Below are 57,671 nucleotides of genomic sequence, written 5' to 3' on the forward strand. Positions count from 1 at the left end.
AGCATGAGCAGATTTTCACTGGGTCGATACATATGCCTGCTTATGTCTGAGATTGAAATCGTCACCGATGGCGGCCGTCGGCGCCGTTGGTCTGCCACTGAAAAGCTACGGATTGTCGGGGAGACGTTGGACGATCGGTCCAGCATCTCAGTGGTCGCACGGCGCAATGGTGTTGCAGCGAACGTCCTTATCGTTGGCGCCGTCTCATGCTCGAAGGAGGGCGTGTCGCCGTGGTCGCAGACGACGACGCGACCAGCAACAAGGGTGTTCGCCAGATGGAAGACCGGATCCTGGCGCCCGTCAATCACAAGCGGGTCTACCGGATCATGCAAATCCACAACCTGCTGCTGGCCCGGAAATACCCCGAGCGGCCCGAGCACGAGCACGACGGCAAGGTCATCGTCATGCGCTCGAACCTGCGCCGGTGTTCGGACGGTTTCGAGTTCACCTGCTGGAACGGCGGCATCGTACGCGCCGCCTTCCTCATCGATGCCCACGACCGCGGGATCATCTCCTGACGTGCCGTGGTGAATGCCGGGATCAGCGGTTCCGAGATCCGTGACATCATGCTCGAAGCTGTGGAGTGCCGCTTCGGCACCTACCGTGTGCCCCGTATGTGATCGAGATGCTCACCGACAATGGCTCGCCTTACATCGCGAAAGAAACGCAAATCTTTGCCAGCCAACTCGGCCTGAAACCCTGCTTCACGCCGGTCCAGAGCCCGCAGAGCAACGGCATGTCCGAGGCTTTCGTCAAAACGCTGAAGCGCGACTACGTCCAGGTGACGCCGTTGCCTGATGCCCAAACCGTTCTCGGCTGGATCGAGGACTACAGAGAAAACCACCCGCACTCAGGGCTGAAAATGCGCTCGCCACGCGAGTTCATTGCCACTCAAAACGCAACCGCCTGAGTGTCCGGCAAAACGGGCGAAAGACCACGCAAGAAGGCGGTGAATTACGACAAACGGCGCAACCGCATCGAGATCATGTTCGGCAGGCTTAAGGACTGACCAATCGTCGGGAAAACAGTCCGCTGGACTGTTTTCTGATCCTCCTCATACGTCGCAACCCGATACGACCGGTGCCCGGAAACATTCTTCTCCGCGATCATACCCGCCGCAACCGTCTTGTTCTGGCTTTGAGCCAGAACGAGTCCTGAGCCTAGACACCTTACGACTGCGCAGTGCCAAGAACTGCCGAGGCAATTTCCGTGATGGGCAGACCGCGATCGGCGGCCCCGTTTTCAATCGCAGCCCTCGGCATGCCATACACCGCAGAGGTTGCTTCGTCCTGAGCGAAGCATTCCGCGCCACCATCGCGCAATCGCCGCATTGCTGCAGCGCCGTCACGCCCCATTCCCGTCAGCATCACGGCAGAGATGCGATTAGCCCAAGGAATGGCTGAACGGAACAACACCTCGACCGACGGACGGTAGCCACCACATTTTTCGGACCAAAGAAGACGGCACAGAGGCGCCGCACGCCAGTCAAGCGTCAAATGTGTTTCCCCCCCGGGGGCAAGGTAAACCTTGCCCTGTTCCAGTCCCATCCCGTCTTCCGCAAGCACGACATGTGGAGCAACTTTAGAATCGAGCCGTCGCGCGAAGCTCGACAAAAAAGTCTTGGGCATGTGCTGCGTGATCAGGGTGGGAGGACAGTTTTCCGGATAATCCGCCAGCATGATCTCCAAAGCATCGACACCCCCGGTGGAAGAGCCGACCAGAACAACCCGCCCGTTCCAATGAAATACCGAGGAAGCCGCTTTGACCGGACTGCGTTGCGGCTGCCGAAGACGCGCCCCGGCAGCGCAATACAGTAGCTCGGCCAGATCGGAGAAGGCTGTCGCCAGCGCCCCTGGACCAGGTTTTCCGACGCAATCGACCGCACCGAGAGACAGTGCTTCAAGCGCCCGCTCAGACCCCTGCTGCGTCTCGGCCGAGATCATGACCACCGGAACCGGTCGCACACGCATCAGTTTGCGTAGAAACTCCAGGCCATTCATTCCGGGCATCTCGATGTCCAGGGTCAGGACATCGGGGGACAGTTCGCTGACGAGTCTTTTTGCCTGATAGGCATCTTCGGCCTCGCCGACCACCACGATCCGAGGATCGCGGGATAACCGGCTTTTGATCAGTCGACGGATCGTTCGTGAATCGTCGACGATGAGGACCTTTCTGGGAACATCGGGGCTTCGCATGAGACTACTCAGAACCCTTCCCATCCTTCATCTTCAGCAGCGACGGCCTTCAGCGTGTTTCCTGACTGCTGCACCCGCTTGGGCATGGGAGTCACGACCCGGGACGAAGCCGGTTCTGCGGCCGAAGGACGGTCCATATCTGAGGTACGGAACCGGGCCGCGGCTGCGGCAAGTTCCTGAGCGCCCTGCGTCAGAGCCTGACTAGCCGCCGTCGTCTGGTCGAACATTGCCGAATTGTGCTGTGTCACCTGATCAAGCTGATTCACGGCAATATTAATTTCCGACAGCCCCGCGGCCTGCTCATGCGCCGATGCGGCGATTTCCGAGACACGGGATGCGATGTCGTTGACCGACGACAGGATCTTTTCCAGTGCGATCCCAGTCTCTCCGACCAGGTCAACCCCCCTCCGGACGTGCCCGGAAGACGTCGTAATCAGGCCGTCGATCTCGCGCGCAGCCTCGGAGGAACGTTGTGCCAGCGCCCGAACCTCGGAGGCAACGACCGCGAAGCCACGCCCGGCTTCGCCGGCACGGGCCGCCTCGACCCCGGCGTTCAGAGCCAGAAGATTGGTCTGGAAGGCGATATCGTCGATCACACCAATGATGCGCGAAATCTTTCGCGACGATTCTTCAATTTCGCCCATTGCGGCCACGGCCTGCTGAACGATGCCACCGGAGCTTTCGGCGCTTTCTCGGGCAAGCTTGACCACCCGGTTTGCATCCATCACGCCATTCGACGCGGAACTGACCGAAACCGTCAGCTGGTCCAGTGCCGCAGCCGTTTCTTCGAGAGTTGCAGCCTGTTTCTCTGTGCGCGCGCTCAGATCCTGAGCAGCGGAGTTGATCTCGCGCGCTTCATTGTCGATCGCGGCGGCATTGTCGATCACGACCTGCATGGCCGAGGCGAGGGTTCCGACCGCCCCATTGAAATCGGCCCGCAGCTGTTCGTATTGGGCGGGGAAGGCCTCGCGGATCTGCACCGTCAGATCGCCGGTAGACAAAGCCGTCAAACCGATCCTGAGAGCATCCACGACCATGTCCTGATCTTTGGCAAGGCGCTCACTGCGCTCGCGTTCAGCGCTCAGCGCCATTTCGGCGACGGTGACGTCATTCGCGATCATCACGATGCGCATCAGTTCATTCTTCTGATCGGGAACGGCCGTGATACTGCCCTCGGCAATGACAGTCCGGCCGTGTCCGGCAAGCCGGAATGTCCCGCTCACGGCCTCGAACCGCTTCAGCCGATCCCAGTAGCCCTGCTGTTCGCCAGTTCCGGCAACGATATCCACGAGCTTTCTTCCGATCAGCTGTGACTCATTGAACCCGAGAGCTCGGACCAGATTTTCATTCGCCTTGCACAGCGTGCCATCCGGCGTCGTTTCCAGGATCAGCTGCGTGTCACCCATGGCCTGCATCAGGGCACGATTCATCCGCAGTTCCGTCACATCGCGCCATTCGACGACAAACCCGATCTGCCCCTTCTCGGCAATCTCGATCGAGTTCACGTCAAGAGCGAAGCGCCCCGCCCCGATCGTGAGTTCTGCGTGATAGGGCAGCCTGGTCGGATCGTTGAGGATTCGGCGGGCATATTCGGGATTGCGGTGAAACAGGTCCATCGTCTTGCCGACCAGCGTTTCGGGGACGATCGTCGGAGAAACTGCCCGGAAATCGTCGATCCGGTCGTTGATCAGCCGGATCATCGCCGTATTGACATAGGTGATCGAGAAATCTGCATCGATCATCATCATGGCCGCAGAAGAGGTTCGGAAAGCCGTTCCCTGAATTGTGGCCTCGAGCTGGGTTTTCTCCGCGCGGATCAGCTCTCCACGCAGCCCCTCGAGCGCGCGCGCGATAAGGCCGACCTCATCGCCCCGGTCCGTTCCGACGATATTCCCCTCGTTGAGGCGGCGCTCGGAAATATTGTGGATGGCATCGGCAACGCCGGCCAGAGGACGCGATACCGAGCGTGCCATCAACCAGGAGATCAGCGTCAGCAGCACCATGATCGCCAGACCCGCCAACATCATGTTCAGCGCCAGACGATGCGCCGGGGCCGAGATTTCGCCCAGGGCCTCTTCGACGAGGACCGCGTAGCGATGCCCGAAGACCTCGGCCGGGCCGGAGGCGCTGACCACGCGAATTCCGTCGGAGCCGAGCCCGATGCTGGTGCTTTTGGTACCACTGAGCGCCGAGGTGATGCGTTCCGCCGGGCCGGAGGTCACACGCTCCGCATTGCCGAGGATCACGTGACGCGCGGCGTCGATCACATACACCTTTCCGGTGACGCCGAGAGATCTCGTATCGTTCATCTCATCGAAAATCGGACGCAACGAGTTCGCATAGATCAGCACCCCACGAGAGGGCACCACATCGTCCTGCCGGATCGGCATGGCCAGATAGATGACCGGTATATCGCCATCGACGCCACTGACGATCTCCGAAACGGCCGGCTCGGTCCTGCCGGGCTCCGACGCCTCTCGGACCACCCGGGCGATGGCCGCACTCGCCGTCTCGGAAGGCGGCTTGCTGACCGTGGAGAAGACGATTTCGCCGCGATCGTTCACCAACATCAGATCGTAGAGCTTCTCTCGATGCGCAAGAGTGGTCAGCCCCGGCGCATAGCGCTTGCGCAGATCCTCGGGCGAAAGCCCCGGAGCGGGATTGACGAACCCAGCAAATGCTGTCCGGATGCCGACATAGGTCGGGGCGACGGTCACGCCGTCGAGCGCCGATTTCGACCAGTTTTCGATCATGCTGACATGATCCGTCTGCTCTTGTGTCAGGCGCGCCTTGCCATCGCGCAGCAGCGAGTCGGCCGCCAGGCGATAGGACATAACTCCCATCACCAGCAGGGCCACGAGGGAAATCGACACCAGCATCAGCGGCAGTTTGATCCCGAGCCGCAGCGTGTACAAAAGTTTCATACAGTCCTCTCCGAAACCGGGCGGAGAGCGCCGCCGAAGCGGGCGCGGTCACCACCGCATCATCCGAACCGGGCCTTGCCCGTCAGAGGAAACCGTGGCCGGAAGCCGTGAAAATTGACTTAAGAAAGCCGTGCGCCGATGCCGGAAGCGGCAGAATTTCGGATCGGCACGCGAAATTTTCCGTTCAGAGCCGGAAACAGGCACGCACAAGCCCGAAGCGGCGCGCGAATTCCGATCCATCGAGCGGCCCTGCCCCTCGCGTGCGCAGCGCGCGGCGCAGCACCGAACGGGCCTGCCAGGCCGGCAGAATCGCCACCCGCGCCGCGCGGTCAGCATGGCGCAACCTCTTCTCCGCCGCGGTCAGACCGGCGAGCGCCGCACCGGCCAATGCCCCCGCCCCCTCGCCGCTTTCCGGTAGCGGCTGCCAGCCGCGAAGGCTCAGCTCGGGTGCGGCGCGCAGCCAGGCAGCCATCCCCGCCGCCGTGCCATAATCGCGCAACGCCTCTGTCTCGACACTGCCAAGCGCCTCACCGGCAAGGGAAAACAACTCGCCCGACGTCGCGCGCAGGTAATCGTTCAGTGCCTCGGCGGTCGAAAACCCCTCGCGCCAGCAATCGCGACGGCGCGCCTCGGCGATGCGGGCAAGCCCCGCCGCGCAGGCCCGCAGCGGCAGCAAGGACGCGCCGATCTCGTGATCGGGCGCCCTGCCCGTCGCGGCCAGCGCCTCCAGACCATCGACCCACCATTGCAGCCGCATCTCGCCGATCATCGGCTCGGACGAGGCCCAGGGGGCGCGGGCGATCTCGATATTCGCGGCATAGAGCGGCCACAGCCGGTCGCGCAGCGCGGCAGGCGTCGCCATCGTCGCGGCGAAACGGTCCGGGTCGCCCTGCTCGACACGCCGGGCCGCCTCGGCAAGGCTGGTGGCGAGCGTCGCCCCGCTCATCGCGCCGCCTCAGCCGAGCGCGGGCAGAAGCGCCGCGTCGAAGCCCGCGCCGGGCAGCAGCTCCACCCCCGCCTTCGACATCCGCACCTCGACCCCCGCCGCGACCAGCGCCGCCTTGAACGCGTCGACCGGGGCGAAGTCCTTGTTTGCCATCGCCGCCGTGCGCAGCGCCGCGAGACGATCGGCATGGGCCGAGAGATCGGCCTCGGGCGCCGCGGCCCAATCCCCCATCTCGTCGAGGAGCAGCCCCAGCATCTGCGCCGAGGCCTTCAGCAGCGCCGGATCGCCGGTCAGCGCGTGCAGCTCGGCAATCGCGCCCGCGGTGTTCAGATCGTCGCTCAGCGCGGCGATGACGGCGGGAGCGGGTTCCGCCGCGGGCGTCACGTCCCCGGTCAGCGCGCGCCACTTGCGCAACACGCCTTCGGCCTGCTGCGCCTTCTCGGCGGTCCAGTCCATCGGCCGGGTGTAATGGGTCTGCATGAAGACGAAGCGGATCACCTCGCCCGGCACGCCCTTGTTCAGCAGGTCGCGCACGGTGAAGAAATTGCCGAGCGATTTCGACATCTTCTTGCCTTCGACCTGGAGCATCTCGTTATGCACCCAGTAATTCGCGAAGCTGCCCTCGGGATGGGCGCAGCAGCTTTGCGCGATCTCGTTCTCGTGGTGCGGGAATTGCAGGTCGATGCCGCCGCCGTGGATATCGAAAGTGTCGCCAAGCAGCTCGTAGCTCATCGCCGAGCATTCGATATGCCAGCCCGGACGGCCGCGGCCCCAGGGGCTGTCCCAGCCCGGCAGATCCGCGTCCGACGGCTTCCACAGCACGAAATCCATCGGGTCTTCCTTGAACGGAGCGACCTCGACCCGCGCACCCGCGATCATGTCATCGACCGTCCGGCCCGACAGCTTGCCGTAATCGCTGTAGGAGCGGACGCGGAACAGCACATGCCCCTCGCGCGCATAGGCGTGCCCGGCCAGGATCAGCCGCTCGATCATCGCGATCATCGCACCGATATAGGCGGTGGCGCGCGGCTCGCGGTCGGGGCGCATCGCGCCGAGCGCATCCATGTCCTCGTGATACCAGGCGATAGTTTCCTGCGTGCGCTCGTGGATCAGGTCTTCGAGCGTGCCGGGCGCGCCCGCGTCCTTGCGCGCTTTTGCCGTCGCGTTGATCTTGTCGTCGACATCGGTGAAGTTGCGCACATAGGTCACGCATTCCTCGCCATAGACCAGCCGCAACAGCCGATAGAGCACATCGAACACCACCACCGGCCGGGCATTGCCCAGATGCGCCCGGTCGTAGACCGTGGGGCCGCACAGATACATGCGCACGTCCTTCGGGTCGATCGGCGTGAAGACCTGTTTCGAGCGGGTCTTGGTGTTGTGCAGGCGGATCTCGGTCATAAGTCCTCGCAAGGCGGTGTCACGGCCGCGGGGTCATCGGCTTCGTCCTCTGCAGGGAATGGAAGACCGTCCCGCGCGACCTTGGGCAGCAGAAAAGGTCAGCAGCAGAAAGCAGAGCGGATGAGGGCGGCGACGATCTTCATGGCGCCTTCATACAGCGCCCGCGCCCCCCTGCCAAGCCCGCGCCAGAATCAGGCGGCCATCGCTTTCGCCGCGGGGCGGAACGGCTCGACGGTGACGGATTTGCCCTCGAAGGTGCAGAAGCTGCCGGCCGGAACTTCCATCCAGTCGCCTTCGCCATCTTCCAGGGGCTCCGACACCACCGCCCGGCCCTGACGCGAGTCCGACCAGCGATGATAGAGCGAGGGCACCTCGTCATCCGAGGAATAGCGCACGGTATAAAGCCGCTGGCCATCCGACAGCGCCGCAGACAGCCGCATGAACGGCGCATGGCCCTTCTCGCGCGCGAGCGCCTCGAGACGCGCCGTCGCGCGCTCCATCGCGGCCTTGGGGTCGGCTTCCAGCCCCTCCGACACGGCGATGAGGAACAGCGCCTCGCTGTCGGTCGCGCCCTTGCGCGAGGGGTAAAGCGCGTCGGGGATCAGCATCTCGCCCGAGCGGCGGAACGTGTCATAGCCGCCGATCTGACCGTTGTGCATGAACGACCAGCGGCCGTAGACGAAGGGATGGCAGTTGTTGCGCGAGGTCGCGGTGCCGGTCGAGGCGCGCACATGCGCCAGAAACAGCCCGGATTTCACCGTCGCGGTCAGCGATTTCAGGTTCGGATCGGACCAGGCCGGCATCACGTCGCGGTAAAGACCGGGTTCGGGCTTCTCGCCATACCAGGCGACGCCGAAACCGTCGGCGTTGATCGCGGTGTGGCAGCGCGTCGCGCACAGGCTTTGCTGGATCAGCGAGTGACCCGGACGGCTGACGATATCCTCAAGAAACACCGGATTGCCGATGTAGGCCGCCCAACGGCACATGCTCTGCCCCTCGGGGCAGTTGATCCGCCCCGCCTGATTGGAAGTGATCCGGGGATCATATCAGCGGCGGAGCGGCAAATAAAGTCATTCGACGGCTTCGACGATCACCAGATCGCGTTCCGAGGTGCCGTTGGTCAGCGCCAGCGCCGCCTGATACTCCGGGCTGCGATAGCAGGCCTCGGCGGCCTCGAGGCTGGGGAAGCGGATCACCACGTGGCGGCCGCGCTCCTTGCCCTCGAGCGTCACGTAGCGCGAGCCGCGGGCAAGGATGGTGCCTTCGTATTTCGCGAAGGCGGGACTGGCCGCCTTCGCATAGGCCGCATGGGCCTCCGGGTCCGTCACGGTGATGTGCGAAATCCAGTAAGCCGCAGCCATCTTCGCCTCCGCCCGGTTACGCCGCGGCCACGACGGCACGTGCCGCCGCGATCGCCTCGGCCGACTTGGACGGGTCGGCACCGCCGGCCTGTGCCATGTCGGGACGGCCGCCGCCGCCCTTGCCGCCAAGCGCCGCAGCCGCCGCCTTGACCAGATCCACGGCCGAGATCCGGCCGGTCAGATCTGCGGTCACGCCGGCCGCGACCGCCGCCTTGCCACCCGCATCGGCGACCACCAGAACGATGCCCGAACCGACCTTCTCCTTCAGCGCATCGACGAGCGCCGGAAGATCCTTGCCGGTCACGCCCGAGACCGCCTGACCGATGAAGGCCATGCCGTTCACCGTCTCGGCCTCGGCGGCACCGCCCTCGGCGCCGCCCGCCATGGCGAGCTGGCGACGCAGCTCGGCGACCTCGTTGGCGAGGTGCTTGCGCTCTTCCGCCAGCGCCTGAACCCGCTCGACCACTTCGACGGTCGAGGTCTTCAGCGCCGCCGCGACCTCATGCAGCTTCTCGTCCTGCGCCTTCAGATAGTCGATGGCGGCCTGACCGGTCATCGCCTCGAAGCGGCGCACGCCGGCCGAAGACGCCGTATCCGCCAGCGCCACGAAGGCGCCGATGTCGCCGGTGCGCGCCACATGGGTGCCGCCGCACAGCTCGACCGAATAGGTCTCCTTGTCGGTGCCCTTGCCCGATCCGGGCTGAACCCCCATCGAGACCACGCGGACCTCGTCACCATATTTCTCGCCGAACAGCGCCTGAGCGCCGAGCGCGCGGGCATCGTCGGGCGTCATCAGACGCGTCGTCACCGGCGTGTTCTGCCGGATATAGCCGTTCACCTCGGTCTCGACGCGGGCCATTTCCTCGGGCGAAAGCGCCTTCGAATGGCTGAAGTCGAAGCGCAGACGGTCCTCGGCATTGAGCGAGCCGCGCTGCGCGACATGCTCGCCCAGAACGTGGCGCAGCGCCTCGTTGAGCAGGTGGGTCGCCGAGTGGTTCGCGCGGATCCGGCCGCGACGCTCGTGATCGACGATCAGCCGCGCGCCCTGCCCCTGAGCGATCTCGCCCATGGTGACTTCGGCGATGTGGATGAACACGCCTGCCGCCTTGCGGGTGTCGGTCACATGGGCTTCGCCGGTCTCGGTGCGGATGATGCCGGCATCGCCGACCTGACCGCCGGATTCGGCGTAGAACGGCGTCTGGTTGACGACGATCTGCACCTTGCCCGCGCCGGCCCTGGCCACCTGGGCGCCATCGATGACCAGCGCCTGGATCTGGCCTTCGGCCTCTTCGGTGTCATAGCCGAGGAATTCGGTCACGCCCTTGTCTTCGGCGATCTCGTGCCAGATCCGGGCTTCCTTGGTCTCGCCCGAACCCGCCCAGCTGGCGCGCGCCTTGGCCTTCTGCTCGGCCATGGCGGCATCGAAGCCGGCGGTGTCGACCTTGCGGCCCTGCTCGCGCAGCGCATCCTCGGTCAGATCCAGCGGGAAACCGTAGGTGTCATAGAGCTTGAACGCCGCCTCGCCGGGCAGCTCCGCCCCTTCGGGCAGGCGCGCCAGCTCGTCGTCGAGCAGCTTCAGACCGCGGTCGAGGGTCTGGCGGAACTTGGTTTCCTCGAGCTTCAGCGTCTCCTCGATCAGCGCTTCGGCGCGGACGAGCTCGGGATAGGCCTTGCCCATCTCGTGGATCAGCGCCGGCACCAGACGGTGCATCACCGGATCCTTCGCGCCCAGCATATGGGCGTGGCGCGCCGCGCGGCGCAGGATGCGGCGCAGCACATAGCCGCGGCCGTCGTTCGAGGGCGTCACGCCATCGGCGATCAGGAACGAGGTCGAGCGCAGATGGTCGGCGATCACGCGGTGATGCACCTTGCCGGGGCCGTCGGGGTCCGAGCTGGTGGCATTCGCCGAGGCCTCGATCAGATAGCGCATCAGATCGGTGTCGTAGTTGTCGTGCTTGCCCTGCAACAGCGCGCCGATGCGTTCCAGCCCCATGCCGGTGTCGATCGACTGCGCATCGAGCGTGCGCATCGAGCCGTCCTCGAACTGTTCATTCTGCATGAACACGAGGTTCCAGATCTCGATGAAGCGGTCGCCGTCCTCGTCCTTCGAGCCGGGCGGGCCACCCCAGATGTGCTCACCATGGTCGAAGAAGATCTCGGTGCACGGACCGCAGGGACCGGTCGGGCCCATCTGCCAGAAGTTGTCCTTGGTGGCGATGCGGATGATGCGCTCATCAGGCAGGCCCGCGACCTTCTTCCAGATGTTCGCCGCCTCGTCATCGGTGTGATAGACGGTAACCAGCAGCTTGTCCTTCGGGATACCGAAGTCCTTGGTCAGCAGCTCCCAGGCGAAGGGGATCGCGCCTTCCTTGAAGTAATCGCCGAAGGAGAAATTCCCCAGCATCTCGAAGAAGGTATGATGGCGCGCGGTGTAACCTACATTGTCGAGGTCGTTGTGCTTGCCGCCGGCGCGGACGCATTTCTGCGCCGTGGTGGCGCGCACGTAATCGCGCTTCTCGACGCCGGTGAAGCAGTTCTTGAACTGCACCATGCCGGCGTTGGTGAACATCAGCGTCGGGTCGTTGCGCGGCACGAGCGGCGAGCTCGGCACCACGCGGTGGCCGTGGCGTTCGAAGTAGCTCAGGAACGTCGAGCGGATATCGTTAAGGCTTGGCATGTGATCTGGCCTTCCGGAAGATTTGGCTTCGTTTACCGCCCCGGCAAGGTCCTGTCCAGAAAGCAAACAGCGCCGCCCCGGGTGCCGTCCTGTCACGCTTCGGCGACCGGAGCGCGCCACATGGGCGATCGACCCCGCGCAGCCGCCCCGAAACCGACAGATCGGACGAGCCTGAACAGAGCGCCACCCGCCGCCGCATCTGCGTCCGGATGCCCCCGCCAAGATCCGTCCAGCCCGGCTTTTCCGCGCCGGTGAATATCAGCCCCGGGACCGCATCCCGCAACGTCCGCTTCAGACGGTCCCCATGAGAGGCTCAGTCTTCAGACCCCGATCTTAGGGCCCCGGCATCGGGCAGACCGGCCCTCCGGTCCGCCAGATGAGATCAGTCCTCGGTGACAGCATCCTCGCCCTCGGGACCGGCCAGACCGAAATCGAGCCCGTGCGAGGCGCGGATCTTGTCCTCGATCTCGTAAGCGATGTCGGGGTTGTCACGCAGGAACTGCTTGGCATTCTCGCGCCCCTGCCCGATCCGCTCGTCGCCGTAGGAATACCACGCCCCTGATTTCTCGACCACGCCGGCCTTGACGCCGAGGTCGATCAGTTCGCCGACCTTGGAAATTCCCTCGCCATACATGATGTCGAACTCGACCTGACGGAACGGCGGGGCGACCTTGTTCTTAACCACCTTGACGCGGGTCGAGTTGCCGACCACCTCGTCGCGATCCTTGATCGCGCCGATGCGGCGGATATCGAGGCGCACCGAGGCATAGAATTTCAGCGCATTGCCGCCCGTCGTGGTCTCGGGGTTGCCGAACATCACGCCGATCTTCATGCGGATCTGGTTGATGAAGATCACCATGCAGTTCGACTTGCTGATCGAGCCGGTCAGCTTGCGCATCGCCTGGCTCATCAGCCGGGCCTGCGCGCCGACCGTGGCATCGCCCATGTCGCCCTCGATCTCGGCCTTCGGCGTCAGTGCCGCGACCGAATCGACCACCACCATGCTGACCGCGCCCGAGCGCACCAGCGTATCGACGATCTCAAGCGCCTGCTCGCCGGTATCGGGCTGCGAAATCAGCAGCTCTTCGAGATTGACGCCCAGCTTCTTGGCATAGATCGGATCGAGCGCATGTTCGGCGTCGACGAATGCGCAGAGCCCGCCCTTCTTCTGCTCTTCCGCGATGCAGTGCAGTGTCAGCGTCGTCTTGCCCGAGCTTTCCGGCCCGTAGATCTCGATGATCCGCCCCTTCGGCAGACCGCCGATGCCGAGCGCGATGTCGAGCCCGAGAGAACCCGTCGAGGTCGCCTCGATCTCAGCCGCGGGGTTATCCCCCCCGAGCCGCATAATCGCTCCCTTGCCGAACTGGCGTTCGATTTGCGCCAGCGCCGATTCGAGCGCCTTTTGCTTGTCCGCGTTGCGTTTCTGATCCATCTCGAAAAGGCCTGCCATTCCCATGTGACGCTTCCTTATCCCATAGCGTCCCGGTATCGGCAATGTCGCCACCGGAAACGAATGTTCGCGCGTTGTTCTCGCATATCAGCACAAAACAAGAACAATTCAATGAAAATCTTCACGATCCATCCTGAAGGTATTTGGTTAACAATCTATTTATACTGCTGCGCAGCGCAGATGGCCCCGGTCAGGCCGGAACGCGCCCAGCCGTGCGCTGCACCGTCTCCACCAGATCGCCGAGCGAAAACGGCTTCGGCAGGAAGGCGGAGGCCCGGATCGCCGGCCAGCCATCGCGGAACGCGTCCTCTGCATAGCCCGACATGAACACCACTGCCGTGTCGGGACGCGTTTTCATCGCCTCGGCCACCCAGCTCGGCCCGTCGAGCCCGGGCATCACCACATCGGTGACGAAAATGTCGAAATGCAGCGTCGGATCCGACAGGATTTCCAGGGCTTCCTCGCCATCCTCGGCCTCAACCACGTCATAGCCCCGCAGCTTCAGCGCCCGGGCCGCGAAGGCGCGCACCGCTGCCTCGTCCTCGACCAGCAGAACCGAGGCCGGGCTCTCCGATGGCAGCGGAACCGCTTCGGGGGGGGACAGCCCCGGCGCCAGCGTCTCAAGTGCCAGATAGGTCGGCAGCAGGAACCAGAACCGCGTGCCCTGTCCCGGAACCGAATCGCAGAAGATGTAGCCGCCGGTCTGCTTGACGATGCCGTAGACCGTCGACAGACCGAGCCCCGTGCCCTCGCCCAGATGCTTGGTGGTGAAGAACGGCTCGAAGATCTTCGGCAGAACCTCCGGAGCGATACCTGTTCCCGCGTCGCTGACCGACACCTCGACATACTCGCCCGCCGGCACCGTCGCCCGGTCCCGGTGCATGTCGCCGGCCAGCGAGAAATTGCGGGTTTCGATGCGGATCTCGCCGCCCGAGGGCATGGCATCGCGCGCATTCACCACAAGGTTCATGATCACCTGCTCGATCTGGCGCTTGTCGGCGCGGATCCGATGCAGATCGGGATCGTGGACCAGGCTGAGGGAAATCCGCTCGCCCACCAGACGATTGAGCAGATGCGTCAGATCCGACAGCGTGTCGCGCAGATCCAGAACCTCCGGGTTCATCGTCTGCTTGCGCGAATAGGCCAGCAGCTGACGCACCAGAGCCGCCGCCCGGTTGGCGTTCTGCCGGATCTGTTCCAGATCGCCGTAGTCGGGGGCCGACCGGTCGTGACGCAGCATCAAAAGATCGCAATGGCCCGAAATTGCAGTCAGCAAATTATTGAAATCATGGGCGACACCGCCAGCAAGCTGACCGACCGCCTCCATCTTCTGGCTTTGGATGAACTGCGCCTCCAGCTGCTTCAGCTGTGTCGCGTCGTTCAGCACCGCGATCAGCTCCATCCGGCCCTGCTCGACCATCCGCCGCAGCGTGACCTGCAGGAAAACCTCGTCTTCGCGCGTGCGCAGCCGCATGACCTCTGGCCGGCTTTCGGTCCGTCCGGCGCAGGCGTCGGCAACCCAGTCATTGACCGGCCGGCCCAGCCCCTCGAGCAGATCGGACAGCCGCGTGCCCGGGGCCACATCCCCCATCACCAGCCGCGCCGCGGCATTCACCGCGATCACCGCCGCGCGCGGGGTCAGCCGCATCAGAGGCACCGGCAGCGCCTCGAAGGCGGCGGCATCGTGGCTTGCGCTCTGCGTCGGAGCGACCGGCAGAACGAACAGCTCCCTCCGGTCGTCGGAGCGCCCCTTTCCGCCCACTTCCGCGACGAAGCAGCGCACCGGCCCGGAGGCGGTCAGAATCTCGTTCTCCTCGCCCGGTCGCAGCGGCAGCTCGGCCGAAATCTCGTCGGCTTTGCGTGGCCGCCCCCCGAGAAGCTGACGCAGCGCCGGATTGATCGCCAGAACGCCCCCCGCCGCCGACAGCGACAGCCGGGGCAATTCCGCCGCCGCATCGGGCCGCGCCGCCCCAAGATCGTCGAGTCGCCACAGCACGCCCCCGCCCTCGACCCGGTGGGCGCGCAGCCGCAGATGCCCGTGCCGGGTCACCGTATCCTCCTGCGCCGATCCGCTGTCGCGTGCGCGCCGCCCCATCCGTTCGATCGCCGCTCCGGGATCGGCGAACAGGCCTCCGAAGGCGGCTGCGGCGGCCTCGCCGCCCGCGCGCCCCCCTTGCGGCAGATCGAAGCCGAACCGCGCCGCGGCAGCCCGGTTGCGGTAGATGACCCGCCCGTCCCGATCCGACCCGAAGCAGGGCGCCGGATCCTCGTCCGCGACGGCGGCGAACAGTGCTCCGAGGCGGGCACGCCGCATCGGCCGCAGATAGCGCAAGGCCCCGAACCACAGCGCCAGCGACATCAGGCTGCCACCCACCGACAGCACCAGGAGCTTCTCGGTCTGTGACAAGGCCAGAACCGAGGACACGAACGCCGCGACGGCCAGAACCGCCAGCGGCACCTCGCGCCCCCATCCCCGCCCCTCGGGGCGCGGACGCGCCCCGGCACGCCGGACGACCGGGGCAAGGGTCGCGCTGTCGTCGGATGGGGCCACGTCGTCTGTCTCGCTGCGAACCGTTCAGAGTTCATAGCGCCGTAAAAGTCTTAACAAATAGTTAACAACACACGCCCCTGCCGCTGTCAGGCAGATCGGTCGCGGCGCAACACCGCGACGAAAAAGCCGTCGCCGCCGTCGGAAGGCAGGAAGCGGCGCATCGTCTCGGGCTGCCAGCCAAGGGTCTGCAGATCCGCGACCCGGTCCTCGTTCTCGGCGCGCAGCAACGAGCAGGTCATGTAGACAAGCCGCCCCCCGGGACGCAGGAAGTGCCCCGCCGTCGCGACGATCTCGCCTTGCAGCGCCACCAGCGCGTCAAGCCGCTCGGCCGTCAGCCGCCATTTCGCGTCCGGTGTGCGCCGCCAGGTGCCCGAGCCAGAACAGGGCGCATCGACCAGCACGGTGTCGAACGTTCCCTGAACCCGGCCCGGGGCGGCGCGCGCGATTCTGGCCCCGGCGCGCGCCGCGCGCGCCGGCAGATCGGCCATGCGCCCGGCGTCGATGTCATGGGCGGTGATCCGTGCCCCCGGATGCAGCGCCGCAAGCGCCAGCGCCTTGCCGCCACCGCCCGCGCAATAGTCGAGAACCCCGGCCCCTTCCGCACAGGGCACCATCGCCACCGCCGCCTGAGACGCCGCGTCCTGCAACTCGACCAGACCGTCGCGATAGGCCGCCGAGGCCGCGATCCGCCGCGCCCCGTCCGTCACCTCGAGCGCGGTTTCCGCCAGCGGATGCGGGCGGGCGCCGATGCCCTCGGCGGCAAGCGTCGCGATCGCCGCCGCCCGGTCGGTGCGCGCGACATTGACGCGCAGGAACACCGGCGCGCGCGCGCGCATCAGCGCGCTGGTTTCGGCGAACGCGGTGCCCAGATCGGCACTCAGCCGCGGCCGCAGCCAGTCGGGCCAGTCGAGGGCCTCAAGGTCCGCAGGCGGCACCGGGGCGACGGCTTCGGCCGCGCTCAGCTCTGCGGGCGCATGGCCGAGGCCGGTGAACAGCCCGGCCGGATCCGTCCCCGCGGCCCGCAACGCGCCGAGCATCAGCGCCCGCCCCCCCGTGCCCCCGCCGAGCGCGGCGAAGCTGCCCCGGCAGCGCAGCGCGTCGAACACCAGATCGCGCACCGCCGCCCGGTCGCCCGAGCCCGCGAACCGCGCGCCGCGCGCCCAGTTGGTCAGCGTGCGCTCGGCCGGGGCGCCGGCGAGGATCTGGTCGAGAATGTCGATTGCGGCGGCAAGACGGGCGGCGGGGGTCATCGGCGGGCTCCTTTGGCGGCGGTCTAGCGGGGCTTGCCCCGTCCCGCAAACGAAAAGGCCCCGCCGAAAGGCGGGGCCGGTGTCGCCGGCGAGGCGGAGGCAGCAGGCTCAGGGGCCGGTGCAGATCGGCGCCTGCTCGGTCGGGGTCTGGCCGGCCTCGGCGGTGAAGGCACGCAGCCCGAACCCGTCGATGAAGATCACCCGATAGGTCGGATGGCCGCCGGTCCACCACGGGTTCGGCGTGTCGAGATCCATGATGAAGCGGTGCGAACACGCCTGTCCCGAGCTGTAGGCGATGCCCTCGGGCGAGGTGCCGGCAAGCGGGATGTGGATATGGCCGAACACGATATGGCGCACCCCGGCCGGATGCGCGGCGAGCCGCGCGAGGAGCCGGCCGTCGTCATGCAGGCTGATGTCGCGAAAATGCCGGATGCCGTCGCGCACCGGCGGATGGTGGATGAACACGGTGACGGGCTTGTCCCCCGCCCCCGCAAGCGCGGTGTCGAGCCAGGCCATCCGGTCCGCGCCATAGACGCCGCCGATCACCCCCGCCTCGTGGCTGTCGAGAAACAGCAGCCGCCCCTCGGGCGTGTCGAGGAAGGACTGGATATAACCGTTCGCATCGCGCGGATGATCGGGGAAGGCCGCGACGAACGCGGGCCGGCTGTCGTGATTGCCGAGCAGCAGCCGCACCTCGAAGGGCAGATCGCGCAAGATGTCGCGCAGCAGCGCATAGGCCTCGGGGTCGCCGCAGTTGCACAGATCGCCCGTGATGACGAGAAGGTCGGCATCGCCATGGCGCGCCGCGATATCGGCGACGGCGGCGCGCAGCTGGCGCTCGGGGTCGACGCCGTTCGCGATCTCGCCGGGGGGCATCAGATGGGTATCGGTGATCTGGATGATCTTCATGTCTGTCTCCGAAACGGGCCGCAGGGGCCCGAAAAAACACGGAGGCGAGCGGGCGGACCCCCTCGCCTCCGGCCGCTGTGCCCGAGGGCTTATTTCATCAGCGCGTTGGTCTGTTCGACGATCTGCTTCAGGCCGGCCTCGGGGGTCACCTCGCCGCGCATCACCGTGCCGATGATGTCGCGCTGCGTGCGCCAGATCCGCACCGAATCCCCGCCCGGATAGCCCGCCCAGGGCAGCGACTTGTCGGCCTGCAGAGAGGCGGTCTTCACGTTCGGATGCTCGGCATAATAGGGCGCGAGGTAATCCGGCCCGGTCGCCAGCTTGTTGGTGGGCAGATAGCCGGTGATGCGCACGATGACGTTCTGCGCTTCGGGGCCGGTGATCCACTTCAGGTATTTCCAGGCCGCCGCCTGCTTCGCTTTGTCCTGCGTCAGCATCACCGCCGAGTTGCCGCCCGTCGGCACGCCGCCCTTCGCCTTGTTGTCGAGCGGGAACACCGAGGTCTTCAGCGCGAAGCGGTCGCCCACCAGCGCCTCGATGGTCTGCACATGCGCCGGCGTCGAGACCATGAACCCGGTCAGCCCCGCGCCGAACTGCTGGCGCGCCTGATCCCAGTCGAAGGTGGGCGCGCCCGCCTCGGTCACGAAGGCGCGGCAATATTTCAGCGCCTGAAGCCCGATCTCGTTGTCGAAGGCGACCTTGTTGCCCTCGGTCAGGGTGCCGCCCTGCTCGAAGATCAGCGCCTGCCACAGCCAGTCGTCGGGCCAGCCGGCGATGTCATAGGCCATGCCGGAAACCTTCGGATCCATCTCGTGGATCTTCTTCGCCAGCGCGATCAGCGCGGGGAAGGTGTCGGGCATGTGCTCGGGGTCGCCCCCGGCCTTCTTCACCAGATCGGCATTCACATAGAGGATCGGCGAGGACGCATTGACCGGCAGCCCGTATTGCACGCCACCGACCTGACCGAGCGCGACCATGTTCGGGCTGAAATTGCGCTCGATGAAGGCAGGACCGCCATCGGCCGCGATGAACGGCCCGAGGTCAGTGATCTGATGGCGCGGCGCGAGTGTATGAACCAGCTCGGCCGTCAGGTTGTAGCCCGAGAAATACACGTCCGGCAGGCTGCCCGTCACCGCCGCGCGCAGCACCTGCGCCTGACCGTCATTGTAATTCGCCGCCGGGGCGAGGAAGTTGATCGCGATGTCGGGGTTGTTCTTCTGGAACGTCTCGGCAAGCGGCTGATGGAACTTGGTGAAACCCGGCATGTTGTAAAGCACGTCGAGCGTGACCTTCCCGGCCGCGGCGGCCGGGCGCGACAGCCCGGCGAAGGCCAGCCCGAGGGCGAGGCCGCTGACGGCGGTGCGGCGATTCATGGACATGGAAGTCTCCTGAAGAGGTTTTGGGGAGGGAGGAAAGGGGAAAGGCCCGGGCTCACTTGACCCCGGTCATGGTGATGCCGGCGATGAAGTGGCGTCGCGCCAGCAGGAAGCACAGCACGATGGGCGCGGTGATGATCGTCGCGCCGGCCATCAGCGCACCGTAATTCGCCCCGGTCTCGGCATCCGAGAAGAACAGCATCCCGAGCGGCGGCGGCGCGAGTTCGGTCTTGTTGATCACGATCATCGGCCAGTAGAGGTCGTTCCAGTGCGCCACCACCGAGAACACCGCGAAAGCCGCGAGCGAGGGCAGCGAGCCGCGCAGCACCAGCCGCCAGCAGATCTCCATCTCGGAAAAGCCGTCCATCCGCGCCGCCTCGATGATCTCGTCGGGGTAGGAACGGAACGACTGGTGAAACAGGAAGATCGCGAAGACCGACAGGAAGAACGGCGCCATCATCGCGAAATAGGTATTCAGCAGCTGCGCCCTGGCGAGGCCGACGAACAGCGGCAGCGCAAGCGCCTGCACCGGCACGCACAGCGCCGCGATCACCAGCGCCAGCATGATCCGCCGCCCCGGAAAACGCAGCTTGGCCAGCGCATAGGCCGCCGGCACCGAGGTCAGCACCTGCACCGCCAGAATGCCACCGCACACGATCAGCCCGTTGAGCATGAACCGCGCCATCGGCACCGAACTGGCCGCCTGAGCATAATTCTCGCCCCCCGAGAAGGTCTTCGGCACCGGCCAGAGCGAGACATCGAAGATCTCGGACGGCGAGCGGATCGAGGTCAGCACCATCCAGTAGAACGGCAGCAGCATCGCCGCCGCACCGAGCGCCAGCACCAGATGCGGCAGATAATGACGAAGACGGGCCATCAGTAATGCACCTTCCGTTCCATCCGCAGCGTCTGCCCGATCGACAGCACCAGCACGATCGCCAGGAAGATCAGCGTCAGCGCCGCGGCATAGCCGGTGTTCGAATAGTCGAACCCTTCGAGATACAGCTCGTAAAGCAGCGTCTCGGACCCCGAGCGTCCCTTGGTCAGCACTGCCACCGTCTCGAACACCTTGAAGGCGGTGATGGAGCTGGTGACCACGACGAACATCGTCGTCGGCCCCAGCATCGGCCAGGTCACGGTCAGGAAGCGGTCTACCGGGCTCTTGGCGCCATCCATGCGCGCGGCCTCGGTCAGGTCCTTCGGGATCGCCGTCAGCCCGGCCAGAAACAGCACCATGTTGAAGCCGAGGATCTGCCACACCCCGATCAGGGCCATCGTCGGGATCAGCAGCGCGGGCGTGCCGAGGAACGACACCGGCTCGAAGCCGAGCGCCTTGATCGCGGCATTGACCGGGCCGAGCGTCGGATGCAGCAGGAACTGCCACACCGTCGCCATCGCGACGAGGGTCGCGGTGACGGGGAGGAAATACGCCGTCTCCCACAGCGCACGCGAGCGGCGCCGGCCATGCACCAGAAGCGCGATGCCGAGCGCGCCGAACACCCCGCAGGGGATGACGATGGCGGCATAAAGCGCGGTATTCGCCATCGCGCGCAGGAACACCGGATCGTGGAAGGCCTTGGTGAAATTCGACAGCCCGACGAAGCTCCAGTCGATTGCCCCGAGCTGATAATCGGTCAGCGAGAACCCGCCCAGCATGACCAGAGGCAAGCCATAGATCGCGACCATCAGCACCATCGCAGGGGCGGCGAACAGCAGCCCCTTGCGGATCAGCCGTCGCTCGGCCGCGCTGCGCACCGGGCGGGCGGGCCCGGCCGCGGAAACCGAAACGTCAAGCGTCGTCATGCCGCCACGCGCTCCAGCACATGCAGCGTCCGGCGCTGGCCATCAGCACCGAACAGATGCGCCCGCCCCGCCACGAAACCAAGCCGCAGCACCCCGTCGGCATCGGCCCCGAGCGGATCGGTGGCGCTCTGACGCAGGGTCAGTGCCAACTCCGGCGCCCTGGGCAGCACGCAGCTGACATAGCGGTCGGCACCGTGGGTCTCGACGCGAAGCACCTTCGCCGGCAGACCGTCGGCGCGCAGATGCAGATCTTCGGGCCGCAGGCCCAGTGTCGCCGGCCCCGTCGTCTCGGCCCCGCCGGACAGCGCGGCGGCAAGGCCGATCTCAAGCCCGAACAGACTCAGCCGGCCCGCCGGCCCGATCTCGACCGGCAAGAGGTTGATCGAGGGCTGACCGATGAAGCGCGCCACCCGCAGCGTGGCGGGCGCGCGATACAGATCGTCCGGCGTGCCCAACTGCTCGATCCGGCCCTCGATCATCAGCGCGATCCGGTCCGACATGGTCATCGCCTCGATCTGATCGTGGGTGACATAGACGAAGGTCGCCCCGAGGCGGCGATGCAGTGCCGACAGCTCTGCCCGCATATGGGCGCGCAGCTTGGCGTCGAGGTTGGAAAGCGGCTCGTCCATCAGGAAGGCGGCCGGATCGCGCACCAGAGCGCGGGCCAGCGCCACGCGCTGGCGCTGCCCGCCCGACAGCTCGGCCGGACGGCGCTCCAGCAGCGCGCCGATCTCCAGCACCCCGGCCGCCGCTTCGACCGCCGCGTCGATGTCATCGAGCGCCGCGCGCCCGGCGATCATCCGCCCGACCAGCGGCAGCCGGGCCCAGCCCGACAGCCGGCGCATCCGCAACGGCGTCGCGATGTTCTCTCGCACGCTCATATGCGGGTAGAGCGCATAGCTCTGGAACACCATCGCGAGGTTTCGATCCGACGGATCGGCCCCCGTCACATCGGCGCCGCCGATCGAGACGGTGCCGCGGTCAGGCGTCTCAAGCCCCGCGATGATGCGCAGCAGCGTCGACTTGCCACAGCCCGACATGCCGACGAGGGACAGGAATTCGCCCGGTCGGACGGTAAGATCAATGCCTCGCAGCACTTCGGTCTGGCCAAAGCCCTTGCCGATGCCCGTCAGCTCCAGTGATTGCGGCGTCATGGATGCGCTCCTTGCTTCAGGAGCGCATATCCTGCCCGAACGCGACGGTTCGGTGACGATCAGCCAAAGTCTTTGCGACAGTTTCCGGAGGGGTCAGATCTTTGGGGCCAGTTCTCCGGGGACGGACCATGCCGCCCCCGGAACAGATTTCAGTGACCGGCACCCGGGATCGCCGCGACCAAGGTGCGGGTATACTCGTGCTGCGGATTGCGGAAGATCTGCGAGGGCGGGCCGAACTCCACCACCTTGCCGCGATGCAGCACCAGAATATCATCGCAGATCTGGCTCGCGACGCGCAGATCGTGGGTGATGAAGATCATCGACAGCCGGCTTTCGCGCTGCACCCGGTTGAGCAGCTCCAGCACCTGCGCCTGGATCGAGACATCGAGCGCCGAGACCGCCTCGTCCGCGACGATGATCTGCGGCGAGAACATCAGCGCCCGCGCGATGCCGACGCGCTGGCGCTGCCCGCCCGAGAACTCGTGCGGATAGCGGTCATAGGCCGAGGCGCTCAGCCCCACGGTTTCGAGGATCTCGCACGCCCGGCGGCGCGCACCGTCATGGGTGAACAGCCCGTGCGCCAAGGGCCCCACCGTCAGCGCCTGCCCCACCGTGAACCGCGGGTTGAGCGAGGCATAGGGATCCTGGAAGATCATCTGGATCTGCGGCCGCATCGAACGGAAGTTGGTTTCGTCGAGCGACAGGATATCCTCGCCCTCGAAGCGCAGCTCGCCCCCGTCGGCCGGCATCAGCTTCATCAGCACCTTGCCCATCGACGACTTGCCCGAGCCGGATTCGCCCACGATCCCCAGCGTCTCGCCCTTGCGCAGGGTGAAGCTGACATCGTTGACCGCATGGACCTCGCGCATCCGCCCGAGGAAGCCCGAGCGCGTGCGATAAGTCTTTTGCAGATGCTTCGCCTCCATCACCACGGGCTTGTCGTCGATGCGCGGCCGGTCGGTGTCGCGCAGCGTCGGCACCGCGGCGAGGAGTTTCTTCGTATAGGGCTGCTCGGGTGCGTGCAGCACCTTTTCGGCCGGGCCCTGCTCGACCAGATTGCCCTTCTCCATCACGATCACCCGGTCGGCGATATCGGCCACCACGCCGAAATCATGGGTGATGAACATCACGCTCATCCCCTTGCGCCGCTGCACCTTGCGGATCAGTTCGAGGATCTGCGCCTGGGTGGTGACATCAAGGGCGGTGGTCGGCTCGTCGGCGATCAGGATCTCGGGGTCGAGCGCGAGCGCCATCGCGATCATCACGCGCTGACGCTGACCGCCCGACAGGCGGAACGGATACTGATGCTGGATCAGCGCCGGGTCGGGCAGGCCCACTTCGGTCAGCATCTCGACCACCCGCGCGGCGCGGCTGTCAGGCGAGCCGACGCCATGGGCATCCAGAACCTCGCGGACCTGATCGCCGATGGTCATCAGCGGATTGAGCGCCGAAAGCGGATCCTGAAAGATGATCGAGATTTCGCGCCCGCGCATCCGGCGCCGTTCCGATTCCGGCATCTTCAGCAGGTCGCGGCCGTGGAAGGTAATCTCGCCGCTGTCGACGCGCATCACGTCGGGCAAGAGCCCCATCACCGTATTCGCCGTCACCGACTTGCCGGAACCGGATTCGCCGATGATGCACAGGATCTCGCCGGGCATCAGGTCGAAGTGAATGTCGCGCACCGCGTGCGGACGGTCGCGCAACCCGGGGATCGAAACGGTGAGGTCACGCACCGTCAGAACCGGCGCAGAGCCCTGCGCGGGGGAAAGGTCATTGGACATGAGTTCAGTCTTTCGTTTGTCATTATTATGCCCCGCCACTGTCCGCGATCCCGGCCGCCCCCGGCAAGTCCAGCCAGCCCGGAGCCCTCTCTCCGGACGCATGTGCCTGAAATTCAGGCGCCTCGGCGAATGATCGGCGATTTTGCGGGCACCGCCCCCGGATCTGCCGGACTCTCCGCCCCATCGCCCGATGCCCGGAACCCACCGCACAGGGACTGGGCGTTTACCTCCTTTCCGAAGCATCCAGATGCCCGCATTGCCCGAAACCATGCCGATTTCCCAAGTTGCACCTGAAATTCCGCTTAAAAAATAAACACAGTTGCATTTCACAACCATAACAGTTGCGATTCACAACCTTATCCTTTGACGACTCGGCCAGACACGTCACGGTTGTGACAGCAAGACTGCACAGGCCCCAGATGACGACCGACGCTTCGCCCCACTCTCCGCCTCCCGATACAGACCCCGACGCGGATCTGCGTCCGCTGGAGATTGCCGGTCACCGGATCGACATCCTCGACGGGGCGTTCAGCTGGTTCATCCGCTCGCTCGACTCGGTCGTGTCGCGCGATCTCGATGCGCGGATGGGTCATCTGGAAGTGGCGAAGGGCAAGGGCAAGATAACCGCGCTGTTGCTGATCGACGATTACCCGGGCATCCGCCCCTCGGAAATCGCCGAGGTGCTGATGCGCGACCGCCCGACCACCGGGCGCATCATCGACCGGATGGTGCAGGCGGGTCTGGTCAGCCGTGGCGTCTCTGCCCACGATCAGCGCGCGCAATCGCTGACCATCACCCCCGCCGGCCATGACCTCGCCGAGAAGGTGCGCGAGATCATCCGCCAGCAGGAAGCCGAATTCTTCGATTTCATCGCCCCCGAGGATCGCGCGCAGTTCATGCGCATCCTGCGGCGGACCTACATGAGGATGCGCAGCAAATGGACATGACCGAAGCGCCGCGGGTGGCGCTGATCTCCGGCGCGAGCCGCGGCATCGGCGCGGCGGTGGCCGAGACGCTGTTCGCCGAAGGCTGGGCGGTTTCGCTCGGGATGCGGGCGCCCGCCCTGCCCGACTGGGCCGCGGCGGACCCCACGCGCGTGCATCTGTTCGCCTATGACGCCCTCGACCGCGCCGCCCCTGCGGCCTGGGTCGCCGATGCCGTGACGCGCTTCGGCCGCGTCGACGCGCTTGTTGCAAACGCCGGGATTTCGATCCCGAAGACCGTGGTCGAGATTTCCGACGACGAATTCGACCTGCTGACGGAAATCAACGTCAAGGCGCCGCGCCGTCTGGCCGCCGCCGCCTGGGAGGCGCTGTGCCAAAGCGGGCGCGGCCGGGTGATCGTGCTGGGCTCGCTTTCGGGCAAGCGGGTGAAATCGGCCCGCTCCGGCGCCTATTCGATGACGAAATTCGCCGCCGTCGCGCTGGCCCATGCGCTGCGGCACGCGGGCTTCGACAAGGGCGTGCGCGCGACAGCCGTCTGCCCCGGTTTCGTCGCCACCGACATGGCCGCCGCGCTGACCGAGCGCCCGGCCGAGCAGATGACCTCGCCCCGCGATCTCGCCCGGGTGATCTCTCTGCTGATCGCGTTGCCGAACGAGGCGAGCGTCGCCGAGTTCTGCGTGAATTGTCAGCTTGAGGAGTCCTTCTGAGATGCCCGGTCCTTTCGTCGTTCCCTTCCACGGGGATACCGAACTGCCTGCCAAGGTGGATGTCGTCGTCATCGGCGGCGGCGCGATCGGCGCCTCGACGGCGCTCGAACTGGTCGAGCGCGGCCTGAAGGTCGCCCTGTGCGAGAAGGGCGGCATCGGCCACGAACAGTCCAGCCGCAACTGGGGCTGGGTGCGCATCAGCCGCCGCGACCCGCGCGAAGTGCCGCTGATGGCCGAGGCGCTGCGGATCTGGGACGGTCAGGCCGAACGGCTCGGGCGCGACGTCGGCTACACCCGCGCCGGCATCATGTTCACCTGCGCCAATGACACCGAATTCGCCCAGCACGAGCGCTGGATGAAGAACCTCGAAGGCTATCAGATCGAGTCGCGGATGCTGACGCAGCGCGAGTTCGACGCGATCTGCCCGGGCGGCAAGCTGCCGATCAAGGGCGCGCTCTACACCCCCCTCGACGGCCGGGCGGAGCCGCAGAAGGTCGCCCCCGCCGTCGCCGAAGCGGCACGCGAGCGCGGCGCCCATGTGATGACCGAATGCGCCGTGCGCGGCATCGACACCAAGGCCGGCAAGGTCTGCGGCGTGTTCACCGAACGCGGTTACATCGCCTGCGACGCGGCGGTGCTGGCGGGCGGCGCCTGGTCGAGCCTGTTCGCGCGCAACACCGGGCTGCGTCTGCCGCAGCTCAAGGTGATCAACTCGGTTCTGCGCACGAAGCCCCTCGAAGGCGGACCCGAGGCCGCGATCTGGTCGAACGGTTTCGCCATCCGCAAGCGTCAGGACGGCGGTTACACCATCGCCAACGGTTTCGAGAACATCGCCGACATCGTTCCCGACAGCTTCCGCTTCTTCAAGGACTTCATGCCCGCGCTGAAGCACGAATGGCGTTCGCTGGTGATGCGCGGCGGTCTTCGTTTCCTCGACGAGGCGCGGATCCCCAACCATTGGAAGATGGACGAGGCCTCGCCCTTCGAATATTGTCGCGTGCTCGATCCGAAGCCGTCGTTCTCGTTGCAGGACCGGGCGCTGAACAACCTGCGCAAGGCCTTCCCGGTGTTCGCGAAGGCCGAGGTCGCGCAGCGGTGGGCCGGTGCCATCGACGTCACCCCCGACGCGGTGCCGGTGATCTCGGGCGTCGACACGCTGCCCGGCTTCTACATCGCCACCGGATTCTCGGGCCACGGCTTCGGCATCAGCCCCGCCGCCGGCCGCCTGATGGCCGATATCGTCACCGGGCACATGCCCTGCGTCGATCCCGCCCCGTTCCGGTTCAGCCGGTTCTCCGACGGCTCGAAGATCGAACTGATCTCGGGCTTCTGATCCTCGCGTCTCATCATCGCGGGCCAGCCGGCCGACAGAGCCGGCGCCCCGCTCCCCGCCCGACAGGGCCAATCCAACAGGGAATGCACCATGACCGATACCAAGACCTCCGAACCCGGCTTCAACCCCGGCCGCCGCTCGGCGCTGATGATGATGGGCGCGGCCGGCGCCACCAGCCTCGTGCTGCCCTCGATGTTCGGCCGCGATGCGGCCTTCGCCGCCAATGCCAAGGCCGATGGCAAGCTGGTTCTGGCCTTCTCGCAGGAACCGACCAACTTCAACCCGTTCATGCCTCATATCGAAGTCGACGAAGGCATGTATTACGCGCTCTATGACACGCTGTTCGACTTCGACCCCGCGGGCAATTTCTTCCCGGTGCTCGCCGCCGAGGTTCCCACGGTGGCGAACGGCGGCATCTCCGCCGACGGTCTGAGCTGGAAGATCAAGCTCAAGGAAGGCGTGAAATGGCATGACGGCAAGCCGCTGACCGCCGAAGACGTGAAATTCAGCCTGGAACTGCCGCTCGACCCGAACCTGCGGGTGATGCGCACCACCGGTTACAAGCTGCTGAAGGACATCACCGTCACCTCGCCGACCGAGCTGACCTGGACGATGACCAAGCCCTTCGCGCCGATGTCGGCGGTGCTGGCCTCGACCTGGATCATCCCGAAGCACGCCTTCGAGGGCGTCGCCGACAAGAACACCGCGCCGTTCAACAACGCCCCCATCGGCACCGGCCCGTTCAAGTGGAAGGAACGCATGGCGGGCGATCACATCGAGCTCGAGGCCAATGCCGATTACCACATGGACGGCCCGTTCTTCAAAACCCTGATCGTCAAGTACATCCCGGATCTGAACGTGATGTACACGCAGTTCAAGTCGGGCGATGTCGATGTCGTGGGCCTGCAGTGGATCACCCCCGACCATTATGCCGAGGCCAAGGATCTGCCCGGCAAGACCGTAGAAATCGCCGGCACGGGCACGTTCGAGTCCTTCGGTCTGAACATGATGCGCCCGCAGTTCCAGGACCTCGCGGTGCGTCAGGCGCTTTATGCGGCGATCGACAAGACCTCGATCATCGACGCGCTTTACTACGGCATCCCGCGCCCGACCGAGACCTACATGCCCCAGCAGTCGGCCTACTACAACGACGCCCTGCCGAAACATGAGTTCAACATCGCCAAGGCGAACAAGCTGCTCGACGATGCCGGCTGGAAGAAGGGCACCGACGGCATCCGCGAGAAGGACGGCGTGAAGCTGAGCTTCACCAACTCCACCACCGCGGGCAACCACCTGCGCGAACAGGTGCAGCAGTTCCTGCAGCAGTCGTTCAAGGACATCGGCGTCGAGATGAAGATCTCGAACCTGCCGCCGGCGGTGATGTGGGGCGAGTATTGGATGAAGTCGCAGTTCGATACCGTGATCGTCGGTCTGAACGTGCTGATGGGGGCGGATCCGGATACCTCGGACTACTTCATGTCGACCGCGTCGCCGGCGCGTGGCGGGGCCGGGCAGAACAACTTCTGCTATCAGAGCGCCGAAGTCGACGCGCTTCTGAAGAAGGGCGGAGAGACCTTCGTCCCCGAGGACCGCAAGGCGATCTACCGGAAGATCCAGGAAGTGATCCGCAACGATCTGCCGTTCCTGCCGATGTTCCAATATGCCGTGTGCAAGGGCCGCAAGACCTCTGTCACGGGGCCGACGCCGAACGTCAACAACCGCATCGACAGCTGGAACATCCGCGACTGGAAGATCTGACGATCTGACATCCGTCTCTGCCCGGGGGCCTTGAGGCGCTCCGGGCAGGGTGGGTCAGTTCCGCCCTGCCGCATTTTCACAACCTTCGCTCCGAACGGCGCCTGACCGGTGCCGTCCGGACCCCGATCCGTCCTCGATACGGGAGACCTGCCCCGATGCTTCGTTATGTGCTCGGCCGTTTCTGGCAAAGCCTTGTCCTGCTGCTGATCGTGTCCTTCATCGGGTTCACGGTGCTCAGCCTCGCCCCCGGCGGGCCGCTGTCGCAATTCGCGCTCTCTCCCGGCATGACGCAGGAGCAGCTCGACAAGATCGCCACGCAGATGGGGCTGAACCGCCCGCTGCCGGTGCAGTATTTCGACTGGCTCAGCCATCTCGTCACCGGCGACTGGGGCCGGTCCTATCGCGACGGCCAGCCGGTGCTGACGATCATCGGCCAGCATCTGTTCGCAACGCTGATCCTGATGGGCACCTCGACGGTGCTGGCGGTGTCTCTGGGCACCACCATCGGCATCGTCAGCGCGCTGCGCCGCCGCTCGGTGTTCGATTACACGATGACCGTCTTCGCGATGATCGCGCTGTCGATCCCGACCTTCTGGTTCGGCCTGGTGGCGATCTATTTCTTCTCGCTCAAGCTCGGCTGGTTCCCGGCGGGCAACATGTTCACCGTGGGCGACGGATCGCTGCTCGATTACGTGCGACATCTTGTGCTGCCCGCCATGGTGCTGGCGCTCGTCGATGTGGCGGTGTGGTCGCGCTACATGCGCACCGCGACGCTGAACGTCGTCAATCAGGATTTCATCCGCACCGCCCGCGCCAAGGGGCTGAGCCGCACGCGCATCCTGTTTCGCCATATCGTCGGCAACGCGCTGGTGCCGATGGTGACGCTGGCCGGTCTGCAGCTGCCCGCCCTTCTCGGCGGCGCGCTAGTGACCGAGACGGTGTTCACCTGGCCCGGCATGGGGCGGCTGTTCCTCGATAGTCTGGGGTATTCCGATTACCCGGTGGTGATGGGGCTTCTGATGACCTCGGCCATTCTCGTGCTGATCGGCAACCTTGCCGCCGATCTGATCGTCGCGGCGATCGACCCGCGCATCCGTCTGGAATGAAAGGAGCTTCCGACATGTCCATGACAGAGACCGCGGCCCTGCCGCCCCGCCCCTTCATCCGTTCGCGCGCACTGCGCCGTTTCCTCGGCCACAAGCTCGCCATGCTCGGTCTGGCGATGGTGCTGGTGCTGACGGCGGCGTGTTTCATCGGTCCGCATCTGCTGCCCTATGATGAGCTTTACATCGACCTGCGCGCCCGGTTCGCACCGCCCGGAACCGGCACGCATATCTTCGGCACCGACCCGCTCGGCCGCGATCTGGCGGCACGGCTGTTCCATGCCGGTCAGGTCTCGATGGCCATCGGCTTCGCGGTGATGGTGATCGCCACCTGCATCGGCGCGGTGGTGGGCGTCGTGTCGGGCTACTACGGCGGCCGGGTCGCGGCGGTGATGATGCGCGTCGTCGATGCCTTCCTGTCCTTCCCCTCGGTGTTCCTGATGCTGGTGCTCGCCGCGTTCATCAAGCCCGGTCCGGTGATGATCGCGCTGATCATCTCGGCCACCAGCTGGATGGAAGTCGCCCGCATCGTCGAGGCCGAGGTGAAATCGCTGCGCGACCGCGACTTCGTGCAGGCGGCGCGGATGCTCGGTCTGTCCGGCCGCTGGATCATGTTCCGCGAGCTTCTGCCCAACGCCATCGGCCCGATCATCGTCGCCGCTACCCTGACGGTTGCCCGTGCGATCCTGCTCGAGGCCTATATCTCCTTCCTCGGCTACGGCATCCAGCCGCCCCTGCCGAGCTGGGGCAACATGCTCAACGGTGCGCAGCAATATCTGCAATCGGCGCCGTGGCTGGCGCTGGTGCCGGGGATCGCGATCACCATGGCGGTGACCGGGTTCAACTTCATCGGCGACGGGCTGCGCGACGCCTTCGACAGCCGGACCGACCTGAAATGACCGCCGCCCCCCGCTTCTCGCCGTTCGAGACGACGCTGTGGTATGCGACCGCCGCCCCCGCGCCCGAAACCGACATGCTGCGCGGCACCGAACGCGCCGATGTCTGCATCGTCGGCGCGGGCTATGCCGGGCTGACCACGGCGCTCGAACTGGCGCGGCAGGGGGTGTCGGTCATCTTGCTCGAACGGATGGAGATCGGCTTCGGCGGTTCGGGGCGCAATGCCGGCCACTGCACGCCGACCTTCACCCATTACAGCCTGCCCGATCTGCGCCGCGTGCTCGGCGAACCCTGGGCCGAGCGGCTGATCCACCGCCAGACCCGCGCGAATGACAAGGTGGGCGAGATGATCGCCCGCTACGGCATCGACTGCGAATGGGAGCAGAACGGCTACGTTCAGGGCGCGCTGTTCCCGGGCCACATGAAGGTGATGGAGGCGCGCGCCGCCGCCTACAACGCGGTTGGTGCCCGCACCCGGATGCTCGACCGCGCCGAGACCGAGGCGATCACCGGCTCTCCGCGCTTCTACGGCGGGTGGCTGCATGAAGAGGCGGGCGGGCTCAATGCGCTCGGCTATGCCCGCGGCCTCGGCCGGGCGGTGCTGGCCGAGGGCGGGCGGATCTTCACCCGCTCGGGCGTCACCGGCTGCGAAAAGCGCGACGGCAAATGGTCGGTGCGCACCGACGCGGGCGAGGTGCTCGCCGAGAAGGTGATCTTCACCACCGGCGCCTATACCGTCGCGGGCTGGCCGAAACTCGAGGACACCTTCCGCATCATGCGCGTCTTCGTCGCCGCGACGCAGCCACTTTCGGCCGAAAGCCAGGCCGCCTGCCTGCCGCGCCGCACCACCATCCAGGACGGGCGCGGCGACATCTATGTCTACAAATACAACCGCGAGAACCGCATCGTCGCCTCGATGTTCCCGATGGGCCGGCGCGGACGCGATCCCGCCTATACCCGCCAGGTGCTGAGCGAGCGGCTGAAATGGCTGCACCCCGGGATCCGCGAGGAGCTGGACTGGCAATTCTTCTGGTTCGGCGAGCTCGACATGCAGCGCCTGACCGTGCCGCGGCTCTATGGCCTCGCGCCCGGTGTCGTCGCGATGACCGGGCTTTCCGGGCGCGGCGTGCCGACGGGCTCTATGCTCGGCGGGGTGCTCTGCGAATGGGCGCTCGGAGTGCCCGAGGCCGATCTGTCGCTGCGCCTCGAACCGCTCTCGGCCCAGCCCGCCTACATGCGCTTCGCGCCGCAGCTCGCGCTTAGGGGCTACCGGCTGCGCGACGATCTGCGCGCACTGATCCAGCGCGCGCCCCTGCCGCCTCACGCCTGAGGCGACACCGACATATGACATCGCCCCCCGCCACGCATGACGCGGGGATCCGGGACGATGCCTCATCCCGAGGCCCGGCGGGCACGCTCCCCCGGCCCGAAACGACAGGAGACAGGTCATGCCAGGACCGAAACTCGAACCGGTCATCAGTGACACCGCCTTGCCGGCATCCGTGGATGTCGTGGTCATCGGCGGCGGCATCGCGGGCACCTGCGCCGCGCTCGAACTCGCCGAACGCGGGCTGAAGGTCGCCTTGTGCGAGAAGGGCGAGGTCGGCGCCGAACAGTCCAGCCGCAACTGGGGCTGGGTGCGGCTGTCGCACCGCGACCCGCGCGAGATGCCGCTGATGGTCGAGGCGGTGCGGATGTGGCAGGGCCTCGATGCGCGCCTCGGCGCCGATACCGGCTACAAGCAGTGCGGCATCACCTACACCCTCGCCTCGGACGCCGAGATGGCGGATGCCGAGGTCTCGGTGGCCGAGCAGAACAAGTATCAGATCCCGGCGAAGATGATCTCGGCCTCCGAGGCTCTGTCGCGCTTCCCGGGGCTGAGCCTCGACATCAAGGGGGCGATGTACAACCCCGCCGACGGCCGGGCGGAGCCGCAAAAGGCCGCCCCCGCCGTCGCCCGCGCCTTTCAGGAGCGCGGCGGCACCGTGCATCAGAACTGCGCCGTGCGGGTGATCGAGACCGCCGGGGGCCGCGTCTCGGGCGTGGTGACGGAGCATGGCAAGATCGCCTGTTCGGCGGTGCTGCTCGCGGGCGGTGCCTGGTCGCGGATGTTCCTCGACAACATGGGGATCTATCTGCCGCAGCTGCGCACCACCAGCACGGTGATCCGCACCACCCCGATCCCCGAGGGGCCGGAGGGCACGATAAAATACAAGACCTTCACCGCGCGCCGGCGTGCCGATGGCGGCTATACCATCGCCGGCGCCGACACCGGCCGGTGCGAGATCACGCCCGACAGCTTCCGCCTGTTCGGGGCCTTTCTGCCGACGCTGAAGAACGAGTGGCGCGGGCTGAAGATGACGGTCGGGCGCCAGACCCTCGAAGGGCTGAGCCGGCGCCGCCGCTGGGGGCCTGCCGACCGCACGCCGTTCGAGGACACCCGCATTCTCGATCCCGTCCCCGACCGCAAGGCGGCGGATCGGATGCTCGCCGCGCTCAAGGCCGCCTATCCGGTGTTCGGCGCGGCCTCGGTCGCGCATTGCTGGGCGGGCGAAATCGACGTTCTGCCCGACGTGATCCCGGCGATCTCGGCGACCGAGGGGGTGAAGAACGGCGTGCCGGGGCTTTACATCGCGACCGGCTTCTCGGGGCACGGGTTCGGCCTCGGGCCGGCGGCGGGGCGGCTTGCGGCGGATCTGGTCTCGGGGCACGCGCCCATCGTCGACCCGACGCCGTTCCGTCTGTCGCGCTTCACCGACGGCAGCAAGATCGCCCCGATGATCGGCATCACCACACGCTGAGCCGGGGGCGCGCCCCGGACGGGGCGCGCGCGCGCACACACACTCGGCACAGGACAAAACGAAACCCCCGGAAGGACATCGGTCCTTCCGGGGGCTGTCGTTTCAGGCCGAAGCCGTGGGTCAGGCCGAAGCCGCGGGCCGATCAGCCGATGCGGTAGTTCGGGCTTTCGCGGGTGATCTGCACGTCATGGACGTGGCTTTCCTTCAGGCCCGCGCCGCTGATGCGCACGAACTCGCAGCCGCCGCGCATCTGGGCGATGGTGCCGTTGCCGGTATAGCCCATCGAGGCGCGCAGACCGCCGACCATCTGGTGCAGCACGGCCCCCACGGCGCCCTTGTAGGGAACCTGACCCTCGATGCCCTCGGGGACCAGCTTGTCGGCCGCGGCGTCCTTCTGGAAATACCGGTCGGCCGAGCCGCGCGCCATCGCGCCGAGCGAGCCCATCCCGCGATACGACTTGTAGGAGCGGCCCTGATACAGGATCACTTCGCCCGGCGCCTCATCGGTGCCGGCGATGGCCGAACCCACCATCGCGCAGCTCGCGCCCGCCGCGATGGCCTTGGCGAAATCGCCCGAGAACTTGATGCCGCCATCGGCGATCACCGGAACGTCGCCCGCCCCCGAGCAGGCATCCATGATCGCGGTCAGCTGCGGCACGCCCACGCCCGCGACGATACGGGTGGTGCAGATCGAGCCCGGCCCGATACCGACCTTGATCGCATCGGCACCGGCGTCGATCAGCGCGCGGGTAGCGGCCGCGGTCGCGACGTTGCCGGCGCAGACCTGCACGTCCTCGCGATAAGCCTTGATCTGCGCCACGGCACGGCCCACGCCCTCGGAATGGCCATGCGCGGTGTCGATCACGATCAGATCGCAGCCCGCGTCGATCAGCGCGCAGGAACGCTCGAACCCGGCATCGCCCACCGTCGAGGCCGCAGCGGCGCGCAGACGGCCCTTGGCATCCTTGGTGGCGAGCGGGTTCAGAACCGCCTTCTCGTTGTCCTTCAGCGTCAGGAGACCGGTCAGCTTGTTGTTCTCGTCGACGACGAGCAGCTTCTCGATCCGGCGCGCCTTCATCAGCTGCATCGCCTCGTCGCGATCGGCCGGCTCGTGCAGGATGGCGAGGTTCTCCGAGGTCATCAGAGCGCGCACCGGGGTCTTGTCATCGGTGGCGAAGCGCATGTCGCGGTTGGTGACGATGCCGACGACACGGCCGCCCTCGCCCACCACCGGGAAGCCCGAGACGTTGTATTTCTCGACCAGCGCCTTCGCGTCGGCGAGCGTCTGATCCGGGGTCAGGGTGATCGGGTTGAACACGATGCCCGATTCGAAGCGCTTCACCCGGCTGACTTCCTCGGCCTGCTGGGCGACGGTGAGGTTGCGGTGGATCACCCCGAGACCGCCGGCCTGTGCCATGGCGATCGCCATGCGCGATTCCGTCACGGTATCCATCGCCGAGGAGAGCAGCGGGATGTTCAGCCGGATCGAACGGGTGACCCAGGTGGAAACATCGGCCTGCGCAGGCAGGACGGAGGATGCCGCCGGAACAAGAAGAACATCGTCGAAGGTGAGGGCCTCACGAATCTGCATCGTAATCTCCGTGGCAGGTAACGTTTGGCAAGCCCCTGTTTCACGCCCGCGCCAAGGATGCAAGCCCAAAGCCGTGCGAAACGTGAAAAGCCACGAAAAACTTCATCTCTCCGTCACGGGGGCGGAACCGGGCGCGGGCCCGAAACCCCGTGACGTCCCCGCGCGCAGGCGTTAAACGAACCGCAGGAAAACACCCCGGGGCAAGCACACCCGGACACCGGCGGACAGGGAATGGCGGCAATGATCTACAATCGCGCGGACTGGCTTGCGGCGACACGCAGGCGCGTGCTGCTGTTCGGCATGTCGGGGCTGGGCAAGACCTACCTCGCCTCGATGCTGCGCGCGGGCGGCGAAGGATGGTTCCACTACTCGGTCGATTACCGCATCGGCACCCGCTACATGGGCGAGCACATCGCCGACAACTTCAAGCGCGAGGCGATGAAAGTCCCCTTCCTGCGCGAGCTGCTGATGTCGGATTCGGTCTACATCGCCTCGAACATCACCTTCGACAATCTCGCGCCGCTCTCGACCTATCTCGGCAAGCCCGGCGATCCGGACAAGGGCGGTCTGGCCTTCGGCGAATACCAGCGCCGGCAGGATCAGCACCGCGAGGCCGAGAAGGCCGCGCTGCGCGACACCCGCCCGTTCATCGAACGCGCCGGCGCGATCTACGACCTGCCGCATTTCGTGTGCGATTCCGGCGGCTCGATCTGCGAGGTGGTCGATCCGGACGATCCCGCCGATCCGATCCTGACGCGCCTCTCCGAAGACCTGCTGATGGTCTGGATCGAGGGCTCGGAGGCCCATACCGACGAACTGGTGCGCCGCTTCGACCGCGCGCCGAAGCCGATGTATTACCAGCCCGGCTTCCTCGCCCGGATGTGGGAGGGCTACCGTGCCGAACGCGGCCTGAGCGAGACCCGGGTCGACCCCGACGATTTCGTGCGCTGGACCTATCGCCAGGCGCTCGACCACCGCCAGCCGCGCTATGCGGCCATGGCGCGCAACTGGGGCGTCTCGGTGCGCGCCGAGGACGTCGCCCTTGTTCGGGACGAGAAAGACTTTACATCACTGATCGCGGCGGCCCTGCCCGCCTGACTGCCCGACATCGGGAAAACGGAGAGTTCCAATGCCCATCACCCTGCCCCAGACGCTTCCGGCCTTCGACATCCTGTCGCGGGAAGGCGTCATGGTGATGAGCCCCGGCCGCGCCGCGACACAGGACATCCGCCCGCTGCGCATCGCGCTGCTGAACCTGATGCCGAAGAAGATCCAGACCGAGAACCAGTTCGCCCGGCTGATCGGCGCGACGCCCCTGCAGATCGACTTCCAGCTGATCCGCATCACCTCGCACCAGACCAAGAACACCGCCGCCGAGCACATGGAGGAGTTCTATCGCCCCTTCGAGGAGGTCGAGGCCTCGGGCGAGAAATTCGACGGCCTCATCGTGACCGGCGCCCCGATCGAGAAGATCGACTTCGCCGAGGTCACCTATTGGGACGAGCTGAGCCGGATCTTCGACTGGACGCAAAGCCACGTCTATTCCACCTTCGGCGTGTGCTGGGGCGGCATGGCGATGGCCTATCATTTCCACGGCATCCAGAAACACCTGCTGGAGCACAAGGCCTTCGGCTGCTTCCGCCACGAGAACCTCGCCCCCACCTCGCCCTATCTGCGCGGCTTCTCCGACGAGGTTCTGGTCCCGGTCAGCCGCTGGACCGAGATGCACCGCGACGAGATTGAGGCGGCGGGGCTGAAAACCCTGATCTCCTCGCCCGAGACCGGCCCCTGCCTCGTCGAGGACGAAAGCCACCGCGCGCTCTACGTGTTCAACCATTTCGAATACGATTCCGGCACGCTGAAAGAGGAATACGACCGCGACATCGCGGCCGGAAAGACGATCAACGTGCCGAAGAACTACTACCCCGACGACGATCCGACCCGGAAGCCCTCGAACCGCTGGCGCAGCCATGCGCATCTGCTGTTCGGCAACTGGATCAACGAGATCTATCAGGGCACGCCCTACGACATGGCGCAGATCGGCCGCTGAGCGGGCAGCCGCCCGCACCGGGCTTTCGGCAAGGCGTCCGCGCTCTTGCCGGGGCCGGCGCTGCCTTGTCGCAGCGCCGGCCGCTCCGCCCGAAACCAGACGGTGCCGCCCTTTTTCCTTTCATCTTTCCGAAAATATCCCGGGGGAGTCCGGCGCAGCCGGACGGGGGCAGAGCCCCCTGCGCCATTCCCCCCTGCGCACCCCTGCGGGCACCCGATCCCTTGCGCCTCTCTCCCGCCGGCCTATAGTCGGACCGTCCCACCAGAGGAGCCGACGCATGGGCAAGACCGACGCCCCCCCCGCACAAGCCGAGCCCATCCCCTTCGTCGGCGCGATCACCCGCTATCTCGAAACCGCCGCGCCCGCCCATGTCCGCACTGCGATCCTGACCGCGAAGAAAGACGAAATCCTTTCGAAATCTTACCCTTACCGGGAAGAGATGAAAAAAAAGGATTACGAATCCCACATGGCCGCGCTGCAGGTCGAGCTGGTCAAGATGCTGTGGGATCTGAAGGCGACCGGCAAACGCCTCGCCGTCGTCTTCGAGGGGCGCGACGCCGCCGGCAAGGGCGGCACCATCGACCGTCTGCGCGAGAACCTGAACCCGCGCTCGGCCTATGTGGTGGCGCTGTCGAAACCCGACGAGCGCGAAGCCACGCAATGGTATTTCCAGCGTTACGTCGACCAGCTTCCGGGCGCCGGCGAGATCGCGATGTTCGACCGCTCGTGGTATAACCGCGGCGTGGTCGAGCACGTCTTCGGCTTCTGCACCCCCGACCAGCGCGCCCGCTTCTTCGACCAGGTTCCGGATTTCGAGAAGATGCTGGTCAAGGACGGGCTGATCCTGATCAAACTCTGGCTCTCGGTCGACCGTGCCGAACAGCTAAAGCGCTTCCTCGACCGCGAGCGCGACCCGCTCAAGCAATGGAAGCTGAGCAAGGTCGATGTCGACGGCCTCGACCGCTGGGACGACTACAGCGCAGCGATCCGCGAAACCATCGAGCGATCGCATACGAAAACCGCGCCCTGGACGGTGATCCGCTCCGACGACAAGATGCGCGCCCGCATCGCGGCGATCCAGACCGTGCTCACCGCCGTAGATTATGCCCGCAAGGACAAGACCGCGATCGGCGAAATCGACGACAAGATCTGCGACGGTCCGGATATGCTCGACCGCTGAGCGCGGCTCACAGCGGCACGCGTCCGAGCGGCGAAAGCGCGTTCGGACGCACCTCCGGGGTCAGGGTGATCTCGGCGCGGTCGCCGCGGAACCGGATCCCGATGCGGCGCAGCGGGCTCGGCACGATGCGCTCGACATGGCTCAGCCCGGTCTCGAACCCCTGCGCGCGCAACTTTTCGGCGAGCAGCACGCCAACCGTGTCATCGCCGCCGACCTGACGCACGTCGACCACCTTCACGCCCCGCAGCTGGCGCCGGATCATCTCCAGCTCGTCGTCGGTAATCGCCTGTGCCTCGCTCATGCAGCCCTCTTTTCGCCCACAGGTTGCGCCCGTCTTCGGCGGGCCAGCTGTATCGTGCCAGAAACCGGGCGTCTCGCCAACCGCACCGGCCACGCTCGCCTCTTCGCACCGGCGGTCCCCGGCCGAGGCACGGGCGGATTTCCGCCCTTGCCCGGCATCACATGCCCATTTTTCAGGCGTCCCTGTCGCCACCTGCCGTGATCTTCGTCGCAATCGCAGTTTTAAGATGCCCACACCTGCAGCGGCTGCCTAATCTGGGGGCAAGTCGAAGCAGGAAGGCGTCATGGCGATTTACGCATCCATTTATCATCTCACCCATTACAAATACGACAAGCCGGTGATGCTCGGCCCGCAGATCATCCGGCTGCGCCCGGCACCGCATTCGCGCACACGGGTGATCTCGCACAGCCTCAAGGTCTCGCCCGGCGGGCATTTCGTGAACCACCAGCAGGACCCTTACGGCAACTGGCTGGCGCGCTTCGTCTTCCCCGAGCCGGTGACCGAGTTCAAGATCGAGGTCGATCTGGTCGCCGACATGACGGTCTACAACCCGTTCGACTTCTTCGTCGAGGAAAGCGCCGAGACCTGGCCCTTCGACTACCCCGAGGATCTGCGCGACGATCTGGTGATCTACCGCACCCCCGAGCCCGCCGGCCCCGAGCTTCAGGCCTTCCTCGCCACCGTCGACCGCACGCCCGAGCGCACCGTCGATTTCCTCGTCGGGCTGAACCGGCAGGTGTCGCAGGCCGTCAATTACACCATCCGCATGGAGCCGGGCGTGCAGACGCCCGAAGAGACGCTCTCCCTCGCCTCCGGCTCGTGCCGCGATTCCAGCTGGCTTCTGGTGCAGGCGCTGCGCCATCTGGGCTTTGCCGCGCGCTTCGTCTCGGGCTACCTGATCCAGCTGAAACCGGATGTTCAGGCGCTCGACGGCCCGTCCGGCACCGATCACGACTTCACCGACCTGCACGCCTGGTGCGAGGTGTTCCTGCCCGGCGCGGGCTGGGTCGGGCTCGATCCGACCTCGGGCCTGCTGACCGGCGAAAGCCACATCCCGCTCGCCGCGACGCCGCATTACCGCAATGCCGCACCCATCGTCGGCGGCTTCACCGCGACCGGCGAGGTCAAGACCGACTTCGAATTCGACATGCAGATCCGCCGCGTGGCGGAACACCCGCGCATCACCCGGCCGTTCTCGGACGAGGCGTGGGATCGGCTGAACGCGCTCGGCCGCAAGGTCGATGCCAGCCTGAAGGCGGGCGACGTGCGCCTGACCATGGGCGGCGAGCCCACCTTCGTCTCGGTCGACGATTTCCAGTCGGACGAATGGAACACAGCCGCGGTCGGCCCGCAGAAACGCGGCCTCGCCGATACGCTGATCCGCAGGCTTCAGGCGCGCTTCGCACCCGGCGGCTTCCTGCATTACGGTCAGGGCAAGTGGTATCCGGGCGAGAGCCTGCCGCGCTGGACCTTCTCGCTCTACTGGCGCCGCGACGGCAAGCCGGTCTGGACCGACCCGAACCTGATCGCGAAGGAAACCGATCCGCACAAGGCGACGCCCGAGGACGCCGGTCGCTTCCTGGGCAGTTTCGCGACGAAACTCGGTCTCGATGCGGTCTTCGCCCAGCCCGCCTATGAAGACCCGGCAGAGTGGATCCTGAAGGAGGCGAACCTCCCGCCGAACGTCACGCCGGAAAACTCGAAACTGAAAAACCCTGAAGATCGCGCACGTTACGCGAAAGTCTTCAACCATGGCCTGACCGAGCCCTCGGGCTATGTGCTGCCGATCCGGCGCTGGTGGCAGGCGGCGGACAAGCCGTCGAAATGGCGTTCCGAGCTGTGGAAGCCGCGCCGCGGGCATATCTTCCTGATCCCCGGCGACAGCCCGGTGGGTTTCCGTCTGCCGCTGAACGCGCTGCCGTGGATCGCGCCGGCGCAGTATCCCTACAACTACCCCGCCGACCCGACACAGCAACTGCGCCCCTTGCCGAACTATCAGGAGATGATGGCGCGCCGGAACAAGATTCAGGCCGAGATCGACCGCCTCGCCCGCGAGGATGCCGAGCGCACCGAGATGATGCCCCCCATCAGCGAGGGCCATGTTCAGGGCTTCGTCCCCGGCCATGCCGATACTCCGCGCCAGCGCTATCAGGCGCAGGACGACGACCTCGGCCCGGGGATCGACCCGGCGGCGGGCTGGGTGCGCACCGCCATCGCGATCGAGCCGCGCGACGGCCGCCTGTGCCTGTTCATGCCGCCCTGCGACACGCTGGAAGATTACCTCGAACTGATCGCCACGGCCGAGGCGACGGCGGCCGATCTGAACCTGCCCATTCATATCGAGGGCTATTCCCCGCCGCACGATCCGCGGCTGAACGTGATCCGCGTCGCCCCCGATCCGGGCGTGATCGAGGTCAACATCCACCCCGCCCACAGCTGGGACGATTGCGTCGCCACCACCGAGGCGATCTATGAAGAGGCCCGCGCCGCGCGCCTCGGCGCCGACAAGTTCATGATCGACGGCCGTCACACCGGCACCGGCGGAGGCAACCATGTCGTCGTGGGCGGCGAGACCCCGAACGACAGCCCGTTCCTGCGCCGGCCGGACCTGCTGAAATCACTGATCCTGATCTGGCAGCGCCATCCGTGCCTGAGCTATCTGTTCTCCGGCCTGTTCATCGGCCCGACCTCGCAGGCCCCGCGTATCGACGAGGCGCGCCACGACACGCTTTACGAGCTTGAGATCGCGCTCAGCCAGATCAGCCCGAACATGGCGCCGCCGCCCTGGCTCGTCGACCGGCTGCTGAGGAACATGCTGACCGACGTGACCGGCAACACCCACCGCTCCGAGATCTGCATCGACAAGCTGTATTCCCCCGACGGGCCGACGGGACGTCTCGGGCTCGTCGAGTTCCGCGGTTTCGAGATGCCGCCGCATCCGCGCATGTCGCTCGCTCAGCAATTGCTGATCCGGGCGCTGATCGCGCGGTGCTGGGCCTCGCCGGTCGAGGGGCGCCCGGTCCGCTGGGGCACGGTGCTGCACGACCGCTTCATGCTGCCGCATTTCCTGTGGCAGGATCTGCTGTCGCTGCTCGCCGATCTGAAGGACCATGGCTTCGAGTTCGATCCGGTGTGGTTCGAGGCTCAGGCCGAGTTCCGCTTCCCGTTCTGCGGTCAGATCCAGGCCGAGGGCGTGCATCTGGAGATCCGTCAGGCGCTCGAACCCTGGCATGTGCTGGGCGAGAGCGGCGCGATCGGCGGCACGGTGCGCTATACCGACAGCTCGGTCGAGCGGCTGCAGGTCAAGATGACGACGCTGCATCAGGACCGCTACAAGGTGATGTGCAACCGCCGGCCGGTGCCGATGGAGCGCACGCTGACCTCGGGCGTGTCGGTGGGGGGCGTGCGCTTCAAGGCCTGGCAGCCGCCCGAAGCGCTGCATCCGACGTTGCCGGTGAACGCACCTCTGGTGTTCGACATCTACGACAGCTGGAGCGGACGGGCGATCGCGGGCTGCACCTACCGCGTAGCGCACCCGGGCGGGCGCAATTACGACACCTTCCCGGTCAATGCCTACGAGGCCGAGGCGCGCCGTCTCGCCCGGTTCGAGCCCTTCGGCCATACCCCGGGCGGCTACACCCCCGCGACCGAAGTGCCGCACCCGGAGTTCCCGTTGACCCTTGACCTTCGCAGACCGATCGGGCTGATGTGATCCGCCGGGCCTCAGCCCGGCCCAGATCAGTGACCCAGATGACCGACGCCGTTTCTCCCGCCTCCGCACCGGACCTGTTCGCGGATTACCGCCTGATGCCCGGTGTCGCGGACGAGCTGTTCGACCGCGACGGAGAGATGCGCCCGGTCTGGCGCCGCTTCGTCGAGCGGTTCTCGTTGCTCTCGGCGTCCGAAATCTCGGCCCGGTTCGAGCGCGGCAATCTGTATCTGCGCGATGCCGGCGTGTTCTTCCGCCAGTATTCCAACGACCCGACACAGGAACGCGAATGGCCGCTCAGCCATATCCCGGTGATCCTGCATGAAGACGAATGGGCCGGGATCTGCCGGGGCCTTTCTGAACGCGCAGATCTGCTGGAAGCCGTGGTCGCCGATCTTTACGGCGATCAGCGTCTGGTGCGCGACGGCCATCTGCCGGCGGAACTCGTCGCGGGCTCGCGCCAGTGGCTGCGCCCGATGGTCGGGGTGGAGCCGAAAGGCGGCCATTACCTGCATTTCCTCGCCTTCGAGATCGGCCGCTCGCCCGACGGGTCGTGGCTGGTGCTGGGAGACCGCACGCAGGCCCCTTCGGGGGCGGGTTTCGCGCTGGAAAACCGCATGGCGACGGGGCGGATCTTCCCCGAACGCTTCCCGCGCGCCCATATTCACCGGCTGGCCGGCTTCTTCGGCGCCTTCCGCGCCGCGATGGAGCGCCTCGCCCAAAGTCCGACAGGGCAGCGCGGCGCGACCGCGATTCTGACGCCCGGCCCGTCGAACGACACCTATTACGAGCACACCTATATCGCGCGTTACCTCGGCATGATGCTGCTCGAAGGCGAAGATCTGCTGGTCGAAAACGGTCAGGCGATGGTGCGCACCATCGAGGGGCCGCGCCCCATCGGGATGCTGTGGCGCCGCATCGACGCGGCTTTCGCCGACCCGCTGGAGCTGAACCCCGACAGCCATATCGGCACGCCCGGCCTGATGGAGACGGTGCGGCGCGGCAATCTCGCGCTGGTCAACGCGCTCGGCTCGGGGGTGCTGGAAACGCGGGCGATGATGGCCTTCCTGCCGCGCATCGCCGAGGTGCTGACCGGCCGCCCCCTCGCCATCCCGAACATCGCGACCTGGTGGTGCGGCGGCGCGGCCGAGCGCGCCTATGTGCGCGACAATGCCGCGCGGATGATGATCGGCTCGGCCTATGCCGTCGATCTGCCCTTCGATCTCGGGGCGCAGACGGCGCTCGGCGGCGCATTCCGCTCGACCGGGCACGCCTCGATCGAGGAATGGCTGGAGGCCGAGGGGGCGGGCCTCGTCGGGCAGGAAGCGGTGACGCTCTCGACCACGCCCGCCTGGGTCGAAAGCCCGGACGCCGGCGATGCCGAGGGGGCCACGCGTTCGGGCGGCGTGGTGCCGCGCCCGATGACGGTGCGGGTCTTCGCCGCGCGCACGCCCGAGGGCTGGACCTTCATGAAGGGCGGCTATGCCCGGATCGGCAAGACCGGCGACGCGACGGCGCTGGCGATGCAGCGCGGCGGCTCGGTCGCCGATGTCTGGGTGGTCTCGGACCGGCCGGTGAAACCCGAGACGCTGGTTCCGGCCGCCCATGGCGATTTCCGCCGCGTCTCGCCCGGCACGCTGCCGGCGCGGGCGGCCGACAATCTTTACTGGCTCGGACGCTACGTCGAGCGCACCGAAGACGCGATCCGGCTGATCCGCGCCTATCACCTGCGGCTGGCGCAGACCGACAACCCGTCGGATGCGCGGCTGCAACTGCTCGGCGACTATCTCGACAGCTATGGCATCGACGTGGACGAGCCCTTCCCGAGCGCGCTGATCGACCGCATCGAATGGGCCCGCGGCTGTGCCGGCAAGGTGCGCGACCGGTTCTCGACCGATGGCTGGGCCGCACTGAACGACATGGCGCGGACCGCGCGGCGGATGACCCGCACGGTGCGGCCGGGCGACGACGCGGCGCGGGCGATGTCGGTGATGGTGCGCAAGATCACCGGCTTCTCGGGCCTCGTGCACGAGAACATGTATCGCTTCTCGGGGTGGCGGTTCCTCAGCTTCGGGCGGGCGCTCGAACGGGCCGATGCGCTCGCGGGGCTGCTCGCGACCTTCGCCGACCCCGCCGCGCCCGAGGGCTCGCTCGATCTGACGGTCGAGGTCGCGGACAGCGTCATCACCCATCAGCGCCGCTACCGGGTCGAGACCTCACGCGACACCGTGGTCGATCTGCTGGCCCTCGATGCCGACAACCCGCGCTCGATCCTGTTCCAGATCCAGCGGCTGCGCCGTCTGGTGGCCGAACTGCCGCGCGCGACCGAGCACGGCCGGCTGTCGCCGCTCGCCCGCGCGATGGTGCCGCTCGAGAGCGCGTTCCTGATCGCCGCGCCCTCGGAAATCGACACCGGCCGGCTGAACGAGCTGCGCCGAGAACTGGCGCGGGTTTCCGACCTCGCCGGCGCCGCCTATCTGCGCTAGGACAGGCCATGCTTTACGACATCCGGCTGATCATAGATTACGACTATGCCGCGCCCTCGGACCATACCCGCAATCTGGTCCGGCTGCTGCCGCATGACCTGCCCGGGCGTCAGCGCGTGCTGTCGCGCCATCTGTCCTTCGATCCGCTGCCCGACGAGCGCAGCGACAGCATCGACTTCTTCGGCAATGAGATGAGCGCCGTCGCCTGGCACGCCCCCATCGACGCGGTGTCGGTGCGCCTTGCCGCGCGGGTCGAGCGGATCGCCGGGTCGGGCGCGCTCGATCTGTCGGTGCCGCTCGGCGATCTCGGGGGGGAAATCGCGGCCGAGCGCGGCCTCGATCCCGGGGCGCCGCACCATTTCACCGGCGCAAGCCCGCGCATCGCGCCGATGGCCGAGACCACCGCCTTCGCCCGCGCCGCCATCGCGCCCGGCACCACCGCACAGCAGGCGGTCGTTGCGGTCGGCCGGGCCCTGCATGGCACGATGACCTTCGATCAGAAAGCCACCACCGTCGACACCGCCCCGGCCGAGGCCTTCGCGAAGCGGCGCGGCGTGTGTCAGGACTTCACCCAGGTGATGATTGCGGCGCTGCGTGGCATCGGCATTCCGGCGGGCTATGTCTCGGGGTTTCTGCGCACCTTCCCGCCGCCCGGCCAGCCGCGCCTTGAAGGGGCGGATGCGATGCACGCCTGGGTCCGCGCCTGGGTCGGCCGCGATGCCGGCTGGATCGAGTTCGACCCGACGAATAACCAGTTCGCCGGCGAGGATTACATCGCCGTAGCCTTCGGACGCGACTATTCCGACGTCGCCCCGGTGCGCGGCGTGCTGCGCTCTTCGGGCGGGCAGAACAGCCATCAGGCGGTCGATGTGATCCCGCTCGACCCGGACACGGCGCAACCTCTGGTGCGCAGCGTGCCCGCGCGGCGGGCCGGGACCCGCGCCGAAAGCGACATGGAGACGCAGGCGGAGCCGGACGCCGCGGTGCCTCCTGAAATCTGAAAGCCCGTGCTCCGGCCCGGTCGCTCAGGCCCCGCCCGACAGCGCCCGCAGCACCGAGCGCGCGGCGCGCAGCCCCGGTGCCTCGCCGCCCTCGCCAAGGCGGGTCATGGTGATCTCCATCGCCTGCATCTGCGCCGCGCGCGCCCCGGCATCGCCAAACAGCGCGACCACCGCATCGGCCATCGCCTCCGGCTGACAGGCCGGGCCGAGGAATTCCGGCACCGCACGGGTTTCCGAAACCAGATTGACCAGCGTCACCGTGTCGATCTTCATCATGCGCCACACAATGGCCCAGGTCAGCCGGTTGGCGTCATAGCCGATGACCATCGGCACGCGATTGGCGGCAAGTTCCAGACTGACCGTGCCCGAAGCGGCAAGCGCCGCATCGGCGGCCGCGAAAGCCGCCAGACGGTCGGAGCGATCCTCGACGATCAGCGCGGGCACGGGCCAGTCCGCCACCGCAGCGCGCACCATGTCCGAAACGCCGCGCACCGTCGGCAACACCACCCGCAGACCGGCCACCCGGTCCTTCAGCAGCCCGAGCGTCTCGCCGAACTTCGGCGCAAGGCGCGAAACCTCGCCGCGCCGAGAGCCGGGCAAAACCAGAAGCAGTTTCTCTTCGGCCGCGATACCGGCGCGGGCGCGCCATGCGGCCGCCTCGGCCCCGGTCGCGCGGGGTTCGGACACCACCGGATGGCCGACGAAATCGCAGCTCATGCCCGCCGCGCGCATATAGGGCGGCTCAAACGGCAACAGCGCCAGAACGTGATCGATCACCTGTGCCATGCGCTTCGCCCGCCCCGCCCGCCAGGCCCAGACCGAGGGCGCGACGTAATGGGTGCAGAACAGATCCGGACGCGCATCCTTGACCTTGCGCGCGACGCGCAGGCAGAAATCCGGACTGTCGATGGTGATCAGCACATCCGGCCCGGTGGCGATCGCGGCATCGGCCGCTTCCTGCACCCGGCGGCGCAGCAGCGGATATTTCGGCAAGATCTCGGCCAGCCCCATCACCGACAGATCCTCCATCGGGAACAGGCTGGTCAGCCCCTCGGCCTGCATCAGCGGCCCGCCGACGCCGGCGAAGCCGACACCCGGCACCAGCGACTTCAGCCCCGCCATCAGCGCCGCGCCGAGCTTGTCGCCCGACGCCTCGCCCGCGATCAGGAAGACCTTCATGCCTGCACTCCCCACAAGGCGATGCCGTGTTTTTCGGCCGCCGCGATCACCGCCGCGCGGTCGAGCAGCAGCACCCCGCCCGCGCGCCAGCACAGGCACGACAGGCGCGCACGCGCAGCCCCCTCGACGGTGCGCGGTCCGATGGCCGGCATGTCGATACGCAGGTCCTGACCGGGTTTCGGCGCCTTCATCAGCACGCCGCCGCGATGCGCCTCGGGGCGGGTGGTGGCGACGAAATCGAGCATCGCATCGGTGCCGGGCAGCGCCTCGACGGCAAGGCACAGCCCACGTGCGACGACCGCGCCCTGCCCGACATCGACCGCGCCGAGAGCGGCGACGATCTCGGCCGCGCGGGCCATGTCCTTGCGGTCGGTCTCGGTGGGTTTGCCGCACAGCACACCCTCGCCGCCCAGCAGATCCGGCGCGATATGGTCCGCGCCGATGACCTCCAGCCTGCGTTCCTCGAACAGCGCGATCACCGCGCGCAGCGTCGCATCGTCGCCCTGCTGGATCGCACCCATGATCCGCGGCACCAGAAGCGCGGTGCGCAGATCGAATTTCGCCGGTTCGATCTTCGGGCGGCGGATCGCACCGGCGAAGCACACCTTGCGGATGCCGCGTCGGGTCAGCTCCGTCATGAACGGAACCAGACGTTCCACCCTGAAGCGCAAGGGCTCGGTCCCCGGGATCCCGGAGGCGAAACCCTCCAGCTCGCACAGCAGCATGTCAGGGCGCGCGCGCATCAGCAACGCCGGCAACGCCCCCGTCCCCGCGATCAGCGCAAGGTCCGGCGCGGCGATGTCGCCCTGGCTCATTTCGGGGCCAGGAAACTGCGATCCGACGGCCCGAGGATGAAATCGAGCACCTCGCGCACCATTTCGCTGTCGGTCCCTTCGTCGGCGAGCTTGCGGGCCTGTTCGCGGAAGTTGCCGACCGAAAGCGCCATGTAGGCCTCGCGCAGCGCGCCGATCTCGGCACGGCTGACGCCGTGGCGCTTCAGCCCGACGAGGTTCAGCCCTTCGAGCCCGGCGCGCGGTGCCGCGACGAGACCGTGCGGGATCACATCGGCCGCCACCATCGACAGCGCACCGATGATCGCCCCCTTGCCGATGCGCACGAACTGATGCACGCCCGACAGACCGCCGACGATCACGTCGTCCTCGATATGGCAATGCCCGGCGATGGCGACGGAATTCACCAGAATCACCCGGTCGCCGATGATCACGTCATGGGCGACGTGGCAACTCGACATGAACAGGCCGTCGTCGCCGACGCGGGTCACGCCGCCGCCGCCTTCGGTTCCGGGGTTCATCGTCACGTATTCGCGGATGCGGTTGCGCTTGCCGATGATCAGGCGGGTATGCTCGCCCTTGAACTTCAGGTCCTGCGGGATCTGCCCGATCGAGGCGAAGGGGAAGATCGCCGTGTCCTCGCCGACCTCGGTCCAGCCGCCGATCACGACATGCGACTTCAGCTCGACGCCCGCGTGAAGCGTGACCTCGGGGCCGACATGGCAAAACGGTCCGATGCGCACCCCTGCGGCGACGGTGGCGCCGTCCTCGATGACGGCAGAGGGGTGGATCTCGGCACCCGGATCAATCGACATGCGTCTTCTCCTCGATGCGGTGGGGTGCAGCTCAGGCCTTGGGCTTCGGGGCCATCATGGCCATGAACTCGGCCTCGGCGGCAAGCTCGCCGTCGACCGTAGCCTCGCCACGGAATTTCCACACCTTGCCGCCCGGTCGCAGGCATTTCACGTTCAGTTCCAGAATGTCGCCCGGCACCACCTTGCGGCGGAACTTGCACGAGTCGATGCCCATGAAATAGGTCAGCATGTCGCCGCCGATGATATTGGTCGACACCCCCACCACGATCGCCGCGGTCTGCGCCATCGCCTCGACGATCAGCACGCCCGGCATCACCGGCTCTTCCGGGAAATGGCCCTGGAAATGCGGCTCGTTCGAGGTGACCATCTTGATACCGACGCCACCTTCGAAGGGAACGATGTCGCGCACCTTGTCGATCATCAGGAACGGGTAACGGTGCGGCAGGATCTGCTTGATCAGCGACAGATCCACGGAGCTGTAAGGAGCGGGTTCGGTCATCTCATGTCCTTGGACTGCAAGGCGCCCGGACAGGGGCGCGGGGGATGTGCAAAGCGCCCGGGCCGGGGCACGCGGGCTTTCCGGGTCTTGCTAGCAACCGGGGGGCGCCTTGGCAAGCCGGGCCGAGGGGATGGCGCCGCGCTCAGGGCGAGGCCGGAGCCTGCGCCGGAGCCGGATCGCCCGTCGGATCGCTGTCCTGCGTCGCCGATGCCGTGTCGGCCGGCCCCTCGCCCATGCGCGCATCGACGAGCGCGATCATGTCCGGGGTCACGTCGGCCTCGGGCAGCGCCCGGATCACCGCGCGCTGGTCGAGAACGACCACCGCACCGCGCCGGTGCAGAACCTCGTCGAGCAGCGGCACCATCGCCCCGAAGAAGGCATTGCGCGCATCGTTGTAGCGCTGTTCGAGCGCCTTGCCCTTGGCGCTCTGTTCGGCCCGGATCTTCGTCGCGCGGGCGTCGAACTCCTTGGCGCGGGCCTGAAAGGTGGCCGCGTCGATCTTGCCCCGGGCCTCGGTCAGGGCGCGTTCCTCGGCAATCAGCTGATCGGCGATGCGATCGTTCTCTGCCTTCTGGGCGCCGGTATCGCGCTGCATATCGGCCAAGATCCGCTGTCCCCAGCGTGATCCGTCGAACAGCTGCTCCCAGTCGATGGTGAGCACCGGGCTCGGCAGGCGGATCAGCGCATCGCCGGGATCGCGGGGCGCAGCGACGACCGCAGAGCCCGGCGCGACGCCGGTCGGATAGTCGTCAGCCCCGCCGGTCGGCTGAGCCGTGGCCTGCTGCGCCACGGCCGGCGCAGCAAGGCACAGCAGCACCGCCATGCCCACCCGCCAGATCCGCGTTCCGCCCCGCTGTGCCATCGCCGTCGTCAGAACTTCGTCGAGATCGTCAGGTCGAAGTTCTGCTCCTTGTCATAGGTTTCCTTCTTGATCGCCTTCGAGAAGTCGATCCGCAGCGGACCGAGCGCCGAGCGCCAGAAGAACGAGAAGCCGACCGCCGAACGGATGTGCATCTTGTCGCTGTCGTCGAGCCCCATCGCCAGCGCGCGCTCGCTGCTCGACACGCCCCACAGCGCGCCGGTATCCCAGAACAGACCGCCGGTGATGCCGTATTCCTCGGGCAGGCCGATCGGGAATTCGGTCTCGGTGCGCAGCGCCCAGAAATACTGACCGCCGAGCGCATCGCCGTTGGGCGCGCCCACGTCGCGCGGGCCCCAGCCATGCGATTCGAAACCGCGCACCTTGCCGTAACCGCTGAACCGGTCGAGGATGGTCAGGTCGCTGCCGCTGCGCGGCGTGATCACGCCCCCCTCCAGCTCGGCGCGCAGGCGGACGGATTCGTGCATCACCTTGCGCTGCGCCGCCAGAAGCGCGGTGGTGCTGATCGCGTCGACATCGCCGCCGAGGCCGTAATAATCCTGACCGAACTTGAACGTATACCCATAGCGCGGGTCGAGGTTCGTGGTCATCGTGTCCCAAGTGTAGGTATACCCCACCGAAGAGGCCGTGCGCTCGCCCAGGCTCTGCTCATAGCTCAGCACCGGAGAAGAGCCCGACGCCGGCGTCGTGCCGCTGGCCGCGGTATAATCGGTGACGCCGAACAGCTTCTTCTTGCCATAGGCATAGCGCGCCTCGAGGCGGGAATTCTCGGCCACCGGGAATTCGACAGAAGGCTGCAGCCCCTGGATACGGGTATTGTAATCGGCATTGTCGTTGCTTGTGGTGTCATACCACAGGTGCATCCGCGCCTTGACATCGCGACCGAGGAAATACGGCTCCACGAAGTCGATGGAGCTTTGCTGATTGTCCGCGGTGGTGCCGATCTGCACGCCGAGCGACTGACCGCGGCCGAGGAAGTTGTCCTCCTGCACGCCGACCAGAACGCCGAAGCCCGAGGCCGCGCCATAGCTCGCACCGAGCGTCAGCGAGCCGGTGGGCTGTTCCTCGACATTGACGTCGACGACGACCTGATCGGGGTTGGTGCCCGGCTTGGTGTTCACGTCCGCCTTGCTGAAGAACCCGAGCGCACGGATCCGGTCGGCAGAGTTGCGGATCTCGCGCGGGTTGAAGGGGTCGCCTTCGTCGGTGCGGAATTCGCGCCGGATCACCGAATCGAGAGTGGTGGTATTGCCCTTGATGTCGATGCGTTCGACGAAGATACGCGGTCCGCGCACCAGGGCGAACTGCACGTTCAGGGTCTGCGTCGCCGGATCGCGGGTCACCCGCGGATCGACACGAACGAAATTCGCGCCTTTCTTCAGCGCCAGCTGCTCCATCCGGGTGATCGCGAGGTCGATCGCCGTCGGCGTGTAGACAGAACCGGTCTTGATCTTCGCCAGCGGTGCGAACTCATCGACGTTCAGATCCGGCACCTCGGAAACCGTCGTGATATTGCCGAACTTATACTGCTGGCCCTCTTCGATGTTGAAGGTGACGAAATAGCCGTCGCGCGCCCGCGCCATGTCCGACGAAATCCCCGTCACCTTGGCGTCGGGGTAGCCGCGCGACTGATAGAAGTCGATCAGGTTCTGCTTGTCCTGCTCCAGCCGGTCGGGGACGAAATTGTCGCTCTGGATCAGCCGGTGAAGAATGCCGGCCTGCTTGGTCGACAACGCCTGACGCAGGGTGAAATCGGAATAGCTGCGATTACCGGTGAAGCTGATGCGGTGAACTTCCGAGGTATAGCCTTCCTTGATCTCGAAGGCGACGTCGACCCGGCCGTCGCCGCGCCGGATCACCTTCGGATCGACGCGCACGTTGATGCGCCCGGCCTGCGTGTAGCCCTCGGCGATCAGGTTGGCATCGGCCTCGACCTGAGCGGGCGAAAACACGTGGTTGGGCTTGGTCTTGACGCTCTTGGCGATGGCATCGTCCTTGAGCACGCGGTTGCCCTCGAAGGCGACGACGCCGACCATCGGGTATTCCTTGACGCGGATCACCAGCGTGCCGCCCTGCGGCACCAGGTCGACCGTCTCGAACAGGCCCGAGCCCACCAGCCGCTGATAGGCATCGTTGAGCTGGTCGCCCGAGACCGTCTGCCCCTTCGCGACCTTGGCATAGGCGAGAATCGTCGCCGGCTCGATGCGCTTGTTGCCCTCGATCTTCACCGCGGAGAACCGGAAATCCTCGGCCATCGCGGCGACGGGAACCAGTGCCCCGGCAGCGATCCCGGCCGCCACCGTCAGGGGCAGCGCCCCGGGCAGAGGGCTCGCCGTCGTCAGTGCCAGCGCCACCGCCGGCAGACGACGCACGGCCGACCGCCGTGCAGGTGCTGCATGTTGCCGCCGCTTCGTCATTCCCTCACCCCGTCTATTGGGACAGTTCTTTGTCCCGTGAGTAGCGGCAACGCCGCCGATTGTCAAAAGCGCCGAGCCAGGCACAGGCTGCCGGACCGGCGAAATGCCGCGAAGCTCAGCAGGTCACGTCGTTCCACAGCCCGAACAGCATCAGCGACAGAACCGCCACCATCCCCGCCGCGGTCAGCACGTTCAGCACCGCCGGCGACGGCGGGCGGCGCGTCACCGCTTCCCAAAGATAAAACATCAGATGCCCGCCATCGAGCACCGGCACCGGAAACAGGTTCAGAAACCCCACCGCCGTCGACAACACGCCGATGAACCAGATGAAATCCATCGCCCCCGCCTGCGCCGCCGCGGCAGAGCCCTGCGCGATGCCCACCGCGCCATGCAGATTGCACGACGAAATCTTGCCGAGGATCATATGCTCGAACGCCGAGACCGAGGAGGTCACGATGGTCCACACCTGACCCGCGCCGCGCTCCAGCGCCTCAAGCGGGCCGGCCGCGCGGGTTTCGGGGGCGAAAGCCATGTCGCCAGTCGCCCCGATCATCCAGCGGGTCTCGAAATCGCCGTTGGGCAAGGGCAGGTCCATCCGCTTCGGCGTCAGGCTCAGCGTCAGGAGCTGCGCCCCCGTCGCCGCCGTGCCGCCCGCCGCCCCCGCGGGAAGCGGACGCCACACCGTCAGATCGAGGGGGGCGCCCGCGCTCGCGCCGACGCGGGATCGCAGATCCTCGAACCGCCAGATCGGCGCGCCGTCGACTTTGGTGATCACGTCACCCGCCTTCAGCCCTGCCCCCGCCGCGGCCGAGGACGGCATGACCCCGCTCAGCAGCGGCGGCATCGGCTGCGGCCCGTCGATGTCGCGGGCGGTGCCGTCGCGCTCGATGCTCCAGCGCACCGTGGGCGTCGGCGGCAGATCGGCGAGCGCGGCATAGAAGGCGCGATAATCCGGGGTCTCATGCCCGTCGAGCGCAAGGATCCGGTCGCCCGGCTGCAGCGCGCCCTCGCCTTCGGGCAGCGTCGCGAGACGCCCGACGGTCGGCGCTTCGGTCGCGACACCCTGCCAGGCGACAGCGCCGGCGAAGATCGCGACCGACAGGATGAAGTTGAACACCGGCCCCGCCGCCACGGTGGCGAAGCGCGCCCAGAGAGGCGCGCCCGCAAGCGTGCGCCGGCGCTCCTCGGGGCTCATCGCGTCAAGCTCCGCCTCGTCGGCGGCCCCGGCCGAGGCGGCGTTGCTGTCGCCGTTGAACCGCACATAGCCGCCAAGCGGGATCGCCGCGATCTGCCAGCGCGTGCCGCGCCTGTCGACGCGCGACACCAGCACCGGCCCGAAGCCGAGCGAGAATACCTCGGCCCCGATCCCGGACCAGCGCCCGACGATGTAATGACCGAACTCATGAATGAAGACGATGATCGACAGCGCCACGACGAAGGCCGCGGCGGTGTAGAGCACATTGCCGAAATCGGGAAGCAGGTCCAAGGCTCAGATCCTTCCGCGGGGGATAAGGCCGCTGGTGTCGTGTCTGCCGGCACCGTGTCTGCCGGCGATGCGGGCCCGGCCGAGCGCGCGCGCCTCGGCATCGGTGGCGAGAACCTCATCGAGGCTGGTGGCCGGATTGCCCAGCCCCTGACGGGCGGACATGTCGGACAGCACCTGTTCGACCAGCGCCGCCATGTCGAGAAAACCGATGGCGCCGGCGATGAAACCATCGAGCGCGACCTCTTTCGCGGCGTTGTAGACCGCGCCTGCGAGACCGCCCGTCGCCATCACCTCGCGTGCGAGGCGCAGCGCCGGATAACGCACGGGATCGGCCGGGCGGAAGCTGAGGCTGCCGAGCGCGGCAAGATCGAGCCGCTTCACCGGCAACTCGGCGCGCTCGGGCCAGTTCAGCGCATAGCCGATGGCGTGGCGCATATCGGGCACACCCATATGTGCCATCAGCGCACCGTCGCGGAAGCCCACCAGCGCATGGATCACGCTTTCGGGGTGGATCACCGCCTCGATCTGGTCGGGACGCAGGCCGAACAGCTCCTTCGCCTCGATCAGTTCCATCCCCTTGTTGAACATCGAGGCGGAATCGATGGTGATACGCTGCCCCATCGCCCAGTTCGGATGGGTCGAGGCCTCGGCCACGGTCGCGCGTGCGATGCGCTCCATCGGCCAGTCACGAAAGGCGCCACCCGAAGCGGTGATGATGACGCGCTCGACGCTGGCCATGTCCTCGCCGTGAAGCGCCTGGAACACCGCGGAATGCTCGCTGTCGACGGGAAGGATGCGCGCCCCGTGCCGCCGCGCGGCCTCGAGGAACAGCGGCCCCGCCGCGACCATGCTTTCCTTGTTGGCAAGCGCGAGCGTCGTGCCATGGCGCAGCGCAGCATAACCGGGCGCCAGCGCCGCCGCCCCGACGATGGCACTCATGATCCAGTCGGCCGGACGTTCCGCCGCCTCGATCAGTGCCGCGGGGCCGGCCGCGGCCTCGATCTCGGAGCCATGCAGCGCCGCGCGCAGCGCCGGCAGGCACTCTTCATAAGCGGTCACCGCAATATCGGCGCGCAGCGCGCGCGCCTGCGAGGCCAGCAGATCCACGTTTCGCCCGCCGGTCAGCGCGACGACCTGAAACGCCCCCGCCCCGCCCTGACGCTCCAGCAAGTCAAGCGTGTTGACCCCGATGGAGCCGGTCGATCCGAACACCGATACCCTGCGCATCTCAGCCTCCGATCTGCGGCAGAGCCCCGAACTGAACGACCAGCAGCACCAGCAAGATCGCACCGATCAGCGCGTCGAACCGGTCGAGCGCCCCGCCATGGCCCGGGATCAGGCCCGAGCTGTCCTTGACGCCTGCGCGCCGCTTGATCCAGCTTTCCGCGATGTCACCCATCTGGCCGGCAAAGGCGACCAGCGGGGACAGCAGAACGATTCCCCAGCCCGAGCCCGCCGCGACGAGGCACAGCCCCACGATCACCGCGCCGATCCAGCCCGCGACGGTGCCCGACCAGGTTTTCTTCGGGCTGAGCGCGGGCCAGAACTTCGGCCCGCCAAGCGTGCGCCCGGCGAAATAGCCCGCCACATCCGATACGCCGACCACGGCCAGGATCCAGACGATGATCCACAGCCCTTCGCCCGCGCCATAGCCTTCGCGCAGCGCGACGAATCCATAACCCGTCAGCAGGATTGCGAAGCCGTAGACCGCGAACAGCAGCCGGTCTCGCGTCACCAGAAACGCCGCTGCCGCCGGATAAAGCACCAACAGCCCGAGCGAGGGCGGAAACAACGAGCGCAGCTCCAGCACCGCCAAGGAGACCGCCGCCGCCCCCACGCCGATCTCGTAGCCGAGGCGCCCGCGCCCGGGCGCGCACAGCGTCGTCAGCTCCCAGATCATGGCAGCGCACAGCGCGATGGCCAGCGCCTCCATCGCGAAACCGCCGCGCCAGACCGCCGCCCCGCCCAGCACCAGCATCACCAGCCCCGAGACAAGACGGGTCCGCAGGTCGCCCCAGCGACCGGAACCGTCCTGCGTCATCCCTTGACCCCGCCAAAGCGCCGCTCGCGCTGACCGAAGCGCGACAGGATGCCCGCCAGCAACTCGGGCGTGAAATCGGGCCAGAGCGCGGGGGTGAACTCATATTCCGCATAAGCGGCCTGCCAGGGCAGGAAATTCGAGGTCCGCGTCTCGCCAGAGGTGCGGATCACCAGATCCGGATCGGGGATGTCCGCGGTGTCGAGATGCGCCGAAATCGTCGCATCGTCGATCTGATCGGGGTTCAGCCGGCCCTCGGCCACCTCGGCGGCAATCGCCTGCACGGCGCGGCGGATCTCGTCGCGGCCGCCGTAGTTGATCGCCACGGTCAGGTTCAGCCGGCAGTTGCCCGCCGTGCGCGCCTCGATCCCCGCCATCAGATCCTGCAGCTTCCGGTCGAGCCGCCCGCGCGCGCCGATGAAGCGCAACCGCACCCCCTCGGCCGACAGCGCGTCGGCTTCCTTCTCGATGTAGCGCGCGAAAATGCCCATCAGACCGAGGACTTCCTCGGTCGAGCGTTTCCAGTTCTCGGTGGAGAACGCATAGACGGTCAGCCAGTTCACGCCCATGTCGGGACAGGCGCGCACGATCTGCTTGACGCGCTCGGCGCCCTTGCGGTGACCGACGAGACGCGGCCAGCCGCGGTTCTTCGCCCACCGGCCGTTTCCGTCCATGATGATCGCGACATGTCCGACGCCATAATCGACGTCGGCAGGCGCGGGAGAAATCTCGGTGGCGGCCATCTGGGTCACTTTCTGCCGGTCCTCTCAGACCTGCATGATCTCCGCCTGCTTGTGCTCGAGCGCCTTGTCGACGAGCGCGATGTTCTTCTTGGTGAGGTCATCGACCTCGCCTTCCCAGAACTTCACGTCATCCTCGGACATGCCGGCGGCTTTCGCCTTCTTCACCTGGTCCATGCCGTCGCGGCGCACGTTGCGGATCGCGACGCGGGTGCTCTCGGCATATTGCGCGGCGACCTTGGTCAGCTCGCGGCGGCGCTCCTCGTTCAGCTCGGGGATCGGCAGCATGATGATGGTGCCGTTGGTCTGCGGATTGATGCCGAGGCCCGACTCGCGGATCGCCTTCTCGACCTTGTTCACCAGCCCCTTGTCCCAGACGTTGATGGTGACCATACGCGGCTCGGGGACGTTGACGGTGCCGACCTGGTTGATCGGGGTCATCGAACCGTAGGCGTCGACCATCACCGGCTCCAGAATGGAGGCCGAGGCGCGCCCGGTGCGCAGCGAGGCGAACTCCGTCTTGAGCGAGGCCATCGCGCCATCCATGCGGCGCTGCAGATCATCGGTATCGATTTCGAATTCGTCGGCCATCGGTCAGGGCTCCTTGGTGTCGGTGTTCTTTTAGCCGCTCTTGCATGGGAAGCATAGGGCAAAGCAGGGGCGGCGGGGTGCGCACAGGCACTCCGCCGCCGATTGAGGGGGAAACCGGCTCAGGCGTGGACGGTGGTGTAAGTGCCCTGCCCGGCCAGAATGCCGCGGAACCCGCCCGGCTCGTCGAGCGAGAACACGATGATCGGCAGGTTGTTGTCACGTGCGAGCGCGATCGCCGAGGCATCCATCACGCCGAGGTTCTTCTGAAGGCACTCGTCATAGCTGACTTCGCCGTAGCGCTTCGCATCCGAAAACTTCTTCGGATCCTTGTCGTAGACGCCGTCGACCTTCGTGCCCTTGAAGATCGCCTCGCAGTTCATCTCGTTGGCGCGCAGCGTCGCCGCGGTATCGGTGGTGAAATACGGGTTGCCGGTGCCGGCGGCGAAGATGCAGATCCGCTTCTTCTCCAGATGGCGCACGGCGCGGCGGCGGATGTAGGGCTCGCAGACCTGATCCATCGGAATGGCCGAGATCACCCGCGTATGCAGCCCGAGCGCCTCGAGCTGCGCCTGCATCCCGAGGGCGTTCATCACCGT

44 protein-coding genes and 2 pseudogenes (1 of these 46 running past the window's edge) are annotated in these 57,671 nt (G+C 66.7%); 16 read left to right on the forward strand and 30 right to left on the reverse strand.

Features of this window, described 5'->3' with window-relative positions; translation table 11 throughout:
• Nucleotides 1–42 precede the first annotated feature (42 nt).
• Nucleotides 43–910 (forward strand): annotated as a pseudogene (locus CG50_RS16540) (transposase).
• 15 nt (nt 911–925) lie between these two features.
• A pseudogene (locus CG50_RS16545) lies at nt 926–1,141 on the forward strand (hypothetical protein); the annotation flags it as partial.
• A gap of 28 nt (nt 1,142–1,169) precedes the next feature.
• Here CG50_RS16545 and cheB read toward each other — a convergent pair.
• The 16 genes from cheB to CG50_RS08840 all read right to left on the reverse strand — a co-directional run bounded on the left by cheB (nt 1,170) and on the right by CG50_RS08840 (nt 23,778).
• Entirely contained in the window at nt 1,170–2,195 is a 1,026-nt protein-coding gene (cheB, locus tag CG50_RS08760) for a chemotaxis-specific protein-glutamate methyltransferase CheB (RefSeq protein ID WP_036637242.1), read from the reverse strand.
• A gap of 8 nt (nt 2,196–2,203) precedes the next feature.
• A complete protein-coding gene (locus tag CG50_RS16225) occupies nt 2,204–5,119 on the reverse strand; it encodes a methyl-accepting chemotaxis protein (RefSeq protein ID WP_051909770.1) in 2,916 nt (971 codons plus the stop codon).
• 184 nt (nt 5,120–5,303) lie between these two features.
• On the reverse strand, nt 5,304–6,065 hold the full coding sequence (locus CG50_RS08770) for a squalene/phytoene synthase family protein (RefSeq protein WP_036637245.1): 762 nt from the start codon (nt 6,063–6,065) through the stop codon (nt 5,304–5,306).
• Nucleotides 6,066–6,074: 9 nt separating this feature from the next.
• Entirely contained in the window at nt 6,075–7,466 is a 1,392-nt protein-coding gene (gene cysS, locus CG50_RS08775) for a cysteine--tRNA ligase (RefSeq protein ID WP_036637247.1), read from the reverse strand.
• Between the two features lie 191 nt (nt 7,467–7,657).
• The gene (locus CG50_RS08780) at nt 7,658–8,452 is read right to left on the reverse strand and encodes a class II glutamine amidotransferase (protein ID WP_036637249.1); all 795 of its coding nucleotides are present in this window, start codon (nt 8,450–8,452) and stop codon (nt 7,658–7,660) included.
• 84 nt (nt 8,453–8,536) lie between these two features.
• Nucleotides 8,537–8,827 carry a DUF1330 domain-containing protein gene (locus tag CG50_RS08785; protein ID WP_036637251.1) on the reverse strand — a complete coding sequence of 97 codons (291 nt, stop codon included), beginning with the start codon at nt 8,825–8,827 and terminating at the stop codon, nt 8,537–8,539.
• 16 nt (nt 8,828–8,843) lie between these two features.
• Nucleotides 8,844–11,504, reverse strand: a complete 2,661-nt coding sequence (alaS, locus tag CG50_RS08790; protein ID WP_036637253.1) for an alanine--tRNA ligase — start codon at nt 11,502–11,504, stop codon at nt 8,844–8,846.
• Between the two features lie 382 nt (nt 11,505–11,886).
• The gene (recA, locus tag CG50_RS08800; RefSeq protein WP_036637256.1) at nt 11,887–12,960 is read right to left on the reverse strand and encodes a recombinase RecA; all 1,074 of its coding nucleotides are present in this window, start codon (nt 12,958–12,960) and stop codon (nt 11,887–11,889) included.
• Nucleotides 12,961–13,144: 184 nt separating this feature from the next.
• Complete coding sequence (locus CG50_RS08805) at nt 13,145–15,505, reverse strand: hybrid sensor histidine kinase/response regulator (protein WP_081880355.1); 2,361 nt, start codon at nt 15,503–15,505, stop codon at nt 13,145–13,147.
• Between the two features lie 86 nt (nt 15,506–15,591).
• Nucleotides 15,592–16,755, reverse strand: coding sequence for an RsmB/NOP family class I SAM-dependent RNA methyltransferase (locus CG50_RS08810; RefSeq protein WP_036637258.1), 1,164 nt, complete (start codon nt 16,753–16,755; stop codon nt 15,592–15,594).
• A gap of 108 nt (nt 16,756–16,863) precedes the next feature.
• Nucleotides 16,864–17,664: a phosphodiesterase gene (locus tag CG50_RS08815; RefSeq protein WP_036637260.1), complete on the reverse strand. Its 801-nt coding sequence runs from the start codon at nt 17,662–17,664 to the stop codon at nt 16,864–16,866.
• An 89-nt stretch (nt 17,665–17,753) separates the two neighbouring features.
• Complete coding sequence (locus tag CG50_RS08820; protein WP_036637262.1) at nt 17,754–19,043, reverse strand: ABC transporter substrate-binding protein; 1,290 nt, start codon at nt 19,041–19,043, stop codon at nt 17,754–17,756.
• 52 nt (nt 19,044–19,095) lie between these two features.
• Nucleotides 19,096–19,917, reverse strand: coding sequence for a carbohydrate ABC transporter permease (locus CG50_RS08825; RefSeq protein WP_036637265.1), 822 nt, complete (start codon nt 19,915–19,917; stop codon nt 19,096–19,098).
• Nucleotides 19,917–20,843 (reverse strand): carbohydrate ABC transporter permease, encoded by a 927-nt coding sequence (locus CG50_RS08830; protein WP_036637267.1) that lies wholly within the window; start codon nt 20,841–20,843, stop codon nt 19,917–19,919. The genes CG50_RS08825 and CG50_RS08830 overlap by 1 nt, the downstream gene beginning before the upstream one ends.
• Nucleotides 20,840–21,997, reverse strand: a complete 1,158-nt coding sequence (locus CG50_RS08835; RefSeq protein WP_036637269.1) for an ABC transporter ATP-binding protein — start codon at nt 21,995–21,997, stop codon at nt 20,840–20,842. Before CG50_RS08835 ends, CG50_RS08830 begins: the two co-directional genes overlap by 4 nt.
• A gap of 149 nt (nt 21,998–22,146) precedes the next feature.
• Entirely contained in the window at nt 22,147–23,778 is a 1,632-nt protein-coding gene (locus tag CG50_RS08840) for an ABC transporter ATP-binding protein (RefSeq protein ID WP_036637271.1), read from the reverse strand.
• Between the two features lie 419 nt (nt 23,779–24,197).
• On the opposite strand from CG50_RS08840, the gene CG50_RS08845 reads away from it, so the two are divergent.
• The 8 genes from CG50_RS08845 (at nt 24,198) to CG50_RS08880 (ending at nt 33,321) form a co-directional block, all read left to right on the forward strand.
• The gene (locus CG50_RS08845) at nt 24,198–24,725 is read left to right on the forward strand and encodes a MarR family winged helix-turn-helix transcriptional regulator (RefSeq protein WP_081880356.1); all 528 of its coding nucleotides are present in this window, start codon (nt 24,198–24,200) and stop codon (nt 24,723–24,725) included.
• Complete coding sequence (locus CG50_RS08850; RefSeq protein ID WP_152559475.1) at nt 24,716–25,429, forward strand: SDR family NAD(P)-dependent oxidoreductase; 714 nt, start codon at nt 24,716–24,718, stop codon at nt 25,427–25,429. Before CG50_RS08845 ends, CG50_RS08850 begins: the two co-directional genes overlap by 10 nt.
• A gap of 1 nt (nt 25,430) precedes the next feature.
• The gene (locus tag CG50_RS08855) at nt 25,431–26,762 is read left to right on the forward strand and encodes an NAD(P)/FAD-dependent oxidoreductase (protein WP_036637273.1); all 1,332 of its coding nucleotides are present in this window, start codon (nt 25,431–25,433) and stop codon (nt 26,760–26,762) included.
• 90 nt (nt 26,763–26,852) lie between these two features.
• Nucleotides 26,853–28,520 (forward strand): peptide ABC transporter substrate-binding protein, encoded by a 1,668-nt coding sequence (locus CG50_RS08860; RefSeq protein WP_036637275.1) that lies wholly within the window; start codon nt 26,853–26,855, stop codon nt 28,518–28,520.
• Between the two features lie 155 nt (nt 28,521–28,675).
• Nucleotides 28,676–29,626, forward strand: a complete 951-nt coding sequence (locus tag CG50_RS08865; RefSeq protein ID WP_036637277.1) for an ABC transporter permease — start codon at nt 28,676–28,678, stop codon at nt 29,624–29,626.
• 20 nt (nt 29,627–29,646) lie between these two features.
• Nucleotides 29,647–30,522, forward strand: a complete 876-nt coding sequence (locus tag CG50_RS08870) for an ABC transporter permease (RefSeq protein WP_211248596.1) — start codon at nt 29,647–29,649, stop codon at nt 30,520–30,522.
• On the forward strand, nt 30,519–31,850 hold the full coding sequence (locus tag CG50_RS08875) for an NAD(P)/FAD-dependent oxidoreductase (protein ID WP_036637281.1): 1,332 nt from the start codon (nt 30,519–30,521) through the stop codon (nt 31,848–31,850). The genes CG50_RS08870 and CG50_RS08875 overlap by 4 nt, the downstream gene beginning before the upstream one ends.
• Nucleotides 31,851–31,968: 118 nt before the next feature.
• Nucleotides 31,969–33,321, forward strand: a complete 1,353-nt coding sequence (locus CG50_RS08880; protein WP_036637283.1) for an NAD(P)/FAD-dependent oxidoreductase — start codon at nt 31,969–31,971, stop codon at nt 33,319–33,321.
• Between the two features lie 142 nt (nt 33,322–33,463).
• On the opposite strand, the gene guaB is transcribed toward CG50_RS08880, so the two are convergent.
• Nucleotides 33,464–34,912: an IMP dehydrogenase gene (gene guaB / locus CG50_RS08885; RefSeq protein ID WP_036637285.1), complete on the reverse strand. Its 1,449-nt coding sequence runs from the start codon at nt 34,910–34,912 to the stop codon at nt 33,464–33,466.
• 240 nt (nt 34,913–35,152) lie between these two features.
• On the opposite strand from guaB, the gene CG50_RS08890 reads away from it, so the two are divergent.
• From CG50_RS08890 to ppk2, 3 genes are all read left to right on the forward strand, one after another.
• A complete protein-coding gene (locus CG50_RS08890; protein WP_036637471.1) occupies nt 35,153–36,010 on the forward strand; it encodes a hypothetical protein in 858 nt (285 codons plus the stop codon).
• A gap of 31 nt (nt 36,011–36,041) precedes the next feature.
• A complete protein-coding gene (locus CG50_RS08895; protein ID WP_036637287.1) occupies nt 36,042–36,962 on the forward strand; it encodes a homoserine O-succinyltransferase in 921 nt (306 codons plus the stop codon).
• 277 nt (nt 36,963–37,239) lie between these two features.
• Nucleotides 37,240–38,142, forward strand: coding sequence for a polyphosphate kinase 2 (gene ppk2, locus CG50_RS08900; RefSeq protein ID WP_051909772.1), 903 nt, complete (start codon nt 37,240–37,242; stop codon nt 38,140–38,142).
• A gap of 7 nt (nt 38,143–38,149) precedes the next feature.
• Here the strand turns inward: ppk2 and CG50_RS08905 are convergent, their stop codons facing one another.
• A complete protein-coding gene (locus tag CG50_RS08905; protein ID WP_036637294.1) occupies nt 38,150–38,443 on the reverse strand; it encodes a hypothetical protein in 294 nt (97 codons plus the stop codon).
• Between the two features lie 283 nt (nt 38,444–38,726).
• Between CG50_RS08905 and CG50_RS08910 the strand changes: the two genes are divergently transcribed.
• From CG50_RS08910 to CG50_RS08920, 3 genes are read left to right on the forward strand one after another with little or no spacing between them, the layout of a single operon-like run.
• The gene (locus tag CG50_RS08910) at nt 38,727–42,155 is read left to right on the forward strand and encodes a transglutaminase family protein (RefSeq protein WP_036637296.1); all 3,429 of its coding nucleotides are present in this window, start codon (nt 38,727–38,729) and stop codon (nt 42,153–42,155) included.
• Between the two features lie 38 nt (nt 42,156–42,193).
• On the forward strand, nt 42,194–44,638 hold the full coding sequence (locus CG50_RS08915; protein WP_036637298.1) for a circularly permuted type 2 ATP-grasp protein: 2,445 nt from the start codon (nt 42,194–42,196) through the stop codon (nt 44,636–44,638).
• An 8-nt stretch (nt 44,639–44,646) separates the two neighbouring features.
• Nucleotides 44,647–45,639 (forward strand): transglutaminase family protein, encoded by a 993-nt coding sequence (locus CG50_RS08920; RefSeq protein WP_081880357.1) that lies wholly within the window; start codon nt 44,647–44,649, stop codon nt 45,637–45,639.
• Nucleotides 45,640–45,663: 24 nt separating this feature from the next.
• Here CG50_RS08920 and lpxB read toward each other — a convergent pair whose 3' ends face one another.
• The 12 genes from lpxB to pyrH form a co-directional block, all read right to left on the reverse strand.
• Nucleotides 45,664–46,818, reverse strand: coding sequence for a lipid-A-disaccharide synthase (gene lpxB, locus CG50_RS08925; protein ID WP_036637299.1), 1,155 nt, complete (start codon nt 46,816–46,818; stop codon nt 45,664–45,666).
• Entirely contained in the window at nt 46,815–47,633 is an 819-nt protein-coding gene (locus CG50_RS08930) for an LpxI family protein (RefSeq protein WP_036637301.1), read from the reverse strand. Before CG50_RS08930 ends, lpxB begins: the two co-directional genes overlap by 4 nt.
• Complete coding sequence (gene lpxA / locus CG50_RS08935; protein WP_036637302.1) at nt 47,630–48,424, reverse strand: acyl-ACP--UDP-N-acetylglucosamine O-acyltransferase; 795 nt, start codon at nt 48,422–48,424, stop codon at nt 47,630–47,632. Before lpxA ends, CG50_RS08930 begins: the two co-directional genes overlap by 4 nt.
• A 31-nt stretch (nt 48,425–48,455) precedes the next feature.
• Nucleotides 48,456–48,923, reverse strand: a complete 468-nt coding sequence (gene fabZ / locus CG50_RS08940; RefSeq protein WP_036637304.1) for a 3-hydroxyacyl-ACP dehydratase FabZ — start codon at nt 48,921–48,923, stop codon at nt 48,456–48,458.
• 142 nt (nt 48,924–49,065) lie between these two features.
• A complete protein-coding gene (locus CG50_RS08945) occupies nt 49,066–49,785 on the reverse strand; it encodes an OmpH family outer membrane protein (RefSeq protein WP_051909774.1) in 720 nt (239 codons plus the stop codon).
• An 8-nt stretch (nt 49,786–49,793) separates the two neighbouring features.
• Nucleotides 49,794–52,175 (reverse strand): outer membrane protein assembly factor BamA, encoded by a 2,382-nt coding sequence (gene bamA, locus CG50_RS08950; protein WP_245615653.1) that lies wholly within the window; start codon nt 52,173–52,175, stop codon nt 49,794–49,796.
• Between the two features lie 160 nt (nt 52,176–52,335).
• Entirely contained in the window at nt 52,336–53,706 is a 1,371-nt protein-coding gene (rseP, locus tag CG50_RS08955; protein WP_036637306.1) for an RIP metalloprotease RseP, read from the reverse strand.
• Nucleotides 53,707–53,709: 3 nt separating this feature from the next.
• Nucleotides 53,710–54,933: a 1-deoxy-D-xylulose-5-phosphate reductoisomerase gene (dxr, locus tag CG50_RS08960; RefSeq protein ID WP_051909776.1), complete on the reverse strand. Its 1,224-nt coding sequence runs from the start codon at nt 54,931–54,933 to the stop codon at nt 53,710–53,712.
• Nucleotide 54,934: 1 nt separating this feature from the next.
• A complete protein-coding gene (locus CG50_RS08965; protein ID WP_036637308.1) occupies nt 54,935–55,747 on the reverse strand; it encodes a phosphatidate cytidylyltransferase in 813 nt (270 codons plus the stop codon).
• A complete protein-coding gene (gene uppS / locus CG50_RS08970; protein ID WP_036637310.1) occupies nt 55,744–56,487 on the reverse strand; it encodes a polyprenyl diphosphate synthase in 744 nt (247 codons plus the stop codon). Before uppS ends, CG50_RS08965 begins: the two co-directional genes overlap by 4 nt.
• 24 nt (nt 56,488–56,511) lie before the next feature.
• Nucleotides 56,512–57,075, reverse strand: coding sequence for a ribosome recycling factor (frr, locus tag CG50_RS08975; RefSeq protein ID WP_036637312.1), 564 nt, complete (start codon nt 57,073–57,075; stop codon nt 56,512–56,514).
• 119 nt (nt 57,076–57,194) lie between these two features.
• Nucleotides 57,195–57,671: the 3' portion of a UMP kinase gene (gene pyrH, locus CG50_RS08980; protein WP_036637314.1), read on the reverse strand. The gene runs 255 nt beyond the window's last position; only the last 477 of its 732 coding nucleotides appear in the window; the start codon falls outside the window, past its right edge; it ends in the stop codon at nt 57,195–57,197.

The sequence above is a fragment of the Paenirhodobacter enshiensis genome, from assembly GCF_000740785.1.
GTDB lineage: Bacteria > Pseudomonadota > Alphaproteobacteria > Rhodobacterales > Rhodobacteraceae > Rhodobacter > Rhodobacter enshiensis.

Bases quoted from the DNA above. Each gene is read 5' to 3' on its own strand.
- CG50_RS08810 (WP_036637258.1), bottom strand. From the start codon at position 16,755: ATGACCCCCGCCGCCCGTCTTGCCGCCGCAATCGACATTCTCGACCAG.
- uppS (WP_036637310.1), bottom strand. From the start codon at position 56,487: ATGGCCGCCACCGAGATTTCTCCCGCGCCTGCCGACGTCGATTATGGC.
- CG50_RS08825 (WP_036637265.1), bottom strand. From the start codon at position 19,917: ATGGCCCGTCTTCGTCATTATCTGCCGCATCTGGTGCTGGCGCTCGGT.
- recA (WP_036637256.1), bottom strand. From the start codon at position 12,960: ATGGGAATGGCAGGCCTTTTCGAGATGGATCAGAAACGCAACGCGGAC.
- CG50_RS08785 (WP_036637251.1), bottom strand. From the start codon at position 8,827: ATGGCTGCGGCTTACTGGATTTCGCACATCACCGTGACGGACCCGGAG.
- CG50_RS08770 (WP_036637245.1), bottom strand. From the start codon at position 6,065: ATGAGCGGGGCGACGCTCGCCACCAGCCTTGCCGAGGCGGCCCGGCGT.
- CG50_RS08880 (WP_036637283.1), top strand. From the start codon at position 31,969: ATGCCAGGACCGAAACTCGAACCGGTCATCAGTGACACCGCCTTGCCG.
- CG50_RS08830 (WP_036637267.1), bottom strand. From the start codon at position 20,843: ATGACGACGCTTGACGTTTCGGTTTCCGCGGCCGGGCCCGCCCGCCCG.
- CG50_RS08860 (WP_036637275.1), top strand. From the start codon at position 26,853: ATGACCGATACCAAGACCTCCGAACCCGGCTTCAACCCCGGCCGCCGC.
- CG50_RS08930 (WP_036637301.1), bottom strand. From the start codon at position 47,633: ATGAGCCAGGGCGACATCGCCGCGCCGGACCTTGCGCTGATCGCGGGG.
- CG50_RS08920 (WP_081880357.1), top strand. From the start codon at position 44,647: ATGCTTTACGACATCCGGCTGATCATAGATTACGACTATGCCGCGCCC.
- CG50_RS08840 (WP_036637271.1), bottom strand. From the start codon at position 23,778: ATGTCCAATGACCTTTCCCCCGCGCAGGGCTCTGCGCCGGTTCTGACG.
- CG50_RS16225 (WP_051909770.1), bottom strand. From the start codon at position 5,119: ATGAAACTTTTGTACACGCTGCGGCTCGGGATCAAACTGCCGCTGATG.
- CG50_RS08915 (WP_036637298.1), top strand. From the start codon at position 42,194: ATGACCGACGCCGTTTCTCCCGCCTCCGCACCGGACCTGTTCGCGGAT.
- cheB (WP_036637242.1), bottom strand. From the start codon at position 2,195: ATGCGAAGCCCCGATGTTCCCAGAAAGGTCCTCATCGTCGACGATTCA.
- guaB (WP_036637285.1), bottom strand. From the start codon at position 34,912: ATGCAGATTCGTGAGGCCCTCACCTTCGACGATGTTCTTCTTGTTCCG.
- lpxB (WP_036637299.1), bottom strand. From the start codon at position 46,818: ATGAAGGTCTTCCTGATCGCGGGCGAGGCGTCGGGCGACAAGCTCGGC.
- CG50_RS08845 (WP_081880356.1), top strand. From the start codon at position 24,198: ATGACGACCGACGCTTCGCCCCACTCTCCGCCTCCCGATACAGACCCC.
- lpxA (WP_036637302.1), bottom strand. From the start codon at position 48,424: ATGTCGATTGATCCGGGTGCCGAGATCCACCCCTCTGCCGTCATCGAG.
- frr (WP_036637312.1), bottom strand. From the start codon at position 57,075: ATGGCCGACGAATTCGAAATCGATACCGATGATCTGCAGCGCCGCATG.
- CG50_RS08965 (WP_036637308.1), bottom strand. From the start codon at position 55,747: ATGACGCAGGACGGTTCCGGTCGCTGGGGCGACCTGCGGACCCGTCTT.
- CG50_RS08820 (WP_036637262.1), bottom strand. From the start codon at position 19,043: ATGTCCATGAATCGCCGCACCGCCGTCAGCGGCCTCGCCCTCGGGCTG.
- CG50_RS08850 (WP_152559475.1), top strand. From the start codon at position 24,716: ATGGACATGACCGAAGCGCCGCGGGTGGCGCTGATCTCCGGCGCGAGC.
- CG50_RS08895 (WP_036637287.1), top strand. From the start codon at position 36,042: ATGCCCATCACCCTGCCCCAGACGCTTCCGGCCTTCGACATCCTGTCG.
- CG50_RS08855 (WP_036637273.1), top strand. From the start codon at position 25,431: ATGCCCGGTCCTTTCGTCGTTCCCTTCCACGGGGATACCGAACTGCCT.
- CG50_RS08910 (WP_036637296.1), top strand. From the start codon at position 38,727: ATGGCGATTTACGCATCCATTTATCATCTCACCCATTACAAATACGAC.
- CG50_RS08905 (WP_036637294.1), bottom strand. From the start codon at position 38,443: ATGAGCGAGGCACAGGCGATTACCGACGACGAGCTGGAGATGATCCGG.
- alaS (WP_036637253.1), bottom strand. From the start codon at position 11,504: ATGCCAAGCCTTAACGATATCCGCTCGACGTTCCTGAGCTACTTCGAA.
- dxr (WP_051909776.1), bottom strand. From the start codon at position 54,933: ATGCGCAGGGTATCGGTGTTCGGATCGACCGGCTCCATCGGGGTCAAC.
- CG50_RS08890 (WP_036637471.1), top strand. From the start codon at position 35,153: ATGATCTACAATCGCGCGGACTGGCTTGCGGCGACACGCAGGCGCGTG.
- CG50_RS08835 (WP_036637269.1), bottom strand. From the start codon at position 21,997: ATGACGCCGCAATCACTGGAGCTGACGGGCATCGGCAAGGGCTTTGGC.
- CG50_RS08870 (WP_211248596.1), top strand. From the start codon at position 29,647: ATGACAGAGACCGCGGCCCTGCCGCCCCGCCCCTTCATCCGTTCGCGC.
- CG50_RS08945 (WP_051909774.1), bottom strand. From the start codon at position 49,785: ATGGCACAGCGGGGCGGAACGCGGATCTGGCGGGTGGGCATGGCGGTG.
- ppk2 (WP_051909772.1), top strand. From the start codon at position 37,240: ATGGGCAAGACCGACGCCCCCCCCGCACAAGCCGAGCCCATCCCCTTC.
- CG50_RS08815 (WP_036637260.1), bottom strand. From the start codon at position 17,664: ATGAAGATCATCCAGATCACCGATACCCATCTGATGCCCCCCGGCGAG.
- CG50_RS08865 (WP_036637277.1), top strand. From the start codon at position 28,676: ATGCTTCGTTATGTGCTCGGCCGTTTCTGGCAAAGCCTTGTCCTGCTG.
- CG50_RS08875 (WP_036637281.1), top strand. From the start codon at position 30,519: ATGACCGCCGCCCCCCGCTTCTCGCCGTTCGAGACGACGCTGTGGTAT.
- fabZ (WP_036637304.1), bottom strand. From the start codon at position 48,923: ATGACCGAACCCGCTCCTTACAGCTCCGTGGATCTGTCGCTGATCAAG.
- CG50_RS08780 (WP_036637249.1), bottom strand. From the start codon at position 8,452: ATGTGCCGTTGGGCGGCCTACATCGGCAATCCGGTGTTTCTTGAGGAT.
- cysS (WP_036637247.1), bottom strand. From the start codon at position 7,466: ATGACCGAGATCCGCCTGCACAACACCAAGACCCGCTCGAAACAGGTC.